Here is a 57671-nt window from a genome sequence, read left to right on the forward strand (position 1 = left end):
CAGACATAAAAAAACCCGCGCTGTTTGCACAGAGCGGGATTCTTTTGCAGAAAACAGGGGAAGCTTAACGCTTGCCGAGTTTTTCGCGGATCTGCTGGATAGTACGCAGCTGAGCCGCAGCTTCTGCCAACTGAGTCAGTGCACGTGAGTAATCAAAGTCTGCACCCTGATTCTCAATCGCCTGCTCAGCGTGTTTCTTAGCTTCCAGAGCAGCTGCTTCGTCGATGTCGCTTGCGCGCACCGCCGTATCAGCCAGTACGGTTACTGTATTGGGCTGAACTTCCAGATAACCGCCAGAGACGTAAACAATCTCTTCTTCGCCGTTTTGCTTAACAATACGGACCGGACCTGGTTTCAGTGGGGTCAGCAGCGCTGCGTGGCCGGGTTCAATACCCAGATCACCCAGTACACCGGACGCCACAACACGCTCTACCAGGCCAGAGAACAGATTCTCTTCGGCGCTGACGATATCGCAGTGGACGGTAATCGCCATAATCTTTCCCTCAGACTGAGGAGGCCGGGGAGCGGACTACACTACTCGCTCCCTGACCCGCCCAAGTTACATTTTCTTGGCTTTCTCGATAGCTTCGTCGATGGTACCAACCATGTAGAACGCTTGTTCTGGCAGGTCATCGAATTCACCATTGAGGATGCCCTGGAAACCACGGATGGTTTCTTTCAGAGACACGTACTTACCAGGCGCACCAGTAAAGATCTCGGCCACGTGGAATGGCTGAGACAGGAAACGCTCGATCTTACGTGCACGGGCTACCAGCTGCTTATCTTCGTCGGACAGTTCGTCCATACCCAGAATCGCGATGATGTCTTTCAGCTCTTTGTAGCGCTGCAGAACACCCTGAACGCCACGAGCTACGTCGTAGTGTTCGTTACCGATTACCAGTGGATCCAGCTGACGGGAGGTGGAATCCAGTGGGTCGATCGCAGGGTAGATACCTTTAGAAGCGATATCACGTGACAGTACTACGGTTGAGTCCAAGTGGGCGAAAGTGGTCGCCGGGCTTGGGTCAGTCAAGTCATCCGCAGGTACGTATACGGCCTGTACCGAAGTAATGGAACCAGTCTTGGTAGAAGTAATACGTTCCTGCAGAACGCCCATCTCTTCTGCCAGAGTTGGCTGGTAACCTACCGCTGAAGGCATACGACCCAGCAGTGCAGATACCTCGGTTCCCGCGAGGGTGTAACGGTAGATGTTGTCTACGAACAACAGTACGTCTTTACCTTCGTCACGGAATTTTTCGGCCATGGTCAGACCAGTCAGAGCTACACGCAGACGGTTACCCGGTGGCTCGTTCATCTGACCGTAAACCATTGCTACTTTGGATTTGACTTTGTCGTCCAGGTTTACAACACCGGATTCAGCCATTTCGTAGTAGAAGTCGTTACCTTCACGGGTACGCTCACCAACACCGGCGAATACAGACAGACCGGAGTGTGCCTTGGCGATGTTGTTGATCAGTTCCATCATGTTAACGGTCTTACCAACACCGGCACCACCGAACAGACCAACTTTACCACCCTTAGCGAATGGACAAACCAGGTCGATTACTTTGATACCAGTTTCCAGCAAGTCGGTGCTTGCTGCTTGTTCGTCGAAGCTTGGTGCTGCACGGTGAATAGAAGCAACTTCTTTCTCACCGATAGGACCACATTCGTCGATTGGACGGCCGAGCACGTCCATGATGCGACCCAGAGTCTCGATACCAACAGGTACAGAGATTGGAGCGCCAGAGTTTGTTACAGGAAGGCCACGTTTCAGACCTTCTGTCGAGCCCATCGCAATAGTACGAACTACGCCGTCGCCCAGCTGTTGCTGAACTTCGAGGGTTGTCTCAGTACCATCTACGGTCAGGGCGTCGTAGACCTTAGGCACCACGTCGCGTGGGAATTCCACGTCGATAACGGCGCCGATGATCTGTACGATACGTCCGCTCATATTCGGTTCCTCTTAACCTTAAAACCTGTGTTCCCGGGCCTTAAACGGCCGCGGCACCGCTAACGATTTCTGAAATTTCCTGGGTGATTGCTGCCTGACGAGCTTTGTTATACAGCAAGTTCAGCTCTTTGATCATGCCGCCAGCGTTATCGGTGGCGTTTTTCATCGCCAGCATACGCGCGGCCTGCTCACAGGCGTTGTTTTCAATCACACCCTGATACACCTGAGATTCTACGTAGCGTACCAGCAGACCTTCGAGGATCTCTTTGGCATCAGGCTCGTAGATGTAGTCCCAATGGTGTTTCAGTGAATCGTCTTGTTGTGCCTTCAGGGGCAATAACTGCACCGCTTCTGGCGATTGGGTCATGGTGTTCACAAAACGGTTATGCATGATGTACAGACGATCGATCTGACCATTGTCAAATGCGTCCAGCATCACTTTTACCGCTCCGATCAGGCTCGCCAACTCAGGAGCATCTCCCAGATGAGACTGGGAGGCTACTACGTTGCCGCCAAAGCTGTTGAAGAACAGACCGGCTTTGGAGCCGATAGCGCAGAAGTCAACTTCCACACTTTTGTTCTTCCACTCTTTGGACTGCTGTGCAACACGCTTGAACAGGTTGTTGTTCAAGCCGCCACACAAGCCACGGTCGGAAGACACCACGATATAACCAACACGCTTGATTTCGCGGTCTTGCAGATAACGGTGACGATATTCAGATGTCGCATTTGCCAGATGACCAATCACATCACGGATTTTATCCGCGTATGGACGGCTCTCCTGCATGCGCAGCTGAGCGCGACGCATCTTACTTACAGCAACTTTTTCCATTGCTGAAGTAATTTTCTGCGTGCTTTTTACACTCGTAATCTGCTCTTTAATCTCTTTTCCGACTGCCATTTAGCTGCCCTACGTTGAGTGAATCCAGCTGGCGGCTACCGTTGCCGGGCCGCCAGCACCGGACTTACCAGGTCTGAGTGCTCTTGAATTTCTCAATACACTCTTTCAGACCGGCGGCGATTTCATCGTTGTAGTCGCCCTTCACATTGATCTTCGCCATCAGTTCAGCGTAAACGCTGTTGGCGTAGCTCAGCAGAGCAGCTTCAAACGCTTGAATCTTGTTCACGTCAACGTCTTTCAGGAAGCCTTCAGTCGCAGCGTAGATCACCAGACCCATCTCAGCGGTGGACATTGGCGCGTACTGCTTCTGCTTCATCAGCTCGGTAACGGCACGGCCGTGTTCCAACTGTTCGCGAGTCGCTTCGTCCAGGTCCGATGCAAACTGAGCGAAAGCCGCCAGTTCACGGTACTGAGCCAGAGCCAGACGGATACCACCGCCCAGTTTCTTGATGATCTTGGTCTGTGCAGCACCACCTACACGGGATACAGAGATACCCGCGTTCATCGCCGGACGGATACCGGAGTTGAACAGGTTGGTTTCCAGGAAGATCTGACCGTCAGTAATAGAGATCACGTTGGTCGGTACGAACGCCGAAACGTCACCGCCCTGAGTCTCAATGATTGGCAGAGCGGTCAAAGAACCGGTTTTGCCTGTCACTTCACCGTTAGTCATGCGCTCAACGTAAGTTGGGTTAACGCGACATGCGCGCTCCAGCAGACGGGAGTGCAGGTAGAATACGTCACCTGGGTAAGCTTCACGGCCTGGTGGGCGCTTCAGCAGCAGGGAGATCTGACGATATGCCCATGCTTGCTTGGTCAGATCGTCATAAACGATCAGAGCGTCTTCACCACGATCCAGGAAGTATTCACCCATCGCACAACCGGCGTAAGGAGCCAGGAACAGCATTGCTGCCGGGTCTGACGCGCCTGCCGCGACGATGATGGTGTGTTCCATCGCGCCGTGTTCTTCCAGTTTGCGTACTACGTTAGCGATAGAAGATTGCTTCTGACCGATAGCAACGTAGATACACTTAATACCAGAGCCTTTCTGGTTGATGATGGCGTCGATAGCCATCGCAGTTTTACCAGTCTGACGGTCACCAATGATCAGCTCACGCTGGCCACGGCCTACCGGCACCATGGAGTCAACCGCTTTGTAACCAGTTTCAACTGGCTGATCAACGGATTGACGTGCAATTACGCCAGGCGCAACACGTTCAATCGGAGCAGTCAGGTTGGTTTCGATCGGACCTTTACCGTCGATCGGGTTACCCAGAGTGTCGACTACGCGACCCAGCAGGGCTTCACCAACTGGTACTTCCAGAATACGGCCAGTACATTTGGCAGTCTGACCTTCAGCCAGACCTTTGTATTCGCCCAGAACAACGGCACCAACGGAGTCACGCTCCAGGTTCATTGCCAGGCCGTATACGCCGCCTTCAAATTCAATCATTTCACCGTACATGGCGTCAGCCAGACCGTGAATACGAACGATACCGTCAGATACAGATACGACGGTGCCCTCGTTCTGGGCTTGTGAAGTCACATCGAGATTTTCGATGCGTTTTTTGATGACTTCACTGATCTCAGATGGATTCAGTTGCTGCATGCATCGTCCCTCAAACTAGGATTTCATCGCTTCGGCTAATTTTGACAGCTTACCGGTTACGGAGCCGTCGATTACCAAGTCCCCGGCACGAATGATGGCGCCACCGATGAGAGACTCATCGACTTCGCTGGTCAAACGTACATCACACTGCAGTTTGGCTTTAAGGGCCTGTGCCAGTTTATCGGCCTGCTCATTGCTCAGTTCGAACGCGGAGGTGACGACTACGTCAACCGTGTTCTGCAACTGGGCTTTCAGCTCTTCATACAGAGCTGCGATTTCAGGCACCAGCATCAGGCGCTTGTTTTCCGCCAGAACGGCTACCAGGTTTTTGGCTGCTTCATTCAGCTTGTCGCCACATACGTCGGTTAAAGCCTGTGCCTGCTGTTGCGCAGTCAGAGACGGATGCACCAGTACTTTTGCCATATCGGCATCGGCAACACAGGCTGCCAGTAATGCCAGGTCCGCAGACCAGGCGTCCAATGCACCTTTCTCACTTGCTTCAGCAAACACCGCTTTGGCGTATGGCCGAGCGAGAGTTGTTAATTCAGCCATGGAAACCTCGCTTACAGCTCGTCAGCTAATTGGTTCAGCAGCTCAGAGTGAGCGGCCGCATCAACTGACTTACCAAGAATTTTGGCTGCACCGGCCACGGCCAGCTCAGACACCTGCTTGCGCAGAACTTCTTTAGCGCGGTTCACCTCTTGCTCAACTTCAGCTTGAGCAGCAGCTACCAGACGCTCACCTTCGGCGCGAGCAGCTTCTTTAGCTTCGTCGACGATTTGGTTAGCGCGTTTGTTAGCCTGTTCGATGATTTCAGCAGCTTTTTCTTTACTTTCACGCAGCTGGGAAGCGGCTTTTTCTTGAGCCAGTTCCAGGTCACGTTCGGCACGGTTAGCTGCGTCCAGACCATCGGCAATTTTCTTTTCGCGTTCTTGCATAGCACCCAGCAGGTGAGGCCATACAAACTTCATGCAGAACCACACGAAGATAGCGAAAGTGATGATCTGGCCGATCAGAGTCGCGTTAATGTTCACGCCAGAGCCCTCATGTTCATTGATTAAGGAAGTTCGTTGTTACATGAACCCTTAGGCAGCGAACATCAGGTACAGACCCAGACCAACACCGATCATTGGCACGGCGTCCAACAGACCAGCGATCAGGAACATTTTACCTTGCAGCATTGGACCCAGTTCAGGCTGACGAGCAGTACCTTCCAGCAGACGACCACCCAGCAGACCAAAACCGATTGCTGTGCCCAGAGCACCCAGACCGATCATCAGAGCCGCAGCCAGGAATACCAGACCTTGTTCCATAGTTATCTCCAAATATAGAAGTTAAGTTAGTGAGTTAAGGGTTAAAAAAATTAATGATCTTCGTGCGCCATGCTCAGATACACGATGGTCAACATCATGAAAATGAACGCTTGCAGTGTGATCACCAAAATGTGGAAAACAGCCCAGGCCCACTGCAGGACACCGCCCAGCAGACCGAGGAAAGCACCAGCAGAGAACATCAGCGCGATCAAGATGAAGATCATCTCACCGGCATACATGTTACCGAACAAACGCAGTGCCAGAGAGATCGGCTTAGCGATCAGTGCGATCGATTCCAGGAAGAAGTTAACCGGAATGAACAGCGCCTGGACAACAGGGTTTTTCGCATTGAATGGGTGCAGCGTCAGCTCGCCCACAAAACCGCCGATACCTTTAACCTTGATGGAGTAGAAAATCATCATGGCAAAAACAGTCAGAGCCATACCCAGGGTGATGTTCACGTCAGTAGAAGGAACAACCTTCATGTAGTGAACGCCCAAAGCACCAAAAATGGTTGGCAGCACGTCAACCGGGATCAAATCCATGAAGTTCATCATGAAGACCCAGGTAAAAATAGTCAGGGAAAGAGGAGCAACCAGTGCATTTTTGCCATGGAATGCTTCTTTAACGGTGTTGTCGATAAACTCGACGATCATTTCCACGAAGTTCTGGAAGCCGGTAGGCACCGCAGTGGTGGCCTTTTTGGCAGCACGCCAGAACAAAAACATCAGCATAGCGCCGAGACCAAAAGACCAGCCAAGGGAATCCACGTGTACCGCAGAAAAGCCCATATCTGCTGCTTCCTGGCCGCTGTGAGCCATAGTCCAGGTCGCTTCAGTCAGTTCAGTTTCAGTACCATCCGCATTATGACGAACATAACCAGCAGGCAGTTTGCCGTAGGTCAGATTGGTTAAATGGTGCGAGATATACTCTTGGGAGTTACCAGCCATTGTTCACTCTCAATTCCAAAGGTTTATAAATTAGCTATCTTTGCTGCGGCCAGATGGCCCAGCTGCACTGTTATGAACGCAGCAAACAGTGCCAGAACATTCAGAGGCTCGACGCGCTGAAAAATCACAGCAAAACTCAGCGCCGTCAGCACAAATTTCCAGGATTCCCCCTGGTAAAACGACTGTACGATCTGTACAGAAGACCGGGCTCCGCTATAACGGAACGCACGCCAGACAAAGTACGCATTAGGCAGGGCGCAGGTTAAGCCCCCCAACAATGCCGACTTGGCGGCTACATCGCTATGCAACCAGGCAACCAATGCGGCCAGAACCGTCAGGATCAGTTGTAAAATCACGATCCGGTAGGCCGGAGGACGCGGTATGCCTGTCATCCTTAGCCCCACAATTGGTCAAAAATCTGCAACAGCCTATTTTAAGGCGCGGTGATTATATTGGCTCGACCCTTCAGCTTCAACCGAAACCGGGGGGCAAAACGAGAATAATTCGACCAATAGGTATGATGCAGGTCAGGCAAAGGCTGAATCCCGCACCAGTTTGAGCTGCGCGAGTCCCAACGTCAGGATTTGTCAGGCTTACGTAAGAAAGTGATGACTTACTTAATGCTGCCTGAGCGCCACTCTCAGACGCCCCGTGGCATCCTGACGTTTATGCCTCCGAAGGGTACACAGAGTTCTATCAATAGCCATTTGCATTCGCCCTTCACATGCATAGGCTGCCCCTTTTGCTTTTGTCCGGAACAACCAATGAAGAAGGGAATCCTCTTACTGCTGCTATCGCTGCTCAGTGCCTGCGGCGGCGACAATAACTCATCCCAGAACCCTACGCCACAGCCAGAAAACCCCGACACGCCTGTCGCCGGCCTGACCATCCCGGTGGTGGTTCATGTCATGGAACATCCCGCGTCTGATGACAGCCGTATCAGCGTCGCTAAAGTTCACTCGCAAATAGCCGCACTGAACCGTGCATTCAACCGCCAGAATGATGACCTGAGCCAGGTGCCGGCAGAGTTTCAGCCATTTATCGCCGATATGCAGATCCGCTTTGAACTGGCCACAACCGACCCGCAGGGGCAACCAACCACCGGCATTACCCGCACCACGCAGAATATTGAGCTGGCACCGGAGGAATACCGCTGGGGTTATCGCTATCTGCATTACAGCGCCTTAGGCGGCAAAGATCCCTGGCCACGGGAGCGCTATCTCAATATCTGGGTCAGTGATATGCGCAACCACCATGGCAGAGTTGGGCTGGCCGGACGCGCCAGCCTGCCCGGCGACCCGGCGGAAGAAGATGGTGTGCTTATCGCCACTTTGGCTTTTGGCACAGAACCGCCACTGGAGCAGGGGCTGCATCTGGGCAAAACCACCGCCCACGAAGTCGGCCACTGGCTGGGGCTGAAACACATCGCCGGTGAGCAGGAGAGCTGTAACGTTGATGACGGCATCAGTGATACACCACTGAGCAGCAGTAATTACGGCGGCCTGAACCCCTCCCACCCGAGTTCAACCTGCGACAGCGCCGATATGTTTATGAACTATATGTCTCTAGCCCGTGACGAAAGCCTGCTGATGTTCAGCCAGGGTCAGAAAGCCGCGGTCTGGTCGGTGTTAGAAGAAGGGGGAGTGAGGCATTCGCTGCTGCTGAACAGCCGCAATGCCTACGCTCAGTAACTTACTTGATATGCGCCAGAATGCCGTCCAGCTCATCCAGATTGGTGTAGTTAATCACCAGCTGGCCTTTGCCTTTGGCACTGTGCTTGATGGCGACTTTGGCGCCCAGACGATCGCCCAGTAAACGCTCCAGACGCTGAATATCCGGGTTGGGTTTGCTGGCGGTTTTATCTGCGCTTTTGCCTTCCTGCAGATGACGCACCAGCGCTTCGGTCTGGCGTACAGTCAGCGTACGGCTGACAACCTGCGCCGCGGCTTCGCTCTGTTGGCCACCACTTAAGCCGAGCAAGGCGCGGGCATGGCCCATTTCGATATCGCCGTGCTCGAGCAGGCGCTTTACGTCTTCGTTCAGATTCATCAGACGCAGCAGGTTGGCAACGGTGGCACGGTTTTTACCCACGGCTTCGGCGACTTCCATCTGCGTCAGTTCAAACTCGTGCTGCAGGCGGTGCAGAGCCGCCGCTTCTTCCATCGGATTCAGGTTTTCACGCTGAATATTCTCAATCAGCGCCATGGCAATGGCAGCATCGTCGGCCACGTCACGAATCAAAGCCGGAACGGTATCGAGCTGCGCCAGCTGGCAGGCGCGCCAGCGGCGCTCACCGGCAATGATTTCAAAACGATCGTCGGCACTAGCCAGTGGCCGCACCACAATCGGCTGCATCAGACCCTGCGCCTTAATAGAAGCGGCCAGTTCTTCCAGCGCTTCCGGCTGAATGTCTTTGCGCGGCTGATACTGGCCCGGCTGAATCCACTCGACCGGCAGGTGACGCAACTCACCGGCCTCAGCCGGCACACTGCTTTCAATGTTCTCTGCGTTGTCCGGCTGAGTGGCGACGGCGGCCGCCCGCGAGCTGGTCAGCAGGGCGTCGAGGCCACGGCCAAGGCCGCGTTTTTTCTTTGTCATGCGTTCAGATAACCTTATTCAGCTTTCAGGCCGTCGCGGCCTGACGGGTGCGGCGGTTCATTTCTCCGGCCAGGGCCAGATAAGCAACCGCACCACGCGAGGATTTGTCATAACTCAGCACCGGCACGCCGTGGCTTGGCGCTTCGGCCAGACGCACATTGCGCGGAATCACAGTGCCATACACCCGGTCGCCGAAATGGCTGATCAACTGGGTGGAAACATCAACGGTGAGGCTGTTACGCGGATCGTACATGGTGCGCAGCAGGCCTTCGATTTCCAGTTTCGGATTAGAAGTTGCCTTGATCGACTCAATGGTCTGCATCAGAGCACTCAGACCTTCCAGCGCGTAGTACTCGCACTGCATCGGGATAAGTACTCCCTGAGCCGCCACCAGCGCGTTGACCGTCAGCATATTCAATGACGGCGGGCAGTCGATCAGGATGTAGTCGTAATCCGGGCGTATTTCAGCCAGCGACTCACGCAGGCGGCTTTCGCGCCGTGGCAGATCCATCAGCTCCACTTCGGCAGCGGTTAAGTCGCCATTGGCCGGCAGCAGATCAAAGCCAGCCGTCGCTTCGGTTTTCTGAATCGCGGCGGCGGTGCGGCATTTGCCGGTCAGCACATCGTATAAAGAGACATCCAGATCGTGCTTGTCGATACCACTGCCCATGGTGGCGTTGCCCTGCGGATCGAGGTCCACCAGCAGCACGCGGCGCTTGGTCGCCACCAGCGAGGCGGCCAGATTCACCGCGGTCGTGGTTTTGCCGACACCACCTTTCTGATTCGCAATTGCCAGAACTTTGCTCACAACTCAGCTTCCTTCAGTGCCTGACGGCGATCCGCCTTCAATCGTTGGTATTAACCGGCAGCAGGCGCAGCAGATGCCGTTCGCCTTCCACACCGGGAACGCTGATGGCATCGGAAGCCACCACGCGGAATTTGTCGGCGATGGCGGCAATTTCATCCTGTGGATATTGCCCTTTCATCGCCAGAAAGCAGCCCTGCTCAGCGCGCAGATGCTGACACCAGTGGGTCATATCGGCGAGCGAGGCAAAAGCGCGGCTGACAATCATATCGAAAGGCCGGGGGGGATGATATGCCTCGACCCGATCGTTCACTATGGTCACGTTATCCAGCCCGAGTGCGGTGCGCGCCTGAAACAGAAAACGGGTTTTCTTGCCGTTACTGTCGAGCAGGGTGAAGGTTTTATGCGGGTTCATAATCGCCAGCACAATGCCCGGCAACCCCGGCCCGGTGCCGACGTCGGCAATATTGTCCGCTTCCTGCACAAAGGGATGCACCGCCAGACTGTCGAGCAGATGCAGTGCAACCATACGCTCCGGTTCGCGGATGGCGGTCAGGTTGTAGGCTTTGTTCCACTTCTGCAGCAGATCCAGATAGGCACGTAACGCACTCAGCTGCTCTGCCGTCAGGGCAATCTGCATCTGTTCGGCGCCGTACGCCAGCTGGCGGGTTAAGGAATCTGTTTCAGCGTTCATGGTGCATCAAACCGGCTAGATAGAAGGCCGCGGATATTAGCATATGCCCGCAACAGACGGGAAACACACGCCTTAAGCGCCCATTAAGAGCCCCATTCACCAGACTTGTTCCGGACATAACCTAAGTCGGATTGGGCTTATAAGCACTTAGTCCTATCATGCACATACTCATTAATGGAGCCAGCGTATGAATTCCACTGCCAGTCATCAGCCATCCTCCCACTGGTGGCCCATTATCGCTGCGGCGGTATCGCTGATTGTGGTGCATGGCTTCGGCCGCTTTGTGTACACGCCGCTGCTGCCACTACTGGTTGATGACGGCCTGATCACACTGTCTCAGGCGGCATCCCTCGCCACCTGGAACTACGTCGGCTATTTAAGCGGTGCCATGCTGGCGCTGTTTCTCTATCAGCGTGGACATGGCCGTATTACGCTGGCGCTGATGCTGACCGGCAATGCACTGATTACTTTGCTGCAGGTATTCGTCAGCCAGTACGAAATCCTCGCCACCCTGCGCCTGCTGAACGGCATAGGTAACGGTGTGGTCTTTGTGCTGGCACCAGCACTGGTGCTGGAGTGGCTGGTTACGCAACAGAAGGCGCAACTCAGTGGCCTGATGTATCTGGGTGTGGGCATTGGCCTGCTCAGCTCCAGCGCACTGGTTGAACTCAGTGCCACCTGGCTGGCCGGCCCGCAACGCTGGCTGCCAGCGGCCATCGCCGCCATTCCGCTGGCGTTGTGGAGCAGCTGGTATCTGCATCGTTTACCCGGCCATGCACCGGCCGGGCAGGGTGACGATCATTCCGCACTCTGGGATCGCGCCAGTACGCCGCTATTTCTGGCCTATGCCGGTGCCGGATTAGGCTACATTCTGCCGATGACCTTTTTGCCGGCGGTCGCCGCCGACTGGCAACTGACGCTGGTGCCCAGCGCCTGGCTGTTGGTTGCCATCACCTCGCTGCCATCGACCTGGCTGTGGAACCACCTGGGTGCCGCTATCGGTGATAAAACCGCACTGCTGTGGAACTACGCCATTCAGGCGGCAGGGGTCGGAGCGCTGTTGCTATTACCGCAGCAGTCGGCGGGATTGTGGCTCTGTGCCATTCTGGTCGGTGGTACGTTCTTAGGCGCGGTGCTGCTGACCCAGCGTCTGGCGCGCAGCCTGCACCCGCATCAGGGACCAAGGTTAAGCGCTGCGCTTATTGCACTTTATGGCTTCACCCAGCTGCTCGGCCCCTGGCTGGCAAAACTCGGCATTGAAGGCGGGGCCAGTTTGTCATCCACCTTTATCTGGGGATTTGCAGCATTGGTATGGGCGTTTGTATTAATGTTGTGGGTACCCGCACGCCGCGATCACTGAGGTCACCGATATGTCAGCCAACCAACGCCAGCCGAGTCTCTATATTCCCCACGGCGGCGGCCCGTGCTTTTTTATGGAATGGCCGGGCAACCCGCAGCTGTGGGATAACATGGCCGCCATGCTGCGTTCAATTCCTGCGCGTCTGCCGCAACCACCCAGCGCCATTCTGCTGATTTCGGCCCACTGGGAAGCGCCGGTATTTACCTTTTGCGGTGGCTCACACCCGAAACTGGAATACGACTATTACGGTTTCCCGCCGCATACCTATGAGATCCGCTATCAGGCTTCGGGCGCTCCGGCACTGGCAGAACGGGCAGCGCAATTACTGCAGGATGCCGGTATCGGAGCGGCGGTGGATAACAACGCGCCCTGGGATCACGGTGTGTTTATTCCGCTGAAGGTCGCCTATCCGCAGGAAGAGATTCCGGTATTGGCGATGTCGCTAAAAAAAGGGCTGAACCCGGCCGAGCATCAGGCTGCCGGAAACGTGCTGGCACAGCTGCGCGATGAAAACGTACTGATCATCGGCAGCGGCCTGAGCTACCACAACCTGCGCGCATTTTTTGCCGACTCAGCCGCCGATGCTGCCGCCGCCAAAGCCTTTGATGACTGGCTGATTGACGCCGCAGCGCAGGACGAAACCCAGCGCACCGCTGCGCTCAATCACTGGAGCGATGCCCCCGGCGCACGCCAGGTACATCCGCGCGAGGAGCACCTGCTGCCAATGATGATGGTGGCCGGAGCCGCGGGCGCGGATCAGGGCAGCACTTTTTATCGCGAAGAAATCATGGGCAAAGCCGTCTCGGCGATTGGTTTCGGGCTTTAACCAGAACTCAGAAATACCAGCGCCAGTTAACGCTGGCGGCATGCTCATATTTGCCATCAACAGCAAGGCGGGATACTTCAGCAATTAAGGCTGATTCCTCCAGTGCAATACTGTGCGTCAGTGTCAGCTGTTGCTGTACTTTGCGGTCCGGGGCAAATCTGGGCTGGTAGCGCAGCCAGCTTTTCATACCAAAGACTTCGTACAGATAAGCTCCCACTTCCGGTTCGGCGTACAGAAAATCGGCATCGTTATTCCGGTACCAGCCACCATTCAGCAGTGCGTACACACGCAGGTCAGCTGACGCAGCCAGGGTGATACCGGCACCGCCATGAATATTGAAGGCTGTTTGTCGCTGCAGATTGTCATCCGCCAACGAATAAAAACCGACGCGGAAATCCCCCGAAACGCCACCGGTGAAACGATCCCACGGTGTCAGGGAGCGGGCTGAATACAATTGCAGATGATTAAGACGTAATGCTTCATGCTGTGGTGATACGCGCAAAGAGAGATCAAACAGTTTTAATTCGTTCTCAGCAAAATACTGTCGGTTGTCATCTTCAATGCCATGACCTACCGCCAACCACTGAAGGCTTAACCAGTCGCTTTTTTCTGTACGCTGATAGCCGAATGAGTAATGTGCATCCTCCGGTGTTTTCAGTGGCGAACGATAATTATCGAGTGTCAGTTCATAGTCAGAAAATTCTGGCGAATAGGGAATGCTCTGACGCAGCACTGCTGTTTTTTCCCTGCTCTTTTCCGTATCGTCAGTGCCGGTCTGCTCTCTGTAATCCAGCACAGCATTTGCCATTTCCCGCAGCAGAAATCCGCCTTTGCCACTGACATGAGGCAGCTTATTAATTTCACCCTGTTGCCACTGATAAACCACATCCTGCAATTCCTGCGGCACGGTATCCTCAAGCATGCGTACACGCCATTTGGCTGCCGGCGTTATCTCTATGTTTTTAATTTTTCCGCTGCGGTTTACCGCTTTGACCAGATCAATAGGAGTGACCCAGTCACTGTTTTCCAGTTGCGGAATAACCAGACGGATCAGGTCAGCGGATACTGTGGCGCAGTTCTGTGTATGGAAAAAATAATCCATATTAACGGAACGTAATTCCCACAGATGGGCCTGCAACAAGGCACGCTGCCCCTCATCCAGATCAAGTTCATAGCGCCAGACATTGCGCTGCTCTGCCAGATTATAAAATTCGAAATGTGCGCGCAGGGGTTTAACCAGAAAGAAGCCTTCTTTGCCTGTGACCAGTGTTTCCCAAAGCAATTTTATGGGGTTAATGCTGTCGAGTACGGTAAAAAATGACACCGAATGACGGGCATAGAAGCCATCATCCCGCAGTCCTTCAACAGCCAGCATGGCATGGCCAAGCATACTGCTTGGGCTGGTCAGATTCTCAGATGCATAAATAACGCTGATCTGATCAACCGGAACACGCTGCAGAAAAACCCGGTACTCCGGACAATCAGGAAACTCAGGCAGGCTGGCACCGCTTTGCTGTAACAGACTATAGCGGGCAGGAAAGCGACAGATTGCCTGCGGCTGCTGCGCGAATAGCCTGAGCGTTGCCTGCCACTCCCTCTCAGGAGAATAATCGTCCTGCGTCAAAATAAACGCAGGGTCGGTAATCGTGGGAGTTCCGTCTTTTGTATGCAGTAACGAAAGCCAGCGATCATTCAGCCAGCCCGGTACAGCATCTCTGGCGAACGCGGAGTTGCATGCGAATAAAAACCATACAAACAAAAAAAAGGAAGCCCGCAGGCTCCCCTTTATCGGCTCAGTCAACATCGGTTTACTGACAATCAATTACCGCGTTGTCATAGGTCCACATCGAGCCGGTAGCGGCATCAGTGGTGAAACCGGTGGTAGAGAAAACGTTGATGAAGGTTACCACTTCCAGCTTTTTCCGTACGGCAGTCGACGATGCGCAGCTGCTGTCCTGGGTTGCGATAACTTTGGTTGAACCATCTTTTTCCAGCTTCACAGTCGTCGGAGCTGTGTAGTTCTGACCGTCAACGGTAATATCAACCTTTTTACCATTAGAGGTAGAAACATTAATGGTTGCATAGTCTTCGGAAAACAGCGTGGCACAGCCGGCCAGAGAGGCTGCAAACATCATTACCGCAATTTTAATGGCTTTCATTCGGCTAAATCCTTGTTTTATTTAAACGTAAATCCTGAGTGCGGGCTCATTATATGAAGATCACTCCCTGCCGCAATTGAAATCATCCTGACCGACTCAGGCAACGTCATTATTACAACTTAAACCCCGGTGCATGATGCAGCTGTCCCTGAATCTGCGCGGCATCATCCAGCGCCTGTTCTAAGGTCTGGCTGCGGGCGGCATTAAACAGGCGCTTGGTTTCCCGCAGGCAGCGGGCGTCGTTAGTGGCCATCTGCCGCGCCAGACCGAGCGCACTGCCCAGCAGCTGGGTATGGGGTACCACACGACTGACCAGCCCCATGCGCAGTGCTTCGTCGGCCGAAAATGTGCGTCCGGTGAGCGCCATTTCCAGCGCGTGCTGCATACCGATACGGCGCGGTAATAACCAGGCGCCGCCATCGCCGGGAATAATCCCCAGTTTGATAAAGCTTTCGGCAAAGGTCGCCTGCTCGCTGGCGATGGCAATGTCGCACATGCACACCATATCGTTGCCGGCACCCACCGCCGGGCCATTGACCGCGGCGATAATGGGAATTTCCAGTTGCGCAAACGCCAGCGGAATACGCTGAATAAAGGCTTTGTAATTGGCGCTCAGCTGTTGCGCATCGCCGGCAAACATACCGCTGCGCTGCTGCATCGCCTTGATATTACCGCCACCGCTGAATACTTTACCGGCACCGGTAAAGACGGCGACTTTAATATCCTGACGGTCATTAACCTGAGCCAGCGTCTGTTCGATGGCGTCGATCACTTCGCCATCGGAAATGGCGTTTTTAATATCCGGCCGGTTCAGCGTCAGCAGGGCGATGCTTTCGGCACCGCTGTCGTCTTTGCATAATTCCAGAGTCAGGTGTGCGCTGTGATCAGTCATGTTGCAGTTCCTCCAGATCGCGGAAGTGTTGCAGCGCTTCCGGGTTTTTCAGGGCGTCGGTATTTTTAACAGGCAAACCCTGCACCACATTGCGCACCGCCAGCTCCACCAGCTTACCGCTGATGGTACGCGGCAGTTCTGCCACCTGAATAATCTTCGCCGGCACATGGCGCGGCGTGCAGTGACTGCGGATCTGGCTGCGGATTTTATCGCGCAGCGCATCATCCAGTGCCAGGCCATTATTCAGCACCACAAACAGCACCACGCGCACATCACCGGCCCAGGGCTGACCAATGGCCAGACTTTCCAGCACCTCGTCCAGCTGCTCTACCTGACGGTAAATTTCGGCGGTGCCTATGCGCACACCACCGGGGTTGAGTACCGCGTCGGAGCGGCCGTGAATAACCAGCCCGGCGGTTTCACCGCTGTCTTTGCCATGATGCGCGACACGCTCGGCATAATCGCCATGAGCCCAGACGCCATCAGGCTTTTGTGCGCTATAGCGGCTGAAATAAGCATCGTGATATTTCTGCCCGTCCTGATCATTCCAGAAGCCAACCGGCATCGACGGAAAGGCTCTGGTACACACCAGTTCGCCTTTTTCGCCCGGTGCCAGCGCACGGCCTTCGTCATCCCAGATTTCCACCGCCATGCCCAGACCTGCGCACTGCAGCTCACCGCGATAGACCGGCAGCAAGGGGTTACCCAGCGCAAAACAGGAGATGATGTCGGTGCCGCCGGAGATGGAACACAGCGCGATATCGGCGCCGATATCGCGGTACACATAATCAAAGCTTTCGTGTGCCAGCGGCGAACCGGTGGAGAGCAGGGTGCGCACTTTATGCGGCTTTCCTTGCTGATGTTGTTGCAGATGTTGCTGCAGATGCAACTGCGCCGGTTTTATGCCGGCTTTCTCCAGCGCCGACAGGTATTTGGCGCTGGTGCCGAAAATGGTGATGCCTTCTTCGGCGGCCATCTTCCACAAGACATCGGGCGCCGGGTGAAAAGGCGAGCCGTCGAACAGCACCAGCGTAGCACCGGTGGCCAGACCGGAAACCAGCCAGTTCCACATCATCCAGCCGCAGGTCGTAAAGTAAAACAGCACGTCATCGGCTCGTACATCAGTATGCAGACGCAGCTCTTTCTGGTGCTGCAAAAGCGTACCGCCAGCACCATGGACGATGCACTTGGGTACGCCGGTGGTGCCGGAGCTGTAGAGGATATACAGCGGCTGATCGAACGGCAGCTGGGCGAATTCAATGCCATCCTCAGACCACTGCTGCTGCGACGAGGTTATAAAATCCTGCCAGCTCACCGAGCCCTGAGGTTTGCTCAGCGTCAGTCCCGGATAAGGCACCGAAATCAGCTGCTGCGGCGGTAATTGCAGCGCATCGCGGATCGCAGACACGCGCTCACCACAGTCGATGGTTTTACCGGCGTATAAATATCCCTGAGTCGCGATCAGCAGCTTGGGCTGAATCTGGCCAAAACGATCAAGCACACCCTGCAAACCAAAGTCCGGCGAACAGGAGGAGAACAGCGCGCCAATCGACGCTGCCGCCAGCATGGTAATCACAGTTTCCGGCACATTGGGCATAAAGGCCGCCACGCGGTCACCGGCTTCAACACCCGCTGCGCGCATGGCTTGTGCCAGCTGCGCCACCTGAGCATAAAGTTCGGCATAGGTAAGGCTGCGGCGCTGGGCCGGATCTTCGTTGCGGAATACCAGTGCGGCTTTATTGCGGAACGCGGGGTTCTGCGCCGGAGCCAGCAGGTTTTCAGCGAAGTTCAGCCGCGCGCCCTCAAACCAGCGCGCGCCGGGCATCTTATCGCCATCGCTCAGCACCGCCGTTGCCTCATGGCTGGCGATCACATCGCAGTAATCCCAGATGGCCTGCCAGAAATCTTCGCGTTCGTGGGTACTCCATAAATGCAGGTCATCGTAGTCGCTGAACCGGTGACCACTGGTGCGCTCCAGCCAGTTAATAAAGCCCTGCATCTGCGAGGCGGTACGGCGTCCGGCGCAGGGCGTCCAGAGGGGTTGTTGGCTATCAGTCACTGACTACTCCTTGTTGTTCTGACGGGCATCATTATTATTTTTCCCGGCTTTCGCCACCAGCGCCCGTCCGCTTTTACTGCCATTCGGACGCTGCAGCTGATCGCTGATCCACTGCCCGGTTTCTGCCAGCAACTGCGCGTCGATACCGGTGTGCAGACCGAGGCCTTCGACCAGACGCAGCACATCTTCGCTGGCAACATTGCCCGACGCCCCGGCGGCATAAGGGCAGCCTCCCAGTCCGGCAACCGAGCTGTCGACGGTGCGGATGCCCAGCTCCAGCGCGGCGTAAATATTGGCCAGCGCCTGACCATAGGTATCGTGAAAGTGCACCGCCAGCTGCGACACCGGCATGTGCAGTGCCAGCGCGCGGATCAGATTCTGCGTCTGCGGCACAGTTCCGGTGCCGATGGTATCGCCCAGCGATATTTCGTAGCAGCCCATTTCCAGCAGGGCCTGCGCCACATCCAGCACCGCCGACACCGGCACCTCGCCCTGATAAGGACAGCCCATCACGGTGGAGACATAACCGCGCACCGGCAAACCAACCGTGCGCGCATGCTCCAGCACCGGGCGGATACGTTCCAGACTCTGCGCCACGCTGCAGTTAATGTTCTTCTGGGTGAAGGCATCGGAGGCGGCGGTAAACACCGCAACCTCCGAGGCGTTGGCCGCCAACGCCGCTTCCAGCCCCTGCAGATTGGGGGTGAGGGCGGCATAGCGCACGCCGGGCTGACGCTTAAGCTGCAGCAGTACGCGGTCGCTGTGCTGCATCTGCGGCACCCATTTGGGTGAGACAAAACTGCCGGCCTCGATGTGGCGCAGGCCGGCGGCGGCCAGCCGCTCAATCAGCTCGCAGCGCAGCTCAACACTGAGCGCCTGCGCTTCATTCTGTAAGCCATCGCGCGCGCCGACTTCGACAATGCGCACGCTGTCCGGATGTGCCCGCTGCATCATGCGTCGGCCTCCGCTGCTGCCTCTTCAGTTATCTCCAGCTGCAACAGCTCAGTGCCTTCGGCTACCTGATCACCGGCCTGATACAGCACCGCCTGCACCAGCGCGGCCTGCGGCGCGCGGATGCTGTGCTCCATTTTCATTGCTTCCATAATCATCAGCACCTGACCGGCCTCAACCTGTTCGCCCGGCTGCACTTTAACCTCCAGCACCTGACCGGCCATGGGTGCGGTCAGACCGCCATGATCATCCTGCGCCTGCTCGCCCAGCCAGCGGTTACGCGCAAAACGCTGACTGCCCTGTGGCAGAAACAGCAGCAGCTCGTGTTCGCTCAGCGCCAGCGGCAGTGATTGCTGCTGACCGTTTACCCGCGCATCCAGCTGCAGCAGGCGGATATCACCTGCCTGACTGTTAAGTTCTAAACGCCCCTGAAGCTGCACACTGTGATCGGCCAGCTGCAGCTGCCAGCTCTGGTTTCTGTCCAGACCGTTCGCCTGATCATTTGCCCGCGCCCGTGCCCGCAGCACATCACCGACGGCACTTTCCAGCCGCAGCACGCGCAGTACAGGCAGTGCCGACTGAAAACCATCGGCGTGCCACGGGTCATTCAGTTGCTGCTGAGATTGAGAGGCAAGCGTCGGCAACAACAGCTCGGTTAACGCCGCCAGTTCCCAGTGGGTCGGTAAGGGCTGCGTCAGTTCGTGCTGGTTACGTTCAATAAAGTCGGTGCTCAGCTCGGCATTGGCAAAGGCCTCCAGACTGAGCAGGCGCAGCAGAAAATCGCGGTTGGTTTTTACCCCGTCGACCTGCAGTGCGGCCAGTGCGGTGCGCAGGTTATGCAGTGCTTCGGTACGATCACGACCGTGGGCAATCAGCTTGGCCAGCATCGGATCGTAGTAAGGGCTGACTTCATCACCCTGCTGCACACCGCTGTCGAGACGAACAGAAGCACTCAGCTCTGGCGCCTGCCACAGTTTCAGGCGGCCAATAGCCGGCAGGAAATGGTTATCCGGATCTTCGGCGTACAGCCGCACCTCGATGGCGTGGCCATTAATCGGCAGGTTCTGCTGGCTGACCTCCTGCGGCAGACCTTTACCCGCCGCCACGCGTAACTGCCAGTACACCAGATCGACGCCAGTAATCATCTCGGTGACCGGGTGCTCGACCTGCAGGCGGGTGTTCATCTCCATAAAGAAGAATTCATGGTTGGCATCCAGCAGAAACTCCACCGTACCTGCGCCGCGATACTGAATACGCTGCGCCACCGCCAGCGCGGCTTCGCCCATACGCTGGCGCAGCGCGGCTGTCATACCCGGCGCCGGCGCTTCCTCGATCACTTTCTGATGGCGGCGCTGCACCGAGCAATCACGCTCGAACAGGTAAACACCGTTGCCGAAGCTGTCCATGAACACCTGCACTTCCACATGGCGCGGGCGGATCAGGTATTTCTCAATCAGCAGGCGATCATCACCAAAAGCCGAGCGCGCTTCACGCCGGGCGGCGGCGATATCGTCATGCAGCGTGGCAGCGGAGAGCACGATACGCATGCCTTTACCGCCACCGCCGGCACTGGCTTTCAGCAACAGCGGATAACCGATGCGTTCGGCCTCGGCGCTCAGGCGTTCGTCGCTCTGCTCATCGCCGTGATAGCCGGGCACCAGCGGCACACCGCTGTCAGCCAGCAGGGCTTTGGCGCTGGCCTTATCGCCCATGGCTTCAATCGCTGCCGCCGACGGCCCGATAAAGGCGATGCCGGCCTCTTCGCAGGCGCGGGCAAAGGCGGCGTTTTCGCTTAAAAAGCCGTAGCCCGGATGAATGGCTTCGGCGCCGGTGGCGCGCGCGGCGTCCAGCACCTTGTGCATATCCAGATAGCTTTCGGCGGCAGTCACACCACCGAGAGCGATGGCTTCGTCGGCCTGCTGTACATGCAGCGCACTGGCGTCGGCATCGGAATAAATGGCAACGGTGCGGATGCCCAGCGCTTTTGCTGTACGCATCACGCGCACGGCAATTTCGCCACGGTTGGCGATCAGAATCTTGTTAAACAGGTGCTCAGTCATGGGCTGCTTCCTGTGCATAAGTGGGGGCGCGTTTCTGCAGAAACGCACTTAATCCTTCCTGGCCTTCGGCGCTGACGCGCAGGCGGGCAATCAGTGCCGATGTTTGTTCTTTCAGCTGATCATTGACCGGGCTGCTCTGGCCGGCGATCAGGGCTTTGGTCGCCGCCAGCGCCTGCGGGCCGTTGGCCAGCAACGCCTGACACCAGCGCTGCACCTGCTCATCCAGCTGTTCCGCCGGCACCACTTCATGTACCAGCTGCAGTGCCTGCGCCGTTGGCGCGTCGATCAGTTCTGCGCTTAAAAAGTAACGCCGCGCCTGACGTGCGCCCATCGCTGCCAGCACATAAGGGCTGATGGTGGCCGGGCTTAAACCGAGCTTCACTTCGCTCAGGCAGAAGCGCGCGTTGTCCGCCGCCACCGCCATATCGCAACAGCAGATCAGCCCCAGCGCGCCGCCAAAGGCTGCGCCCTGCACGCGGGCGATGGTCGGTTTGGGGAAGTCATTCAGATCCTGCAGCAGACCGGCCAACTGCAGGGCATCGGCGTGATTCTCAGCCTCGGAGGCGTCTTTCTGGGCTTTCATCCAGTTGAGGTCAGCGCCGGTGCAGAAGTGTTTGCCCTGACCGGCGAGCACCAGCACCCGCACCGCAGGTTCAGTGGCCAGTACCGACAACTGCGCCCGCAGCTCGGCAATCAGCTCCGCATTAAAGGCATTACCCAGTTCGGGACGGTCGAGGCTCAGCGTGGCTACGCCCTGATGAATTGCGAGTTCCAGCATAAAAATCTCCTACATGCGGAACACGCCAAAGCGTGTGTCTTCAATGGGTTTATTCAGGCAGGCCGACAGCGCCAGCCCCAGCACGCGCCGGCTGTCGGCCGGGTCGATAATGCCGTCGTCCCACAGCCGCGCCGAGCTGTAGTACGGATGACCCTGCTGCTCGTACAGCTCACGGATTGGTTGTTTGAAAGCGTTCTCGTCGGCGTCGCTCCAGGGCTCGCCTTTCTTCGCCAGCTGCTCGCGCTTCACCTGCGCCAGCACGCCGGCCGCCTGCTCGCCGCCCATCACCGAGATGCGCGCGTTGGGCCACATAAAGAGGAAGTTCGGATCGTAGGCGCGGCCACACATGCCGTAGTTACCGGCACCGAAACTGCCGCCGATCACCAGTGTCAGCTTCGGCACTTTGGCACAGGCCACCGCCATCACCATCTTGGCGCCGTGGCGGGCGATGCCTTCGGCTTCGTATTTGGGGCCGACCATAAAGCCGGTGATGTTCTGCAGAAACAGCAGCGGAATTTTGCGCTGCGCACAGAGCTCGATGAAATGCGTGCCTTTCTGTGCCGACTCGGAAAACAGGATGCCGTTATTGGCAACGATGCCCACCGGCATGCCATACAGCTTGGCAAAACCGCACACCAGCGTGGTGCCGAAGCGCGCTTTGAATTCATCAAACTCCGAGCCGTCCACCAGCCGCGCAATGACCTCGCGCACATCGTAGGGCTGGCGGGTATCAGTCGGGATCAGGCCGTACAGTTCGCTGACCGGATAGGCCGGTTCTTCTACCTCTGCCGCCGTGCTTTGCGGCTTGTGGCGGTTCAGATTGGCGACGGCGTTACGCGCCAGCTGCAGCGCGTGTTCGTCGTTCTCGGCCAGATGGTCGGCCACGCCGGACTGACCGGTATGCAGCTCGCCACCGCCCAGCTCTTCGGCACCGATTTCTTCGCCGGTGGCCATCTTCACCAGCGGCGGGCCGGCAAGAAAAATGGTGGCCTGATTACGCACGATAATGGATTCATCGGCCATCGCCGGCACATAGGCGCCGCCGGCGGTGCAGGACCCCATCACCACCGCAATCTGGGCGATACCGGCGGCCGACATATTGGCCTGGTTAAAGAAGATTCGGCCGAAATGTTCGCGGTCGGGGAATACCTCATCCTGGCGCGGCAGGTTAGCACCGCCGGAATCCACCAGATAAACGCAGGGCAGGTTGCATTGCTGGGCGATGGTCTGCGCGCGCAGGTGTTTTTTCACCGTCAGCGGGTAGTAGCTGCCGCCTTTCACCGTGGCATCGTTGCCCACCACCATGCATTCCTGACCGTTGATACGGCCGATACCGGCAACCACACCGGCGGCGGGTACGTCTTCGCCGTACACCTCATGGGCCGCCAGCTGGCCGATTTCCAGAAACGGGCTGCCGGCATCGAGCAGCAGCTGAATGCGCTCGCGCACCGGCAATTTACCGCGCGCGGTATGGCGCTGCATCGCCACCTCACCACCACCTTCGGCGATGCGTGCGACTTTGGCTTTCAGGTCGGCCACCAGCGCCTGCATCTGTGCGCGGTTGGCGGCAAACTGCGGACTGCGGCTGTCGAGCCGGGACTGGATAAGCGGCATCAGCTCAGCTCCTGAAACAGTTCGCGGCCAATCAGCATGCGGCGGATTTCCGAGGTGCCGGCGCCGATTTCGTACAGCTTGGCGTCGCGCAGCAGACGGCCGGTAGGGAAGTCGTTGATATAGCCATTGCCGCCCAGCAGCTGGATCGCATCCAGCGCCATCTGCGTGGCTTTTTCGGCACAGTAGAGAATCACACCAGCGGCGTCTTTACGTGTGGTTTCGCCACGGTCGCAGGCGGCCGCCACGGCGTACAGATAGGCGCGGCTGGCGTTCATGCTGGTGTACATATCGGCCAGCTTGCCCTGCACCAGCTGGAACTCACCGATGCTCTGGCCAAACTGTTTGCGGTCAACGATATAGGGCTGCACCACATCCATACAGGCCAGCATGATGCCGGTCGGGCCGCCGGACAACACCACGCGCTCGTAGTCGAGGCCGCTCATCAGCACTTTCACGCCCATGTTCTCGCCGCCGAGGATGTTTTCTGCCGGTACTTCGACGTTATCGAACACCAGCTCACAGGTGTTGGAGCCGCGCATGCCGAGCTTGTCGAGTTTCGGGCTGCGTGAGAAACCGGCCCAGTCGCGTTCAACGATAAAGGCGGTCATGCCGTGCGGGCCTTTGCTCAGATCGGTTTTGGCGTAGATCACATAAACGTTGGCATCCGGGCCGTTGGTGATCCACATCTTGGTGCCGTTGAGCACATAGTGATCGCCTTTTTTATCAGCGCGCAGCTTCATCGACACCACATCGGAACCAGCATTGGGTTCGCTCATCGCCAGCGCGCCGATATGCTCGCCGGAGATCAGCTTCGGCAGGTATTTCGCCTTCTGCTCCGCCGTGCCGTTGCGGTAAATCTGGTTTACACAGAGATTGGAGTGGGCGCCGTAAGACAGCCCGACCGAAGCCGAGGCGCGGCTGATTTCTTCCATGGCGATCACATGCGCCAGATAGCCCATATCGGCACCGCCGTATTCTTCGCTGACGGTAATGCCAAGCAATCCCTGCTCGCCGAACTTGCGCCACATGGGCATGGGGAACTGGTTGTCACGGTCAACGTCCGCGGCCAGTGGCGCCAGCTCACGCTGGGCAAAACCGCGCACCTGATCGCGCAGCATATCGAGCGTTTCGCCCAGGCCAAAATTGAATCCGGTCATCGTATGGCTCCTTCCTGTTGTATTTTTATTCTTGGTAGCAGGGCCGGAGGCTGACGGGCGGCGTTAAGCGCCGGTCAGTGCCGCCAGTGCCTCACTGGCTTTCAGCTCGGCGTCGTCCAGGTCCTGCATCATGCGTTCAATATCGTGCAGTTGCTGGCGCAGGTGACTGCGCCGCTGTTCTATCACCGCCAGCAGTTTTTCCAGCTGCGGGCGGTTGGCCTCCGGCTCCAGTCCGGGGCGGTACATATCAATCAGCTCGCGGCTTTCGGCCAGCGATAAGCCCAGGCGCTTACCGCGCAGAATCAGCTTCAGCGTGATCCGGTCCTGCGGCGTATAGATACGGGTCTGACCTTCGCGCTGCGGATTGAGCATGCCCTCCGCCTCATAAAAGCGGATGGTGCGGGTGGTGATATCAAACTCGTCGGCGAGGTCACGGATGCTGTAAGTACGGCTCATGCGGGTTGGGCTGTCGGGCTGTTGAGTTACCTTTACGTTAACGTAAACCAATATCGCAAAACAAAGGGCAATTCGGGCCAGAAGAAGATGGACAATAAAAAGCCCGCATCGAGCGGGCGGCGTGCATTTGAACAACCGGCGTGTCAGTGCAGGTACTTATCCACAATTGCCTGATATTCCCCACTGGCCTTCAGTTCAGCCAGCGCCTGATCAAAGGCGGCAACAAACTCCGGAGAGGTGGAGGCTTTGCTGATAAGGAAATAGATGTCGTCGGAATAGACGGTCATATGGCTGATAAAGCGGCCGCCGAGACCTTCCTTTTTAAGCCCTGCCGCGGCGGAGAACGGGTCGGCCAGAAAGCCATCCAGCCGTTTTGCCGCCAGTTTTTTGTAGTTGGTAGCGTCATCACCGGCATCGGCCAGGCGGGCTTTGAAACCCGCATCATTTTCCAGTGCCGCATAGTCTTCGCCGTAGTAATAACCGCGGGTAACGCCAAGCGTAAAGTTTTTACCGATCAGATCCTTCAGCGAACTGATGCCGCCATAGCCTGACGCATCTTCTTTGCGCACCATCATCACCGCCGATTCCGTACGGTATGGCGTGCTGAAATAGCCAAATTCTTCACGCTCAGCGGTACGTGAGGCACCGCCGGTAAGGTGCAGATTACCGGAAGAAATTTCCGTCAACAGGCGCTTCCAGGGCCGGTTTACAAAGGTAAAAGGGCAGCCCATGCGGGTCAGGATGGCGGTCGCCATATCCAGATCCAGGCCGGTAAATTTTCCCTGCTCTTCGTAGGCGTAGGGCAGCCAGGGCTCCCAGCCTACCTTTACACCACCAGCCGGACAGGCCGGTGCGGAATGGGCCGGAAACGTCAGCAAAACGCTGATCAGTGAGGCCAGTATCATCGGAAATTTCAGTGTCATGGTGCCGTCCCTCTGCCTGTGCGGATATTGACCAGTGTAGGTAGTTTTTAACGCAGAGCCGTGCCAATTCAGGCCGCAGGCAGGTATGTCAGCTTTGCCGCATTCCAGCCCGCCGCTGAATAACTTTAAGGTTGGTTTAAGCATGGCCGCTCTACGCTGGGTGCAAATCCTGAGGAGAGGTCGTTATGACACACACAATCAAAGTCTGGGACCCGCTGGTGCGTATCTTCCACTGGTCGCTGGTGCTGTTTTTCTTTATCGCTTATCTGAGTGAAGACGAGTTTGAAACCCTGCATGTCTGGGCTGGTTACAGCGTAGCTGCGCTGGTTTCCTTTCGCCTGCTGTGGGGGCTGATCGGCACACGCCATGCGCGCTTCAGCGACTTTGTGCAATCGCCACGGGGAGTCTGGAATTATCTGGTCGCCATTCCGGCCGGTAAGGCGCGCCGCTATATCGGCCACAATCCGGCCGGTGGTGCCATGGTTATCGCCCTGCTGCTGGCGCTGACCGGCACTGTGGTATTCGGTATGGCAACGCTGGGCGCGGATGAAAACGCCGGGCCATTAGCAGACACCTGGCTGGCCTCTTTTAACGAACACACGCTGAAAGAAATCCACGAATTTTTCGCCAACAGCACACTGGCGCTGGTCTTCCTGCACGTTGCCGGGGTGCTGCTCAGCAGCCTGCATCATCGCGAAAACCTGGTGCGCTCGATGATTCACGGTCGCAAAGAAGCACGTGCTGACGACACCGATGGCCGGGGGAGATCAGCATGAATAACCTGACCCACCGCGCCTTGAGTGCGGCTCTTTTTACCTTAAGCCTGCTCGCCACCAGCCTCAGCTATGCCGGTGCCAGCGCCCAGCTACAGGCCCTGCAGGCTGGCGGAGCCGGGCCATTCTCAGCCGCCGCCGGCGAGGCCCTGTGGTTGCAGGACAACAACGGGCGCAGTTGCGCCAGCTGCCATGGACGCGATCCGTCTCAGCCCGGCAAACATCAGAAAACCGGCAAGCCCATTGAGCCGATGACAGTGCACGCCAACCCGGAGCGCTTTACCGATGCCGCCAAAACAGAGAAGTGGTTCCTGCGCAACTGCCGCTGGACGCTGGGACGCGAATGCAGCGCTCAGGAAAAAGGCGATGTCATTACCTGGCTCAGCCAGCCATAAAGAAGGAGAAAGATGATGAGTAACCTGAACGCCCTGCGTTTTGCCACCGGCACACTGCTGCTGGGCAGCGCCCTGACCCTTGGTATTTATGGCCTGAGCACTCTGAATAATCAATCCCTCGCGGATGACGACGATGATGAGCACAGTGAATACCGGCCGCGCCCTGAACAACCCGGCACAGATACCGCCGCAACACAGCAATACAAACAAGAATGTGGCAGCTGCCATCTGCCTTATCCGGCCAAGCTGCTGCCGGCACGCAGCTGGCAGGCGATGATGGCCAGCCTTGATAATCACTTCGGTGACGATGCCTCGCTGAGTGCCGCCACTCAGGCAGAGATTCTGGCTTACCTGAGTGCTCACAGCGCCGGCAATCACACGCGCTACCTGAAAGGCATCAGCGACAGCGATACTCCTCAGCGCATCACCGAACTGCCATACTTCAGACGTAAGCACCGGGAAGTACCGGAACGCATGGTCAGCGGCAATCCGCAGGTCGGTTCATTCAGTCAATGCGACAGCTGCCATAAAGATGCCGCACAGGGGAAATTCAATGAACATACGGTGGTTATTCCTGGCTTTGGCCGTTGGGACGATTAATCCGGCCTTTGCCGGAAAACATCCCGACCAGACCCAGATCAGGGCCTGGGTGGAGCAGGGTGAGATACTCTCTCTGGAAGCCATTCTGCAACGGCATCCGCTGGGTGGTGAGCTGCTGGATGCCGAAGTGGAATGGGAAGACGGTGTGCTGGTGTACGAACTCAAATGGCTCGATAGCCACGGACAGCGACATGAAACCTATATCGACGCCCGCAGCGGTGCATGGCTGGAGGATGAACGCGATGACGACTGAGGCCTGGCCGCTGTGAAGCTGCTGCTGATCGAAGATGACCAGCAACTGACCGATGCCCTGCAGCCGCTGCTGCGCGAAGCCGGTTACGCGGTAGAGGTCAGCCACGATGGCATTGATGGTGAGTTTCTCGGCAACGAGTTGCAGCCGGATCTGATCGTGCTTGATCTGGGCCTGCCGGGTAAAAACGGTCTGGACGTGCTGCGCAGCTGGCGCGCCGCCGGTAACCGCACGCCGGTACTGGTGCTGACCGCGCGCGACGCCTGGCATGAACGGGTCGACGGCCTCAAAGCCGGTGCTGATGATTACCTCGGCAAACCTTTTCACAGCCAGGAGTTACTCGCCCGGCTGGAAGCCATCGGCCGCCGGCAGGGCGGCCAGGCCAGTAACGCCCTGAGCTGGCGCGGTGTGACACTGGATACCGAACGCCAGCAAGCCAACAGCGCCGATGGCCGCACCATCGAGCTGACCGCGATTGAATTCCGCCTGCTGCGCTACCTGATGCAGCACCCGCAGGATGTGCATTCCAAAACCCGCCTCAGCGAACACGTCTACGAAGAAGAGCAGCAGAAAGACAGCAACGTGATTGAGGTCTACATCAACCGCCTGCGTCAGTACTTCGGCAAAGACTTTATCGAAACCCGCCGTGGGCAGGGCTATCAGCTGGCGGCGGACACACAAACATGATTTCACTGCAGCAACAGCTGCGCCGGCAATGGTTGCTGACCTTACTGCTGCTGCTGTTACCGCTGCTGTGGCTGGCCGACTATGGCGTGCGCCAGCTCACCACCCACACCGTGCTCAGCCGTCTGCAACACGATGCCGACGGCCTGATTGCCGCCCTGACACAGGATGCTCAGGGCGACTGGCAGGTGGATGACAGCCGTCTGGGCGCACTCTATCAGCGTGTCTACTCCGGCCATTATTTTGCCATCCGCGACCAACAGGGCACCGACCTGCGCAGCCGCTCGCTGTGGGATAAAGAGCCGCCTGCCATTCAGCTGGCCAGCGGCATTGTCCGGCACTGGCAGCAACCCGGCATTCAGGGTGACAGGCTGGATGAGCAATGGCTCAGTCAGGCGCAGGGCATCCGCGTACAGAATCACGACTTTACCCTGTGGGTGGCGGAAGACATTGCGCCCTTACAGAGCGAACTGAACCGCTACCGTCTGGCGGCACTGGCCTTGCTGGTCTTCGCCCTGCTGGCCCTGATGCTGATCCAGCGCCGCCAGCTGAGCCGGGCCTTTGCCCGTCTTGAGCCATTACAGCAGCAGCTGCGCGAACTGCGTTTTGGTGAGCGCGATGGCCTGAATGCCGCCGCCGGTCATTATCCGCAGGAAGTGCAGCCGCTGGCTGAAGAAATCGACCGCCTGCTCAGTCTGCTGCAGCAGCGGGTCAGCCGTTCGCGCAATGCGCTGGGTAATCTTGCCCACGAAATGAAACGCCCGCTGCAACAGCTGCAGCTGCTGGCGGAACAGCTCGATCCACAGCATCAGCAACAACAGCGCGAAGCCCTGCAGCGCCTGCGGCAGCTGGTCGAGCGCGAACTGAAGCGCGCCAGAATCGTTGGCATGTCATCCCCCGGCCGGCAAACCCGGCTGAGCGAAGACCTGCCGCCACTGTTGCAGGTGCTGCAGCAGCTGTACCCGCAGGCCAGCATCCGCGCACAGTTCGACCACAGCGCGGTGTTGCCGCAGGATCGTGACGATATGCTGGAGCTGCTCGGCAATCTGCTCGATAACGCCTGCAAATACGCCGCCGGTGAGATTCTGCTGAGCGTCCGCCATGACGATAAAGAGTGGCTGATCAGCGTCTGTGACCAGGGGCCGGGCATTGCCGCAGAAGCGCGTCAGCAACTGCTGCTGCGCGGTACGCGGCTGGATGAAGCCGGGGCCGGAGGCAGCGGCCTCGGGCTGGCGATGGTCAGCGATATTGTCAGCAGCTATGGCGGCAGCCTGCAGCTGCAGGCCAATCAGCCACAGGGGCTGTGCGTTATTGTGACGCTGCCCGCGACAGCCGGTCGTTAACCGCCAGCCAGTCTTCTGTACCCGGCGGTTGCTCCAGCCAGAGCTGGCGATAACCCAGCTGGTCGGCTTCATGCAATATCTGATACAGCGTCTGCGCAAAGGCGGGCGCATTATCAGGCAGAATCAGTGCCCGCTCACGGCCACAGGCCAGGCCGATCAGGCGCGGTGACCACAGCAGCAGAGCGGTGTCGTCGCCAACTCCGTCTTTTATCCGCTCAGCCAGTTCATCACTGCTGTACAGCTTAAGCGGTGTGCGCGGCTGATAATGCGCCTGCACGTTACCCGGCACCGCTTCGTTGTGTTGCTGCGGTACCTCAACCGGCTGCCCCAGCACCTGTTCTATGGCAATGCGGCTGATCGGCCCGGCGCGCAGGATACGGATGCCCTGCTCTGGCTGAGTGAGATCGACAATGGTCGATTCCAGTCCGAATTCACAGGCACCACCATCCAATACCGCGGCAATACGGCCATCCAGTCCGGCCATCACCTGCGCCGCCGAGGTCGGGCTTAATGCCTTGTAGGGGTTCGCCGAAGGGGCAGCCACACCGCTGCCGAGCTGGCGCAATAAGGTCTGCAACAGCGGATGCGCCGGGACGCGCAGGCCAATGCTGGGCAGACCACCGGTTACCTCTTCAGGTACATCCGCCGCTTTGGGCAGCAGTAAGGTCAGCGGGCCGGGCCAGAATGCCTGCGCCAGCTGCCAGGCTTGCGGCGGCACACTGGCCGCCCACTGCGGCAGTTGTTCCGCACTGGCCAGATGGACAATCAGCGGATGATTGGCCGGGCGGCCCTTGGCGGCAAAAATAGCGCGCACCGCCGCCGCATTGCGGGCATCGGCGGCCAGGCCGTAAACGGTTTCGGTCGGTACGGCCACGCATTCGCCAGCCTGTAATAACTGCACGGCGCGTTGCAGGCCGCTGTCGCTGAGGCCATCAAGCAACTCTGTTTTCATAGTCGGTCATCGTTTTCATAGTCGGTCATCGTCTTCAGGGGTTACAGCACGGGCAATCGAACGGATCGGCCTGTGCGCTAACCGGATATGTCTGGGTAAAACCGCAGGCACAGTGTGCCGTGCGGCGCTGAATTTTATGGGTCGTGCGGCGCTGAATTTTATGAATCGATGCACCACTTCGCAGAGCCCGAGGGTATCAGCCACAGGCTGGCTCCTGCCATGCTCCCTGATACAGACGTGCGGCCACACCGTTATCGTCCAGGCGGAACAGGTACAGCCAGTCGTTATCCACCAGCTGGCGCACGCTTTCGTGGCGGGCAACGATGGCGGCAATAGCCTCGGCAGGCGCCTGAATGTACACGCTCAACCGCAGTGGCTCATGCATCCACTGCTGGCCATCGTGCACTGACTGCAGCGGCAGGCCGATGCGCAGATCACCGCCGTTGCCTTCAAATACGCCCAGATTACCCCCCACCACGTTGTGCAGCACTTTGTTGCCACTGCCGTACTTCAGCGGGTCGGTGACCGAGGCGTTGTACTGCATATTGATCCAGTGGGTTACCACCATCGGTGCGGTCATAATCAGTTCCAGCACGCTGAAGCCGCTGTCGTCCTGCCAGACATAATCGTGCAGGAAGGTGCGGCCACCGAAGTTCAGGCCACGGCAGCGGCTGCGCGGCGCCACAATAAAGGCGCTGTTGCCAGCCAGACCCCATTCGGGCCGTACTTCGGACCAATCGAGGGCGCGCTGACGCAGGGCCGCATCCAGCTGCTGCGGCTGGTTAAGCAGTGCGCTGTCGGCCAGACCCAACGCCACAGCACGCTCCCGCTGAGCCAGAATGCCGGCATCAGCGAGCCACTGCGCAGCCATATCCGTCACCTTGCCGAAGCAATGGATATGATCGGTGGTGGTGTTATGCAGCGCCGCCACAAAACGGGTGCAGTGCGGAATGATGCGGCCACGTTCAGCCAGCACCTTGCGCACCGCTTCGTCGTTCAGCAGTTGTGCCAGCACCTGCACGTTCACCGCACCGGTCTGACCGCCACAGGCACCGCAATCCAGCCCGGCGGCATGGGGGTTGTTGGTGGTATGACTGCCATGGCCGACCAGCAGCACTTCGCCCGCCAGCCGTTTAAGGCTCATGGCCTGCAGAATGTTGCCGGCCAGATCGGCTTTTTCGCTCAGGGTCAGCGGCCGCTCGCCGTTCCACAGGGTCCACTGGCCGCTGACAGCCAGATCGTTGACCGGGTGCTCCTCAGCCTGTAGGCCAAAGGTTTTACGCAACAGCTTGGCGGCGTAGCTCAGGCCCGCCGCTTCAACCATGCTGAACGCGGAGGCCGCACCACGGCTGAAGTCATGCCAGGCGGCAGCTTTCTGCTGCTGCGCCCTTCTGGCAAAACCCAGCGCCTGGGCTTCATGTCCGCCTTCGCTGACGCGCAGACCGGCGGCCAGTAATCCCGGCAACTGTGGCCGCTTAAGATCGGTGCCCACCGGGGTATAAGCCAGCGGCAGACCAAAGAAACCGGCAAATCCCAATGTCTGGATATCTGGGCTCTGGGCCTCCAGGGCGCGACGCATCACTTCAGAACGCACATCAATACAGAAGACGGCCTGCAGTTTTGGCTGCGGCGAGGTGGCCAGCGGCTTCTGCGCCAGTATCTGCATCTCCTGCTGCTGGCGGGCAATTTCGGCAGCGCGCTGCCATACCCACAGCGGTTTCTGGGCCAGCCGCTGCTGCTCAACCAGCATGCTCAGTTGCGGTAACTGGCTGTACCACTGCTGCTGCAGTTGCTGTGCAGCCTGCTTGTGGCGCAGTTGCCAGTGACGCCACAGCGCCAGCTCCCAGCCGAGACGAATGGCGATCAGTTGCGGCAGGGCATCGTCGCCGGCGCCCTCCAGCCGCGACTGCCAGCGCTCATAGGCAAACCGGGAAGCCCAGCCGTTAATATCGAGCAGCAGGGCATGGCAGTAGGCTTCAATCTGCGCGACATGAGTGAGCCCAAGCTCATCCAGCGCGATCAGGGTCAGCGCCTGCGGGTTATCCGGCAGCTCACGGAAGGCTCTGGTCAGCCCGGGTTCGCCCATCAGAATGGCAATACCACGGTCGGCGCGGATCTGCTTGACCCAGCTCAGGTACAGGTTGTGTGCCGACTGATGGTCCGGCTGCTGACAAAAAGCAGCGCAGAACTGGCTGATCTGATGGCTGATTTCATCGCGCCAGGCCATCTGGTGCTGACGGTCACGGGTGCTGTCGAGCAGGTCTGACACATTGTGCCAGTGTGCTTCTGCTCCCGGCTGTTTCAGCGCCTGCAGCAGGCTGGCGCTGTCTTGTTCCACACCGAATTCAGCAGCGGCCAGTTGCAAATGAGCATCGGTGATACGGCTGCGCTGCCACTGCCGGACGTAATACTCTGCCGGCATCAGACAGTGCATCCGGCCCAGCGCTTCCAGGCGGGCGGCGGCAGCGGTAAATGGCTGATCGCGCAGCTCCCACAAAGGGTTTACCGCGATTAACTGATCCAGCGGCCAGGTCGGCGCCACGCGGTTTCCGGCGGTCTCAACCGCTGCCAGACGTGCAGAACATTGTGCTGATACAGTCAGTGTGCTCATAACAGTTGCTCCTTCCGGCCGCTGGCCAGTACGTGTTTTGCCCCCTGATGTGGCGCTAACTGCTTGGGGTTGGCCCGTACCGGCAGGCGGGCAGGCCACAGACGCAGGGTGATACGGGTAAACCATTCATCCAGATACAGGCCGGCAAACAGGGCCAGCGATAAGCGCTGCACCAGCGGCCAGTGGGCGCGGTAACGCAGCAGCCACCAGACAGAGAACAGCAGCAGAAACAGGGCGCTTACCCACAGATCTGCGGCACTGAACAGTCCGGGACGCAGCGCCGCCGACAGCTCACCGCTCAGCGGCTGCAGCAGGATTTTCAGCAGGCTGTAAGCCAGCGCCAGACCAGCTGCCAGCAGCAATGTCCATGCGCCTGACGCGCGCTGTACCAGCAAGGTGGTCAGCGCCAATGCCAGCAGTAACCAGCCGCTGACGGGCTGAATGCCGGTATGCAACTGAGCACTCAACTGAACACTGAACCACCAGGCCGCTGCCACCAGACCAGCCGCTGCTATCAGCGCCGGCAACCAGCGGCGCGCCGCCGCTGGCGGAGCAATCAGCAGTGACTGCTGCACATGCTGCTGTACCGCCGAGCCGGAGCTTAAGAACGCCCAGGCTTTGTAAGCCGAGTGCGCCAGCAGATGCAGCAATGCCAGCTCCACCATGCCCAGAGCACACTCGATCAGCATCAGACCCATCTGCGCACTGGTGGACCAGGCCAGCCGAACCTTGATGCTGATGCGGGTGGTCATAATCAGTGCCGCCAGTACCGTCGTCAGACCGGCCACCACCAGTACCAGCCACTGCGCTGCGGCCACCTGTAAAAACAGCGGGGCAAAGAGAATCAGCAGAAAGCCGCCAAGGTTGATCACCCCGGCATGCAGCAGTGCGGATACCGGCGTCGGCGCTTCCACCACCTGAATCAGCCAGCCGTGCACCGGCAGCTGCGCACATTTGATCAGCGCGGTCAGGGCAATCAGCACGGCGGCAATCTGCTCATTCAGGCTGAGCGCTGCTGACGCCTGATAAGCGCTGATAATGGTGTCGATATTGGCCGTGCCGTGCTGTTGCCAGAGCAGGTAAAAGGCAACCAGCAGAGAGGTTTCCGCCAGCCGTGCCAGCAGGAATTTTTTATGCGCCGCCAGCGCCGCGCGCGGACGTTCAGGGTAGAACATCAGCAACTGATGCAGCGCCAGACTGATGGCAATCCAGCCCAGGGCAAACAGCAGCAAATGATTGCTGATAAACACCAGCGCCACCGCCGCCAGGGTCAGCAACAGCCAGCGCAGATAACGGCCAAAACCCGGATCGGCGGCCAGATAACGGCGTGAGAATTTCACCGCCACCAGTGCCATCACGCTGAGCAGCAGTAACAGCGTCAGGCGCAACGGCTGGTCACTCAGCCAGTGCAAACCGGCGTCCGGCAGCAGCAGTGCCAGTGCGATTGCACTCAGGGTTAACAGGCTGATGATTTGCGCCGCACGCCAGGCAAAACGCCAGCGCTGATCGTCACTGAAGGTAAAACGCCGGGTCTGCAGACCGGCAGGAACAGCGGCCAGAATCAGTGTCAGCGGGATCGCCGCCAGCACGATGGCCATCAGCAGAGAGGAAATACTCATGGTACGCAACCTCTGTTATGGGTTCAGGTGCGCGCAGTATCTGCGCACTGGTTGCTATAGGTAAAATAGATATAAACTCACATTTCATTCACTTTTAGAGAACAATCAGATGAGCCGGCTCAATTATCATCATCTGCATTATTTCTGGCGCGTCGCCATACTGGGCAACCTGACCGAAGCGGCGCGTCAGCTGCATGTGTCGCAATCGGCGCTGTCGGCGCAGATCCGTGCGCTGGAAGAAAGCATGGATACCCAGCTGTTTGAGCGCAGCGGCCGCCGCCTGCGGCTGACCGCCACCGGCCAGCGGGTACTGGGTTATGCCAATGATATTTTCAGTCGTGGTGAAGAGCTGGAGTCACTGTTGCGCCATGGGATTGAGCCGGAATATCAGCAGCTGCGGATCGGCGTGTTATCGACCATGTCGCGTAACTTTATCGAGGGCTTTATTGCGCCGCTGATCAGCCAGCCGAAAGTGCGTTTCAGCCTGCATGCGCGCGGTATGGACAACCTGCTGAACGGTCTCGCCACCCATCAGTTCGACCTGATTCTGACCAATAGCAACGTCGCCGCAGAGGGGCAGGAAACCCTGTGGCAAAGCCAGTTACTGGCGCGCCAGCCACTGGCTGTGGTCGGGCCGCCAGAGCAAAAACCAGCGGCTGAATTCCCGCAGGGGTATGAAGGCCGGCGCTGGGTGTTACCGGCCAGCGGTACCGAGCTGCGCAGCGCCTTCGATGGCTTCTGCAGCCGCTGGAATTACGAACCGGACGTCCAGGCCGAGGCCGACGATATGGCGATGCTGCGTCTGCTGGCACGTGACACCGGCGCGCTGACCGTACTGCCAACCGTGGTAGTAAAAGATGAGATTGCGCAGGGCACACTGCAGGAGTTTATGACTCTGCCCAATGTGTTTGAGAGCTTTTATGCGGTGACGGTGAAACGCCAGTTTGTCTCACCGGTGCTCACCGGGTTGCTGGGGCAGCAAAACCTGCGCAGCTGATCTGTCCAGTTTGATCTGCCCAGCTGATCTCTTCAGGTTGATCCGTGCAGGCTGGCGGCTGCAGAACATCAGCAGCCGCGGGTAACGACAAACTCATCCTTACTGAGATTGCGCTGCTCAAAATTCAGGTGGTACTGCACCTGATGCAGAATGTCTTTTTCGGTGCGCCGTGCCGCCAGGCGGGTCAGCAGCTGAGTGAACAGAATATCTTCCAGATACGGGCCATTGATTTCATGATTCTGTACCGCTGCGTCATCCAGCAACTGCAGTAAAAAATCGATCACCTGTTGTTCGCCACTCATAACACGACTCCATTTATGTGTTTTAAGAAACCTCGGAATGGCCCAGTGTGGCAGCAGAAACAAAAACGGGCTTGATTCGTATCAAGCCCGTGCGGGTTAAAAGTGACGTTATGGGTACAAACGCGCTAACCCCAGTCTTAAACCAAATAATTTCAGTACCTGATTTACAGTCTGCAGAGTTGGATTACCTTCATCGGATTCCAGCGCTGCCAGAGTGCGGCGGGAAACACCGCAAAGCTCGGCAAAATCTGCCTGATTCAGACCCGCTACATACTTGCGCAGTATTTTAAGGGCGGCCCCCAAAGAGAGTTCACCTGCAAAAACGCCGCGTTCAACAAACGAGAGCAGCTCTGTTCTGCTCATCGCTTTCAATTGCTGTGCCGTTGGTATCATCATGGCAGCAGCCCCCAGTATGTCAGGCGTTGTTCTACTCCTTTGAGATTCAGCTTACCTGTGCGTTGCTGCAGAACCTGCGATGGCACCCGGTACTCTTCAGCCAGACGAGGCAAAGCCACTAACTGTTTCGCTAAGGCTGTTAATGTGCGCCAGAGGTCGTCGGCCGTAACGCCATAACCAACCTGGGACGCCTCTTCACAGATACCACGCCAGTTAAATTCGCCCCCCAGTTCGTTGGCCTGCGACCAGCGGCTGGTACGGGTAATGCCAGACTCATCCAGTACCATAGGTGCAAGGTCATAGACCGGGGCAAGCTGAAGATGATTATTCAGCCGGAGCACAGAAGTGTTGCGGCCATGATTGTCGCTATTACCCAGAACCACGTTTAACAGATCACGGCGCACATATTCCTCCACCAGTTCAGGAACTTCAGCCTGCTGACCATGACCAGTCCAGGCTGATACCAGACAGCGCAGATACTCCGTATGCGCAATGCTGGCTCCCGGTTCAACCGAGCCGACCAACGAATACAATGACTCAACCCCGATGCGGTCAACCGCAGACGTTGTGATTCCCCGGTCAAAACGCGGCAGCCACAGGCTTGGGCGGGTTATGGAATGTTCGGTAGAGACAGGGAAAAAAATCTGCTCTCCTTTACCGCCTGTTAAAGACCAGGGTGAGCGGTAAATCGTGTCAAATCCCAGGCGGCTGGCAATCCGGTAATACGCGGCCTCGGTTTCCAGAATCAGTAAATCACTGTCCAGCGGACGATGATTGTGGGAGCTTTGCCGGGGAAACTTAACCAGAAAGAACTCATCGGCCAGATCATCCGGCAGCGTGGCATCCGGATAGTACAAACCGTCTTTGCCCCTCGTCAGCAGAAACTTAGGCGCTTCTCCGCCGGCACCACTGGCCCCCCCCACTGTCGCACCGCACTCCCGGGCGTAATCAAGAAACCCGGTATCACGGCTGAGCACGTCAGCGATGGGGAAACCACGCGCAGGAGGTATATCAACCGGGCAGGATTCTTTTATACGCATATTGCCGACCGGCGCTCTGGCACCCTGTTGCAGCAGCATAAAATCATGGCTGGGGTGTTCCGGATTGACCAGATTCAGCCGTTGCCCCCAATAACGGCGCGCGGCCCCCATGGGCAGAATATCCAGCAAGAATGCTGGCCAGTGTTCGCACTCATGGGGAAAGAAATCCAGCGGATAGCGCAGGCTGACCAGCGCAGCCGGATTATTCTGGTAGCGGGCGACATAGGCCGCGTCATACTCCAGAGTAACCGGCCCGGAGCGACCGGCGGCCGGTTCGTGGAACCGGAGCGAGCAGGCTTTCTGCCACTGACCGGCGATACAGGTTTCCAGCGTTAATGTGTCTGCCATAAGCAGCCGACCTGATATGTGCAATTTAGTGCACCATTTTTACGCCGAAAGGCAATAAAATGCAATATTCTGCACAAAAACTAAGGTTCGACTATTTTTTGTGCAATTTAGTGCACAAAAGTATCGCAAACAATCGATCAACTCCGGGTCAGGAGGGCTAAGCGCCCCTATGCGGGTAAGGATGGTTACTTATCCTGCGGCTGTGAATTATCAGTGTTCTTGGCATCCGGCAAGACCCGCAGCAGTTCCTGCCAGGCGTTTAGTTCGGTTCTGTCGAGAACCGTTACCTCTATACCCGTTTTAATGATTTCTTTAATCATATCCAGCTTTTCGGGGTACCTTTGAGCAAACTCCGCAAGAATGCCCTCATCCTTTGTGAGCTTGATACCCATTACGATTAAAAAGGAGTGACAAGCCTCGCGTAAACTTTCTTTACCGATGATTTGTTCAGCTTTCTCCAAAGCTGGCAGCAGCGAAATGTACTCATACTGCAATTCATGAGTTCCGGCTTCATTTTTTTCAAATGCATCTGCCATGCTGTTAGAAAAATCGCGGGTAAACACACTTTTTGCCACAGTATTGATAACACGCAAAGCGAGGTCACTTGCTCTGCTGGATGCTATGAATAAAAGAGAGCGCAATATATAACTGTACTGCTTATGCTCAGCCAGATTTTTTAATGCTGCGATTAATTTTTCTTCAAGTTTATCGGCATGACTTTCACCGCCACTAGCGTCAAAATTCATCACCCTAAAGCAAAGCCGGATCAGTGGATTAAGAACACGATTCATAGTATCGGCATAACGCTGATCGGCCAGAACGATGGCGCGATTGGAAAACCGATATAATTCAGTAACTGAAGAAAAATACTTCTCCGTCATCGATATCAGCAGATTTTCAAAGATCACCAGATGATGGGATGACGATAAGGCGAAGTTCAGACAAGCTGCCAGTGCTTGTGGATCACCACTCTTAGATGAGGCTTTTATATAATTTCCCAGGAACTCCTGATCGCTACTGGCGTAGCCTTTAACAACGCCTATATCCACTACCTTACGGTATTTTTCAAATACGTCTTCCGACACTCCTTCCTTGTCGATAACAGGCTGACAAATAGACGATCTGCATGGATGGCCTGGAGCTAAATCCCCATTAAGGAGATAAAACGCTATCAAATCCGAATCGCCGTAGGAGGCATCCGCAGTGGTTTCAGCGTCTGAATCCACAGGCGTTTTCGGTTTCTTGCTGGTTCCTGCCAGAAAAGGATTATCACCTGAACCGTTTAAGTCCTTCTCGGTGAATTTATCCATCCCATCTCTTATCGATCCCTCGTCATTCGCTGTACAGTACAACAACAGATCAAACAGATTGACTTCACCTTTCAGTTCATCCAGCCAGCGTTGATACATATCACGCAATACATGCTTAAGCCGGCGTGGATTGGAAAGAATGTTTGTGAGTGCCATCAGCACTTTATTTTCGTTAGATTCCTTACTAAAGATTGCCGACTTACCATTACCTGACTGTATTCCGAATGCACTTTTAACCGCTTCAATTTTTCCTTGCGCATCACCTGGCAATAAAAAATCTTTACTCAGATAGGGAATAATCAATGACTCACCATTCCTTCGTCCGCTTAACGCACTGTCCAGACACAGGGCCATAAACCGGATGAGAAGCTCGGGAGAAATAAAAGTCGCCACTCGTTCTCTGTAATCAGCAATTCGGTACAGCAATTCTTTATCCAGACGTGCTTCATCGGCGCTGAAGATAAAATCAATATGGTTAAGGTTTTTGCTTTGCTGAAGTTTGTCCAATATCGCTGCAATAATATTAATGAAATGTTCACGCTCTTCATTGCGGTCCACATTCTCTATCACCAACAACAGTCTGCGGTTATTCACCTTAAGCAGACTATCCAGCTTACCTATGACCTGTTCCGGCGTATCCGGGCGCAGCCAGATATCCAGCAATTGCCACCAGTGACTGCTGCCATACAAGGCACTGGCGAAAGACTCTGGCAGGCTCGCCAGACTGGTCACTTCAATCTGCTGACCAACATCATGAAGAATCTGCTCAATAAGTTGAGCGGCAAGTTCTTGCGGCTTGCCCGACCGTTGCCAGCAGTCAAAGCGCGATACAATCCACTCCGGGCCTAATTTCTTTTCCAGTAAATTAACAATGGTTGTTTTACCTGAACCAAACTCCCCCAGCAGAATCTGGCCTTTGCTCCGCTGTGACTTCTTGCCTGTGGTCTGTTCGGTGCGTACCAGCATACGTTCGACATAAGGTTCTCGGTCAAAGAAATCCAGCGTCTTTTCGCCCTCTTCCTTTCGTAGCCATTGCTCAAACTGGCTATCACTGCATGTCAGTAAATTGAGTGCTTCTGTTGATCTGGATTTTTCTGTTTCAGCAGCCAAAGTTCTGACGTGGTATGCCGTCCGCACAGCAAGGATAAAAGCGTAAATCAGGAAGAAAATGCTCAGCCCATCACCGCCCAAAACAGGCAAATGACGCGTCTCTTTTTCTTCGATCAATACCGGAAGTTGCAGTGCATCACTGGAAATAACCAGCAGACTGCTACCGCCTGGAGCGGATGTCCCATCAAAGGTCGACAGCAATAGCAGAATGCCTGTAACCACGCTGACATGCAGCGTTGGGTAGCGCACAAAGGTTTGGATATCGATGCAATAAACGGATTGGCGTTTGCGCGGAAAACGGATAAAAAATTTGTCCTGCAATGCCAGCACCAGCAACACCGCCACCAGGCTCCAGGTAACCTGCAACAGCACATAGAGGGTTGGCTTATCAGTCAGTGAAAATAAACGCTCCGGGCGCAGGTACGACAGCCACGGCCACAGCAGATACACCACCACAGCGCCCAGCCAGCCGTAGAAAACGAGCGTTGTCCAACGCAGTACGCTGATATGCCATTCAGGCTCACTATTAAACGTAAATACCCGGGATTCTGTAAGGCGTGATACAGCGCGCTGCAGGCAGCTGAGGAGATGGCGTAGCATCGGCTATTCCTTTAGTCACGATATTGGCCAAGGCACTGATACTTAGCCGGATAAAATTGAGTCTTTGCACAATATACAGCAGCGACAGCCTGAGCAATGGCATCAGGTGCGGCATTGGGCGGATGAAGCCCTTAACAGGGCAAACCATATGCGGTCCGTATTTTCCTGTTCGGGCAGCATATGGTTCAGGGGTCAGCAGTAACTAAGCATCACGCACTCAGCTTATTTACCGCGTTTTTCTTTTTCAGGTGAATCAGAATCTGGCTGATAGCCGCCGGGGTAATACCGGAAATACGTGAAGCCACGCCAAGGGTTTCCGGGCGCAGGGTATTCAGCTTCTGCTTCACTTCGTTCGACAGGCCGCCCATGGCGTCGTAGTCGAGGTCGGCCGGCAGTTTGGTGTTTTCATAGCGGCGCAGCTGTTCGATTTCATCAAGCTGACGGGCGATGTAGCCGTCGTACTTGGCCTGAATCTCAACCTGTTCGGCGACCTGCGGATCAGCCACCGGCTCACCTTTCAGACCAGCAACATCGTTGTATTCCAGACCCGGACGTTTGAGCAGATCGTGCAGGCTGTATTCGCGCACAAACTTGCTTTCGCCTTTGGCTTCCAGCGCAGCGGCTTCGGCGCTGCCCGGCTGCACCCAGGTGGTTTTCAGGCGCTGCGCTTCCTGCTCGATGCTTTCGCGCTTGGTGCTGAACGCGGCCCAGCGCTCGTCATCGACCAGACCCAGCTCACGGCCGACTTCGGTCAGACGCAGATCGGCGTTGTCTTCACGCAGCACCAGGCGATATTCCGCGCGGCTGGTGAACATACGGTACGGCTCTTTGGTACCCATGGTGATCAGGTCGTCGACCAGCACGCCTATATACGACTGATCGCGGCGCGGTACCCAGGCGTCTTTTTCCAGCGCGCGCAGGGCGGCGTTGGTACCGGCCAGCAGGCCCTGGGCACCGGCTTCTTCGTAACCTGTGGTGCCGTTGATCTGACCAGCAAAGAACAGGTTGTTAACGAATTTGGTTTCGAGGCTGTGCTTCAGATCCTGTGGATTGAAGTAGTCGTACTCGATGGCGTAACCCGGGCGGGTGACGTGGGCATTTTCAAAACCACGGATGCTGTGGATAAGATCCAGCTGTACGTCGAACGGCAGACTGGTGGAGATACCGTTCGGGTAGAGTTCGTTGCTGTTCAGACCTTCCGGCTCAACAAACACCTGATGGCTGGTTTTATCAGCGAAGCGGGTGATCTTGTCTTCGATCGACGGGCAGTAACGTGGGCCGATCCCTTCGATCACACCGGCATACATCGGCGAGCGGTCAAGGTTATTACGGATAATCTCGTGGGTGCGCTCATTGGTGTGGGTGATGTAGCAGTTTACCTGCTCCGGGTGTTCGTCCACCGAACCCATAAAGGACATCACCGGCAGCGGCGCATCGCCCGGCTGCACCTGCATCACGGAGAAGTCGACACTGCGCGCATCGATACGCGCCGGCGTACCGGTTTTCAGGCGGCCAACGTTAAACGGCATTTCGCGCAGACGCTTGGACAGCGCAATCGACGGCGGGTCACCGGCACGGCCACCGCTGTGGTTTTCCATACCGATGTGGATAAGTCCGCCAAGGAAAGTACCGGCGGTGAGCACCACACTGGTGGCGTGAATGCGCATATTGGTGTTGGTGACTACGCCACAGACGGTGGAGCCAACGCCGTCGCCCTGTACGATCAGGTCGTCACAGGCGGCCTGGAAGATATCCAGATTTGGCTGGTTTTCCACAATATGACGAATCGCCGAGCGGTACAGCGCGCGGTCGGCCTGAGCGCGGGTAGCACGCACCGCCGGGCCTTTACGGCTGTTAAGAATGCGGAACTGGATACCGGCTTTGTCGGTGGCGCGCGCCATGGCGCCGCCCAGTGCGTCGATTTCTTTAACCAGATGGCTTTTGCCAATCCCGCCGATGGCCGGGTTGCATGACATCACACCGACAGTATCGGTGTTGTGGGTCAGCAGCAGGGTTTTGCAGCCGGTACGCGCCGCGGCCAGCGCCGCCTCGGTACCGGCATGGCCACCGCCAACCACAATGACGTCATAACGCACGGGATAATCCACAAGCCACCTCAGAATTGTTCGTTTAACAGGAATCGGGAAAAAAGGGCGCGCAGTATACCAGCCTTGTGCGGCCAGCGGCAGTAGGCTGAGTAAAATTTAACCAATGGTTTTATACACTTTATCCACATCGGTAAAAAGACTGTTAGCCATTTTTAGTCACTGCTGTGATTTTTTAATTTAATTCCTTAAAAAACAAAGTATTAGTAAGTGTATAAAGCTGTTGATAATTGTGGGTAACTTTATCCTCAGAATAAATAAGGAAAACTGTTCATGCTGAGATCCCAGCTTATGCGGATCTTTATTACGCGTTATCCAGAAGGTTATGCACAGGAAGGGGGAAAGAATAACGGCCACTGCAGGCAGCAGCAGCAGCCGTTAACCGCTCAGAGCGTGGTTGTATCCGTCGTTGTGTCTGTTGTATCGGTAGGGGTTTCCACAGGTGTGCTGCTGACCGGCGCGGTAAAGGTCATAAACAACAGGTCGGTATCTTTGCGCAGGTACAACTCCAGCGAGCCATCGCTGTTGATCACGGCATAGCCACTGGCGTTGGTTTCGTTAAATGCCGGGCAGTTTTTGCGCTCGCGCAGGGTAACGGCGTAGAGGGCATCGTTTTTATCCAACAGGGTGATGTCACCTTCGAAGGTGCAGCCACTGCTATCAGTGCTGATGCCTTTAAACGAAGCCTTGCTGCTTAATGGCTCTACATAGAATTCATAACCGGTGGCCGTCCACTTGCCCGCCAGCAGACTCAGGGCAGAGTTATTCGGCCAGGTGCCATCATCGGTCAGCACAAAACTGCCGGTGCCGGTGGCGTTTTCAAAGTCACCAACCAGCTGTGGTGAAGCTTCCACGGTGTACAGCAGGCCATTGAGGCTGTAATCCTGATTCAGACCGTCGGCCACATATTGTTTGGCGGCGGTATCATTCTGCGACAGGGTATAACCCGTCAGCGCCAGTGTGGCGGTGCGGTTATCGTTATTCAGCAATGCTGTGCCGTAGTAACCACGGCTTTCATCCAGACCGTAAACGTTGCCGTTATAAATAAGCACCCGCAGGCTGCCTGCCTGATCAAACTGGCCGTCCCATAAACCATTCAGGGCCAGAGTCGGATCACTGACGGTCACTCCCTGTTCGTTGGTGATCTTGTCTTTGTCTTCTTCTGCAATACATCCCACCAGTAAGGTGGCGGCTATCGCCAGAGTTGCTGCGCGCACGGAGTTCTCCCGCTTGAAAGTAATACCTGTAAAGATAGCAATCGGCGGCAAATCCGCTCTCTTTAACCCACGATCCGATAAAAATACGCATTGTCTGCCGCTTTACCGGATAGTCAGCCGGATTTGCTGCTTGGGCCGCCACGGCGGAGAGGAATACAATCGTCGGCTATCAGCCTGCAGCCCTGCTTTTTCATCAACGAAATACTGTCCGGAGATCCCATGAGCGCCCAGCCAACTTTTGAGCCCATCAATATGGATCGCAGCAAAGTGGTGGTTATCCGTCAGGGCGATCAGCCCTGGCTCAGCGCACCGCAGGCGCCGATAGAACGTTTCCCGCTGGAACGTGAAGCTCCGGAGCATGGTCAGGTAACCAGTCTGGTGCGCTACCTGCCCGGCGCACGTTTTCCGCAGCATACTCACCCGCTGGGCGAAGAAATTTATGTGCTCGAAGGCGTGTTCAGCGATGAATCCGGCGATTACCCGGCCGGCAGTTATCTGCGCAATCCACCGGGTTCTGCCCATGCACCGTTTTCCGAGCAGGGTTGTCTGATCTTTGTAAAACTTAATCAGTTTGCTGAAACCGACACTGAAACCGTGCGCATCCGCCCCGAAGATCAGCAATGGCGGCCGGGTATTGGCGGTCTGACCGTGTGCCCCCTGCATGAACATCTGGGAGCCAGTACGGCGTTGGTGCGCTGGCCTGCTGGAGAGGTATTCCAACCGCACCGCCACTGGGGTGGGGAGGAAATTCTGATAATTTCCGGCTGCTTTAAAGACGAGCACGGTGAATATCCGCAGCATACCTGGCTGCGCAGTCCGCACTTAAGCCAGCACCATCCTTTTGTTGATGAAGAGACGCTGATACTGGTGAAAGTCGGTCATCTCTGAGCAATTGCAACAATCCGCCTGCCCTGCCTGCAGGCGGTGATCGAAAGCCACCTGCAGTCACCACCGCACCCGATAATTGTCGTCCGATCACCTGTCAGCGCTGGCCTGATGCGCCTATCCTGTTACGCATAATGAGAATAACGTACCGGTTAATAGTTTGCGGTCTGCTACCGCACTTAACATTGGGCTAGGGCCTGTTAACACTAATTGAATCAGGCCTGCTGAGAGCCAGTTTTTCTCAGAACAAGGAGAGAGGAGTGATATTAGCGGGCTAAATGAATGACGAACGACGACGTTAATGGGGAAAACTGGCCTCAGCCCGAAGGGTTATGGCTAAAAATTCCTCATCCAGCGTTGCTGTTCGTTCGCTTAACCCGTTAGGCCACACTCTCAGCGCCTTGTCTGAGAAATTTTTAGCCGATAACAGGCTCGTTTAATTAGTGTTAACAGGCCCTAGGTACATCATCTGCGAGGCGTTTATGAACAGCAAACTGCAAAAAGCTCAGGCCATCAGTTCTTCTATGGAAATTCCCGGCCGTAAAATGGAATTTGAATTCGACCTCGATGACATTCCCAAATACTGGTACGGCGACGATGTTTTTAAATCGACGTTCATGAACGCGCTTTCCTGTCTGTTCCCTGAAGGTGAGCGCATGTTTATGGATGCCGTGCGTGATAATCAGCACAAAATCAGCGACCCGCAATTACTGCAGCAGATTAAAGGCTTTATTAAACAGGAAGCCATTCACGGCCATGAACATGCGCAGTACAACGACTATCTGAAAAAATGGAATTACCCGATCGACAAAATCATGGCCTTTGAAAAGAAAGAAAAGGTCTGGATGAAAAAATGGCTGCCGCGTAAACACCGCCTGGCAGTTACCTGTGCGCTGGAACATTTTACCGCCATCATGGCGCACCAGGTTCTGACCAACCCGGAATCAACCGAAGGCATGCACCCGCAATTTAAAGAAATGTGGCGCTGGCACGCGATTGAGGAAACCGAACATAAAGCCGTGGCTTACGATGTGTACCAACAGGCAGTTGGCAGTTACTGGCTGCGGGTTCTGACCATGATTAATGTCACCATTCTTTTCTGTCTGCGCACGTCCATTATTCAGGCGATTTTCCTGTGGAAAGACGGCCAGTTATTCAACCCGAAAGTCTGGTGGAAAGGGTTCCGGTTCTACTTCCTGAAGCCAGGATTGGTGCCAACCATCTGGCGTGATTATCTGGATTATTTCCGCCGCGATTTTCACCCATGGATGCACGATAACCGTGAGCTGCTGGGCGAATGGGAAGCGGAACAGCAGAAATATAAAACCGTTTAATCCGCTCATTTCAGGCTGTTTAACGGGCATAAAAAAACCGCGAATATCGCGGTTTTTTTATGCCTGAAAACGATTACCGGAGTGCTCAGAAACCTTGCTCACCCGGCTTGTCACCCATGGCTGATTATTTACCAATACAGAAGCTGCCAAAAATCTCGCCCAGCAGATCATCGGCGGTGAAAGCACCGGTAATTTCGTTCAGTGCATGCTGCGCCATACGCAGATCTTCGGCCAGCAGCTCACCGGCGGCCATGCCTTCCAGTTGCTGGCGGCCAAAATCGAGAGCCTGCTGCGCGCGGTTAAGAGCATCGATATGACGGCGGCGGGCAAGGAAACCACCTTCGGCTGCGGCATCAAACCCCATAATCTGTTTCAGGTGTTCGCGCAGCACATCAACACCCGCATTCTGTTTCGCTGATAAGGTAATTACCGGGAAACGGCCGTCGTTATTCAGACCAATGGTCTCTGTGGATAAATCTGCTTTGTTGCGGATAACGGTTAAGCGGCCGTTATTCAACAGATCGGTCGCGGCGTCCTGCAGACCACGCTCGTCGTACAGCGCGTGCAGTAATTTCTCTGCATCGGTTTCGTTGGTGGTGCTGTCGACCATCAATAATACGCGGTCGGCTTTGCTGATTTCGTCCCAGGCGCGCTGAATACCAATACGCTCCACTTCGTCCGGCGCATCACGCAGACCGGCGGTGTCGATTATGTGCAGCGGCATACCGTCGATGTGGATATGTTCTTTTAATACGTCACGCGTGGTGCCGGCAATATCGGTAACGATGGCACGCTCCTGACCGGCCAGTGCATTCAGCAGCGACGATTTACCGGCGTTCGGCCGGCCGGCAATCACCACGTTCATACCTTCACGCAGCAGCGCGCCTTGTCCGGCTTCACGCAGAACCGCTTTCAGCTCCGCATCCACGGCGTCGAGCATGGCAGCCACTTTACCGTCGGAGAGAAAATCGATTTCTTCTTCGGGAAAATCGATGGCGGCTTCGACATAAATGCGCAGCTGAATTAACTGGTCGAGCAGGCTGTGTACTTTGTTGGAGAACTCCCCCTGCAATGAACGCAGCGCACAGCGTGCGGCCTGCTCAGAGGCGGAGTCGATTAAATCGGCAATGGCTTCGGCCTGGGCCAGATCCATTTTGTCGTTTAAGAAAGCGCGCTCGGAAAATTCACCGGGGCGCGCCAGACGACAACCCAGCGCCACCACTTCTTTCAGCAACAAATCGAGCACCACCGGACCGCCGTGGCCCTGCAGTTCGAGGACATCTTCGCCGGTAAAAGAATTCGGGTTGGGGAAGAACAGGGCGATGCCTTCATCCAGCACAGTACCGTCTGCCGCTTTAAACGGCCCGTAGTGGGCATAACGGGGTTTGGGCTCTATGCCGAGTACGGCCTGAGCCACGGTTAACGCCAGCGCGCCAGATACGCGGATAATGCCAACCCCGCCACGCCCCGGTGCAGTGGCTACAGCAGCAATGGTGTCGTTGTGGATAAGGTTGCTCATCGCGGATTCCTGAAATCTGGGCGCCGTTTTAAATACAGCGGTTTGGCTTGCGCGAATTGTACCTGAGTTAACCCGGAGGATGCAGACAATCAAAAGCCGCCGCAGCTGTTTTGAATTTTGTACATTTGGATGGCAGGCAATAAAAAAGGCGCCGAAGCGCCTTTTTAAGATTCCTGCAGATCAGCTGTTTTCGATCTGTTTGGTAATCACATACTGCTGACTGATCGACAGGATGTTGTTCACTACCCAGTACAGTACCAGACCGGCCGGGAACCACAGGAAGAACACGGTAAAGATCACCGGCATAAACTGCATAACACGCGCCTGCATCGGGTCCGGCGGTGTTGGGTTCAGCTTCATCTGAATAAACATAGAAGCACCCATGATTAATGGCAGAATGAAGTAAGGGTCCATCACCGACATATCTTTAATCCACAGGAAGAACGGTGCCTGACGCAATTCCACAGATTCCATCAGTACCCAGTACAGCGCGATAAATACCGGCATCTGCACCAGAATCGGCAGACAGCCACCCAGCGGATTGATCTTCTCTTCTTTGTAGAGCTTCATCATTTCCTGGCCGAGCTTTTCACGGTTATCACCGTATTTTTCTTTAATTTCCTGCATCTTCGGCGCTACTTTGCGCATGTTCGCCATCGAGCGGTAAGAAGTGGCAGACAGCTTAAAGAATGCGGCTTTAATCAGTACAGTCAGCAGAATAATGGCCACACCCCAGTTGCCCACCAGACCGTGGAAGAAACTCAGCAACCAGAACAGCGGCTGGGCAATCCACCATAACCAGCCGTAATCGACAGTCAGATCCAGATGGTCTGCAATTTCGGCCAGACGATCCTGCACTTTAGGACCGACATACAGGCTGGCACCCACTTCAGCGGTTTCACCGGCGGCAACAACCGTAGGCGCATCGTAGAAACCAAAAATGTAGTTTCCTTTAACCGCACGGCCGTTGTAGGTGTGCTGCACATCTTTTGCAGGCACCCAGGCAGCGAGGAAGTAGTGCTGCAGGATTGCGGCCCAGCCACCTTGCTCGACTTTTTTGTACTGGCCATCTTCCAGATCGGAGAAAGTTACTTTTTCGTAGCGGTTTTCTTTAGTGGTCAGAGCTGCGCCTAAGTAAGCCGCCATGCCCATCTGTGAACCTTTTGACGGGTCAACCGAGTTATCACGCTTCAGCTGCGCGTAGAAAACACCCTGCCAGGCTTCCGCTGAGGTATTTTTGATGCGGAAATTAACATCCATCAGGTAATCACCACGACGGAAGGTGAATACTTTTTCTACCGTTGCTTTCTCAGTCTGAGTGGTCAGCACAACGCTCAGCTCATCCTGGCCATCCGCCAGCTTATACTGAGTGGCATCCGCGCTGTACAGCGCAGGACCCTGAGCATCCACACCGTCTTTACCCAGCAGACCACTCTGGGCCACATAGGTACGGCGCTGGTTGCGCTCCATTAATACAAAAGGAACGTCTTTCTGATCAACCGCTGCCGGATATTCAGGCAACAGTACTTCAACGATTTCACCACCACGTGGGTCAATCACCAGACGCAGTACGTCGGTATCTACGCGAATCAGCTCCGCCGATGGCTGCGCCTTGGCTTCTGTGCTGACAACCGGAGCATCAACCGCTGGTTGCTCAGCCAGCTCGTCGGCACTGGCGGTGGTTACCGGAGCGTCCTGGTTTTCAGCAACCGCGGTTGCTTCAATCGGCGCTGTTACCTGATTTTTCTGACCGTAGTCATCATTCCAGGCGAGGATAAGGAAGTAGCTACTGACAATCAGGCCAAGAAATATGACCGTACGGCGGATATCCATGATTAGGGTTTCCGTTGACAACAATTGGAGGAATGGTTGGGTAAATCGGGTACCGGATCCACACCGTGGGAACCCCAGGGGTGACACCGGAGCAACCGTTTGAGCGCAAGATAACCGCCGCGCACAGCACCATATCGACGAACAGCTTCATCGGCATAGGCAGAGCAGGTGGGGTAATAGCGACAACGACTGGGAATAAGGGGACTGAGAGCGTAACGATAGAAAGCAATCAGGGACAGCAACACCTTAGCGCCGGGATGCGCGGCGGTTTTTTCGGCTGCCGTTTGCTTGTCTGTCATTGGAAGGACGCTTTAATCTGAACCAAAGGCCGTCAATCATCTCACGAATTTGCTGGTTGTCCAGTTCGGCAAGACCAGAGCGGGCAAGTAAAACAAAATCCAGCGACGCCATCTCATGCTGATGATGCCGGAACGATTCGCGAACCAGACGTTTAATCCGGTTGCGGTCTACAGCCCGTTTGATCTGCTTTTTGGCCAGAACGAATCCGATCCTGGCCTGGTCCTGCTCATTCGGAGTTGCCAGCACCAACAGGTGAGGCGAACTACCGCGTAATTCTGTCTTGTCGAAAACCCGTTTGAACTCCACCGGCTTGAGTAAGCGGGCACGGCGGGGAAATCCGAATTCCGGCATCGACGGCAAACTACGCAGCGTCAGACGGTCGATTAAGCAGTCAGTACGTGACGGCCTTTAGCACGACGACGAGCCAGAACAGCACGGCCGTTTTTAGTAGCCATACGGGCACGGAAACCGTGAGTACGCTTACGTTTCAATACGCTTGGTTGGAAAGTACGTTTCATAACACTGTCACCCAGTTAAGTGAAAAGGGTCTAATTTTTAAGGGCGGCAATTGTATGAGAAAGAATCAGCAATAGCAATGGTGATTTTATGTGCAGTTTCAGAACTTACTCAAACCGGTTTTTCCTGTTCACACGAAAAGATTTTTATACCTGTTATGTTATGTGAAAGAAGAGAAGGAGTAGTTCGTTATTTTTATTCTTAGTCACGCCAATATCTGTGGGTAACCATAAAAAGTCCTTTAAAAACAAACACTTATGGCAAGCATAAGTGGTGTGTTTAACTGCGCTTAAGTTATGCACTAGCTGCCGGTAAGTGAGGTATGGAATGTGTGTGGAATCGACAGAAAAATTCCGGACAAGGTTATCCAGAAAACTATCCGCATGCTTTCGTCCTGTTTATCCACAGGGTTTAAGGAAGCGTGGAAAATTATCATAACTTCTGTGGATAACCATCGTCCCCTCAGTTAGAATGTGCGGCTCGCTAGAATTCAGATAACGGATATAAAGAAGTGGCACTGACAGCTCTGTGGCAAGATTGCCTGGGACACTTGCAGCACGAACTCCCCGCGCAGCAATACAACACATGGATCCGGCCTTTGGTGGCAAACGCCGACAGTGGACAGCTGGTTCTGAGTGCGCCTAACCGTTTTGTAAAAGACTGGGTGAAGGATAAGTACCTGCAACGCATTCAGGAAATCCTCTCCGATCTGAATGGCGGTCTGATAACCCGTGTGGAACTGGCCGTGGGTGAAGCCCAGCCGATGTTCCGGCCGCTGGCTGTCAGTCGTCCTGAGCCTGCTCCGGCTCCTGCCCAGAATGAAAACTTTGGTTTTGCCGCCCCCCGGGCGCAGGCCGAGTTTGATTACGGCAGCCAGCAGGAAGTCCCTTCTTTTAATAACACGCCGTCTTATGGCGAAGCTCCGGTTGCTGCACCGGCACCTGTTGTCAGCCGTCCTAAGCGTGAAGTTCAGGTTGAAGGGGGCATCCAGCACCAGAGTTTCCTTAACCCGACCTTTACCTTTAAAACCTTTGTTGAAGGTAAATCGAACCAGCTGGCCCATGCCGCAGCCCGCCAGGTTGCCGAAAATGCCGGCGGTTCCTACAACCCCCTCTTTATATATGGTGGCGTTGGTCTGGGTAAAACTCACCTGATGCATGCTGTGGGTAACTATCTGCAGAGCAAAAATCCGAATGCCAAAGTGTTGTATGTGCATTCTGAGCGTTTTGTGCAGGATATGGTGAAAGCGTTGCAGCTGAATGCCATTAACGAATTCAAACGCTTTTACCGCGGTCTGGATGCGTTGCTGATTGACGATATTCAGTTCTTTGCCGGTAAAGAGCGCTCACAGGAAGAGTTTTTCCACACCTTTAACGCCCTGCTTGAGGGCGGCCAGCAGATGATTCTGACCTGTGACCGTTATCCGAAAGAGATCAATGGTCTGGAAGAGCGCCTGAAAAGCCGCTTTGGCTGGGGCTTAACTGTAGCGGTTGAGCCGCCGGAGCTTGAGACCCGTGTGGCTATCTTAATGAAGAAGGCCGAGCAGACCGGTGTACACCTGCCCGATGATGCCGCTTTCTTTATTGCCCAGAAGATCCGCTCCAACGTGCGCGAGCTTGAAGGTGCACTGAAACGCGTGGTGGCCAACGCCCATTTTACCGGCAGTGAAATCACCCTGCCGTTTATCAAAGAATCCCTGAAAGACCTGCTTGCGCTGCAGGATAAACAGGTCAGTGTCGATAATATTCAGCGAATCGTGTCTGAGTATTACAAAATCAAGATGTCTGATTTATTATCTAAGCGCCGCACCCGCTCCATCGCCCGCCCGCGCCAGGTGGCCATGGCGCTGAGCAAAGAACTGACCAACCACAGCCTGCCGGAAATCGGCGATGCCTTTGGTGGCCGTGATCACACAACAGTTCTGCATGCGTGCCGCAAAATTAAAGAATTACAGGAAACCAGCGCAGATATTCGCGAAGACTATAAGAATCTGCTGCGCTCGCTGACAACGTAAATCAGCCGTCATTATGTGCTGATTTACTGTAAGACAGACTGTTTTCAAGCAATCACAGGCGCTGTTCAATCCGATGAACATGCCCAGGACCTGAGTGGAGAACCATGAAATTCGTTATCTCTAGGGAAGCCTTGCTTCGTCCTCTGCAATTGGTGGCCGGCGTAGTAGAAAAACGCCAGACTCTGCCAGTACTGTCAAACGTACTGCTGGAGGTTCAGGGTCAGCAGTTGTCACTGACAGGCACCGATCTGGAAGTCGAACTGGTTGGCCGCGTCACCCTTGATGAGGTTGGTCAGGAAGGTGAGATCACGGTTCCGGCTAAAAAGCTGATGGATATCTGCCGTTCGTTACCGGACGGTGCACAGATTGAAATCGAACAGGACGAGCAGCGCGTTAATGTCCGCTCCGGCCGTTCCCGCTTTACTCTGTCGACGCTGCCTGCCACCGAATTCCCCAATGTGGATAACATTGCCGGCGAAAAGACGTTCACCCTGGAGCAGGGCAGCCTGCGCCGTGTGATCGACCGTACCAGCTTCGCCATGGCCCAGCAGGACGTCCGCTACTACCTCAACGGTATGCTGTTTGAAGTGAGCGCCACTGGTCTGCGTACCGTTTCTACCGATGGTCACCGCCTGGCGACCTGCCACGTGGCGATGAACGGCCCGGATACTGCCCAGCAGATCATTCTGCCGCGCAAAGGTGTGCTGGAGATGGCCAAGCTGCTGACCGACCCTGAGTCGTCCGTTACGCTGTCGCTGAGCACCAACCACCTGCGTGCACGCACCGAAAACTTCACCTTCACCTCCAAACTGGTGGACGGTAAATTCCCGGATTACAGCCGTGTAATCCCGAAAAATGGCAGCAATGTAATGCTGGCCGACCGTACTGAACTGCGTCAGGTATTTAACCGTACCGCGATTCTGTCCAACGAGAAGTACCGTGGTGTACGTCTGGTGCTGGACACTGATCTGCTCAAAGTGTTTGCCAATAACCCTGAGCAGGAAGAAGCAGAAGAATCCGTGGCCGTGGAATACAAAGGTGATGCTCTGGAAATGGGCTTCAACGTTTCTTATCTGCAGGATGTTATGAGCGTGCTCGACACCCAGCAGGTAAAAATGACCCTGTCTGATGCCAACAGCAGTGCCTTGCTGGAAGAACCGGAAGGCGGCGACGCGATGTATGTTGTTATGCCGATGCGCCTCTAGTCGCCGGCCATATAGCGAACCTTCTTATGCCAATCCGGCAGCTTAAAATCAGCGGCGTGCGAAATCTGCAGCCGCTGGATCTTACACTCCAGTCCGGAGTGAATTTCATCTACGGCGATAACGGCTCGGGCAAAACGAGCATTCTCGAGGCCATCGTGCTGATGGCTGCGGGCAAGTCTTTCCGTACTTCACAGCTCAAACACGTACTGGCACACAATGCGGATCGTATTGAAATCCAGATGGATATCGACGACGAGAGCCTTGGCCAGTGTCAGCTCGACAGCCTGCGTCTGAAAGGCGGTGATCATCTGCTGAAACTGAATGGCTCGGTGTTGACGTCTCAGGCAGAAGCAGCCCATTGGCTGCCGGTTCAGGTGATTGATCCAACCACATTCAAACTGCTGTCTGGTTCGCCGGAAGAACGACGCCAGTTTATCGACTGGGGTGTGTTCCACGTGGAACACAGTTTTATGGAACAGTGGAAAACCTTCCGCAAGCAACTTAAGCAACGTAACTCGGTGCTTAAGCAAAAAGAAGCGGAATGGCTGCCTGTGTGGAATAAAGGCTTTGTCGAAAGTGCGCTGGTGATTGATCAGCACCGTCGCGCCTATCTGAAGCGCTTTAAACCCGAGTTTATGCGCATCCTCAAAGCGCTGGATGACAGCGTGGATGTCAGCCTGGCCTACTATCCGGGCTGGGATAAAGATTCCGAGCTGCAGGACGTGCTGGATAAGCAGCAGGAGCGTGATATGGTGCTGGGCTATACCCAGTCAGGCCCTCACCGTGCAGAGCTGCGTATAAAGGTCGACAAGCAGCCTGCCGCCGAAATATTAAGCCGCGGCCAGCAGAAAACCGTGGTCGCCGCACTGAAAATTGCCCAGGGCGCACTGTTCCAGCAAGAGAGTGGAAGACGCACCATTTATCTGGTCGATGATCTCGCATCAGAGCTGGATGAAAAGCACCGTTTCGCTTTATGTAAGCTGCTGGAAGACTTAAAATGTCAGGTCTTTATTACCAGTATCGATAAGGACAAGCTGACCGATATCTGGCAGCCCGTAGCCAGCAAGTTGTTCCACGTGGAACAGGGTGCTGTTCAGGATGTTGCAGCAGAAGTTGAAAATGCAGCATCACAGTAAGACAGACCTGCGGACTGATACAAAACAGCTTATTTCGCATTGCCCGACAACGCATAACAGCGGCAGTGCACCGAATTCATCAAGAGGAACCACCGAATGAGTGAGCAGACTTACGACTCGTCGAGTATTAAAGTCCTGAAAGGGCTGGATGCCGTGCGCAAACGGCCGGGCATGTACATTGGCGATACCGATGACGGTACCGGTTTGCATCACATGGTGTTCGAGGTGGTGGATAACTCCATTGACGAAGCCCTGGCCGGCCATTGCGACCAGGTCGATGTGATTATCCATACCGATAACTCCGTATCCGTATCGGATAACGGCCGTGGTATTCCAACCGAACTGCACCCTGAAGAAGGCGTATCAGCGGCTGAGGTTATCCTCACCGTACTGCACGCTGGCGGTAAGTTCGATGACAACTCCTATAAGGTTTCCGGTGGTCTGCACGGCGTGGGTGTTTCCGTTGTAAACGCGCTGTCAGAAAAACTGAAGCTGATCATCCGTCGTGGCGGCAAAGTCTACGAACAGGAATACAGCCACGGTGTACCGGACTACCCGCTGAAAGAAGTCGGCACCACCGAAGGCAAGGGCACCACCGTACGCTTCCTGCCATCGCTGCAGACCTTTACCAACAAGACTGAATTCAGCTACGACTACCTGGCCAAACGCCTGCGTGAACTGTCATTCCTGAACTCCGGTGTGCGTATTCACCTGAAAGACGAGCGCAGCGACCGTGAAGACATCTTCGCGTTTGAAGGCGGTCTGGGCTCATTCGTAACCTTCCTGAATGAAGGCAAAACTGCCCTGAACGACGTATTCCACTTCAATATCCAGCGCGATGACGGCATTGCCGTTGAAGTGGCGATGCAGTGGAATGACAGCTTCCAGGAAAACATCTACTGCTACACCAACAATATTCCACAGCGCGATGGTGGTACTCACCTCGCTGGTTTCCGTGCTGCGCTGACCCGTACCCTGAACAACTACATCGAAAAAGAAGGTCTGGCGAAAAAAGCCAAGGTGTCCACCACCGGTGATGACGCCCGTGAAGGCTTAACCGCCATTATTTCGGTTAAAGTGCCGGACCCTAAGTTCAGCTCCCAGACCAAAGACAAGCTGGTATCGAGCGAAGTGAAGCCTGCGGTAGAACAGGAAATGGGCCGTCTGTTTGCCGATTACCTGCTTGAATACCCACAGCAGGCCAAAGATCTGGTTGGCAAGATGATCGACGCAGCCCGTGCCCGTGAAGCGGCACGTAAAGCGCGTGAAATGACCCGCCGCAAAGGCGCTCTGGATATCGCCGGTTTGCCCGGCAAACTGGCCGACTGCCAGGAAAAAGACCCGGCACTGTCCGAAGTGTACCTGGTGGAAGGGGACTCGGCGGGTGGTTCTGCGAAGCAGGGCCGTGACCGCCGCACCCAGGCTATTCTGCCGCTGAAAGGTAAGATTCTGAACGTCGAGAAAGCCCGCTTTGACAAGATGCTGTCTTCTGCTGAAGTCGGCACCCTGATCACTGCACTGGGCTGTGGTATCGGCCGCGAAGAGTTCAACCCGGACAAACTGCGTTACCACAGCATCATCATCATGACCGATGCCGACGTCGACGGTGCGCACATCCGTACGCTGCTGTTGACCTTCTTCTTCCGTCAGATGCCGGAAATCATCGAGCGCGGCCACGTCTTTATTGCCCAGCCACCACTGTACAAAATCAAGCGTGGTAAGCAGGAGCAGTACATCAAAGACGAAGAAGCGATGGAAAGCTACCTGACCCATATCGCACTGGAAAAAGCCGCTCTGCACCCGTCTGCTGAGGCTCCGGCCATCTCCGATGAAGCCTTTGCACAGCTGGTTGCCGACTACCGTGCAGCGCAGGAAACCATCACCCGTATGTCCAACCTGGTACCGCACGAAGTGCTGCACCAGATGGTAACCCTGCCGCGTATGAACAGCGCCGATCTGGCCGATAAAGCCAGCGCCGAAGCCTGGGCTCAGCAGCTCAGCGACCGTCTGCCGGACGCCGGCCGCAGTGGCAGCCACTTTATTGTTGAAGTAGCCGCCGACAGCGAGCGCAACAGCCATAAGATCGTGATCAAAGTAATCACCCACGGTATTCCGAAAGAATTCCGTCTCGACCACGACTTCTTCGCCGGTTCCGGTTACAACAAACTGGCCACCATGAGCCAGAAGCTGAGCGACACCCTGGAAGAAGGCGCTTACA

53 protein-coding genes (1 of these 53 running past the window's edge) are annotated in these 57671 nt (G+C 55.9%); 16 read left to right on the forward strand and 37 right to left on the reverse strand.

The window, feature by feature from the left end; translation table 11 throughout:
• Positions 1-64: 64 nt before the first annotated feature.
• The 9 genes from LGT44_RS00005 to LGT44_RS00045 all read right to left on the reverse strand — a co-directional run bounded on the left by LGT44_RS00005 (position 65) and on the right by LGT44_RS00045 (position 7119).
• Positions 65-493 carry a F0F1 ATP synthase subunit epsilon gene (locus LGT44_RS00005; protein WP_145467419.1) on the reverse strand — a complete coding sequence of 143 codons (429 nt, stop codon included), beginning with the start codon at positions 491-493 and terminating at the stop codon, positions 65-67.
• A 66-nt stretch (positions 494-559) separates the two neighbouring features.
• Positions 560-1954: a F0F1 ATP synthase subunit beta gene (atpD, locus tag LGT44_RS00010; protein WP_145467417.1), complete on the reverse strand. Its 1395-nt coding sequence runs from the start codon at positions 1952-1954 to the stop codon at positions 560-562.
• Positions 1955-1994: 40 nt separating this feature from the next.
• A complete protein-coding gene (gene atpG / locus LGT44_RS00015; RefSeq protein ID WP_145467415.1) occupies positions 1995-2855 on the reverse strand; it encodes a F0F1 ATP synthase subunit gamma in 861 nt (286 codons plus the stop codon).
• Positions 2856-2919: 64 nt separating this feature from the next.
• Positions 2920-4464 carry a F0F1 ATP synthase subunit alpha gene (atpA, locus tag LGT44_RS00020; RefSeq protein ID WP_145467413.1) on the reverse strand — a complete coding sequence of 515 codons (1545 nt, stop codon included), beginning with the start codon at positions 4462-4464 and terminating at the stop codon, positions 2920-2922.
• A 15-nt stretch (positions 4465-4479) separates the two neighbouring features.
• Positions 4480-5016: a F0F1 ATP synthase subunit delta gene (locus LGT44_RS00025; RefSeq protein ID WP_145467411.1), complete on the reverse strand. Its 537-nt coding sequence runs from the start codon at positions 5014-5016 to the stop codon at positions 4480-4482.
• An 11-nt stretch (positions 5017-5027) separates the two neighbouring features.
• Complete coding sequence (locus LGT44_RS00030) at positions 5028-5498, reverse strand: F0F1 ATP synthase subunit B (protein ID WP_145467409.1); 471 nt, start codon at positions 5496-5498, stop codon at positions 5028-5030.
• A 51-nt stretch (positions 5499-5549) separates the two neighbouring features.
• Positions 5550-5777, reverse strand: a complete 228-nt coding sequence (gene atpE, locus LGT44_RS00035; protein ID WP_015488783.1) for a F0F1 ATP synthase subunit C — start codon at positions 5775-5777, stop codon at positions 5550-5552.
• A 50-nt stretch (positions 5778-5827) separates the two neighbouring features.
• A complete protein-coding gene (gene atpB / locus LGT44_RS00040; RefSeq protein WP_145467407.1) occupies positions 5828-6727 on the reverse strand; it encodes a F0F1 ATP synthase subunit A in 900 nt (299 codons plus the stop codon).
• A gap of 23 nt (positions 6728-6750) precedes the next feature.
• On the reverse strand, positions 6751-7119 hold the full coding sequence (locus LGT44_RS00045; RefSeq protein WP_145467405.1) for a F0F1 ATP synthase subunit I: 369 nt from the start codon (positions 7117-7119) through the stop codon (positions 6751-6753).
• Between the two features lie 372 nt (positions 7120-7491).
• On the opposite strand from LGT44_RS00045, the gene LGT44_RS00050 reads away from it, so the two are divergent.
• A complete protein-coding gene (locus LGT44_RS00050) occupies positions 7492-8418 on the forward strand; it encodes a M43 family zinc metalloprotease (RefSeq protein ID WP_230331769.1) in 927 nt (308 codons plus the stop codon).
• A gap of 1 nt (position 8419) precedes the next feature.
• On the opposite strand, the gene LGT44_RS00055 is transcribed toward LGT44_RS00050, so the two are convergent.
• The 3 genes from LGT44_RS00055 to rsmG are packed head-to-tail and all read right to left on the reverse strand — an operon-like array spanning position 8420 to position 10824.
• On the reverse strand, positions 8420-9325 hold the full coding sequence (locus LGT44_RS00055; protein WP_230331768.1) for a ParB/RepB/Spo0J family partition protein: 906 nt from the start codon (positions 9323-9325) through the stop codon (positions 8420-8422).
• 25 nt (positions 9326-9350) lie between these two features.
• Entirely contained in the window at positions 9351-10133 is a 783-nt protein-coding gene (locus LGT44_RS00060; protein ID WP_145467395.1) for a ParA family protein, read from the reverse strand.
• 37 nt (positions 10134-10170) lie between these two features.
• The gene (rsmG, locus tag LGT44_RS00065) at positions 10171-10824 is read right to left on the reverse strand and encodes a 16S rRNA (guanine(527)-N(7))-methyltransferase RsmG (protein WP_145467393.1); all 654 of its coding nucleotides are present in this window, start codon (positions 10822-10824) and stop codon (positions 10171-10173) included.
• Between the two features lie 187 nt (positions 10825-11011).
• Here rsmG and LGT44_RS00070 point away from each other — a divergent pair, with 187 nt between their 5' ends.
• On the forward strand, positions 11012-12184 hold the full coding sequence (locus LGT44_RS00070) for a YbfB/YjiJ family MFS transporter (protein ID WP_230331767.1): 1173 nt from the start codon (positions 11012-11014) through the stop codon (positions 12182-12184).
• 10 nt (positions 12185-12194) lie between these two features.
• On the forward strand, positions 12195-13010 hold the full coding sequence (locus tag LGT44_RS00075; protein ID WP_230331766.1) for a DODA-type extradiol aromatic ring-opening family dioxygenase: 816 nt from the start codon (positions 12195-12197) through the stop codon (positions 13008-13010).
• Positions 13011-13017: 7 nt separating this feature from the next.
• On the opposite strand, the gene LGT44_RS00080 is transcribed toward LGT44_RS00075, so the two are convergent.
• The 11 genes from LGT44_RS00080 to LGT44_RS00130 form a co-directional block, all read right to left on the reverse strand.
• Positions 13018-14814: a lipoprotein N-acyltransferase Lnb domain-containing protein gene (locus tag LGT44_RS00080; RefSeq protein WP_456243401.1), complete on the reverse strand. Its 1797-nt coding sequence runs from the start codon at positions 14812-14814 to the stop codon at positions 13018-13020.
• A gap of 4 nt (positions 14815-14818) precedes the next feature.
• Complete coding sequence (locus LGT44_RS00085) at positions 14819-15169, reverse strand: hypothetical protein (RefSeq protein ID WP_230331764.1); 351 nt, start codon at positions 15167-15169, stop codon at positions 14819-14821.
• A 112-nt stretch (positions 15170-15281) separates the two neighbouring features.
• A complete protein-coding gene (locus tag LGT44_RS00090) occupies positions 15282-16061 on the reverse strand; it encodes an enoyl-CoA hydratase-related protein (protein WP_230331763.1) in 780 nt (259 codons plus the stop codon).
• Complete coding sequence (locus LGT44_RS00095) at positions 16054-18120, reverse strand: acetoacetate--CoA ligase (protein WP_328296323.1); 2067 nt, start codon at positions 18118-18120, stop codon at positions 16054-16056. Before LGT44_RS00095 ends, LGT44_RS00090 begins: the two co-directional genes overlap by 8 nt.
• A 3-nt stretch (positions 18121-18123) precedes the next feature.
• Entirely contained in the window at positions 18124-19074 is a 951-nt protein-coding gene (locus LGT44_RS00100; RefSeq protein ID WP_328296324.1) for a hydroxymethylglutaryl-CoA lyase, read from the reverse strand.
• Positions 19071-21131, reverse strand: coding sequence for an acetyl-CoA carboxylase biotin carboxylase subunit (locus tag LGT44_RS00105; protein ID WP_230331762.1), 2061 nt, complete (start codon positions 21129-21131; stop codon positions 19071-19073). The genes LGT44_RS00100 and LGT44_RS00105 overlap by 4 nt, the downstream gene beginning before the upstream one ends.
• A complete protein-coding gene (locus LGT44_RS00110; protein ID WP_230331761.1) occupies positions 21124-21909 on the reverse strand; it encodes an enoyl-CoA hydratase-related protein in 786 nt (261 codons plus the stop codon). Before LGT44_RS00110 ends, LGT44_RS00105 begins: the two co-directional genes overlap by 8 nt.
• Before the next feature lie 9 nt (positions 21910-21918).
• Entirely contained in the window at positions 21919-23523 is a 1605-nt protein-coding gene (locus LGT44_RS00115; protein WP_230333496.1) for a carboxyl transferase domain-containing protein, read from the reverse strand.
• Positions 23523-24680 (reverse strand): isovaleryl-CoA dehydrogenase, encoded by a 1158-nt coding sequence (locus LGT44_RS00120; protein WP_145467373.1) that lies wholly within the window; start codon positions 24678-24680, stop codon positions 23523-23525. Before LGT44_RS00120 ends, LGT44_RS00115 begins: the two co-directional genes overlap by 1 nt.
• Positions 24681-24743: 63 nt before the next feature.
• Positions 24744-25136, reverse strand: a complete 393-nt coding sequence (locus LGT44_RS00125; RefSeq protein ID WP_230331760.1) for a MerR family transcriptional regulator — start codon at positions 25134-25136, stop codon at positions 24744-24746.
• Positions 25137-25279: 143 nt separating this feature from the next.
• Entirely contained in the window at positions 25280-26059 is a 780-nt protein-coding gene (locus tag LGT44_RS00130) for a substrate-binding periplasmic protein (protein WP_230331759.1), read from the reverse strand.
• A 185-nt stretch (positions 26060-26244) separates the two neighbouring features.
• Here LGT44_RS00130 and LGT44_RS00135 point away from each other — a divergent pair, with 185 nt between their 5' ends.
• The 6 genes from LGT44_RS00135 to LGT44_RS00160 are packed head-to-tail and all read left to right on the forward strand — an operon-like array spanning position 26245 to position 30104.
• Entirely contained in the window at positions 26245-26835 is a 591-nt protein-coding gene (locus LGT44_RS00135) for a cytochrome b/b6 domain-containing protein (RefSeq protein ID WP_230331758.1), read from the forward strand.
• Complete coding sequence (locus tag LGT44_RS00140; protein WP_230331757.1) at positions 26832-27227, forward strand: DUF1924 domain-containing protein; 396 nt, start codon at positions 26832-26834, stop codon at positions 27225-27227. Before LGT44_RS00135 ends, LGT44_RS00140 begins: the two co-directional genes overlap by 4 nt.
• 15 nt (positions 27228-27242) lie before the next feature.
• A complete protein-coding gene (locus tag LGT44_RS00145; RefSeq protein WP_230331756.1) occupies positions 27243-27827 on the forward strand; it encodes a diheme cytochrome c in 585 nt (194 codons plus the stop codon).
• Positions 27781-28080 carry a PepSY domain-containing protein gene (locus tag LGT44_RS00150; RefSeq protein ID WP_230331755.1) on the forward strand — a complete coding sequence of 100 codons (300 nt, stop codon included), beginning with the start codon at positions 27781-27783 and terminating at the stop codon, positions 28078-28080. Before LGT44_RS00145 ends, LGT44_RS00150 begins: the two co-directional genes overlap by 47 nt.
• A 12-nt stretch (positions 28081-28092) precedes the next feature.
• Positions 28093-28764: a response regulator transcription factor gene (locus LGT44_RS00155; protein ID WP_230331754.1), complete on the forward strand. Its 672-nt coding sequence runs from the start codon at positions 28093-28095 to the stop codon at positions 28762-28764.
• On the forward strand, positions 28761-30104 hold the full coding sequence (locus LGT44_RS00160; protein WP_230331753.1) for a sensor histidine kinase: 1344 nt from the start codon (positions 28761-28763) through the stop codon (positions 30102-30104). Before LGT44_RS00155 ends, LGT44_RS00160 begins: the two co-directional genes overlap by 4 nt.
• Here LGT44_RS00160 and LGT44_RS00165 read toward each other — a convergent pair.
• From LGT44_RS00165 to LGT44_RS00175, 3 genes are all read right to left on the reverse strand, one after another.
• Positions 30070-31056: an L-threonylcarbamoyladenylate synthase gene (locus LGT44_RS00165; RefSeq protein WP_230331752.1), complete on the reverse strand. Its 987-nt coding sequence runs from the start codon at positions 31054-31056 to the stop codon at positions 30070-30072. The genes LGT44_RS00160 and LGT44_RS00165 overlap by 35 nt on opposite strands.
• Before the next feature lie 196 nt (positions 31057-31252).
• Positions 31253-33667, reverse strand: a complete 2415-nt coding sequence (locus tag LGT44_RS00170; protein ID WP_230331751.1) for a YbcC family protein — start codon at positions 33665-33667, stop codon at positions 31253-31255.
• Positions 33664-35286, reverse strand: coding sequence for an NADH-quinone oxidoreductase subunit L (locus tag LGT44_RS00175; protein WP_230331750.1), 1623 nt, complete (start codon positions 35284-35286; stop codon positions 33664-33666). The genes LGT44_RS00170 and LGT44_RS00175 overlap by 4 nt, the downstream gene beginning before the upstream one ends.
• 109 nt (positions 35287-35395) lie before the next feature.
• On the opposite strand from LGT44_RS00175, the gene LGT44_RS00180 reads away from it, so the two are divergent.
• Positions 35396-36283 (forward strand): LysR family transcriptional regulator, encoded by an 888-nt coding sequence (locus LGT44_RS00180; RefSeq protein ID WP_230331749.1) that lies wholly within the window; start codon positions 35396-35398, stop codon positions 36281-36283.
• Positions 36284-36351: 68 nt separating this feature from the next.
• Here LGT44_RS00180 and LGT44_RS00185 read toward each other — a convergent pair whose 3' ends face one another.
• The 6 genes from LGT44_RS00185 to LGT44_RS00210 form a co-directional block, all read right to left on the reverse strand.
• Positions 36352-36585 carry a hypothetical protein gene (locus LGT44_RS00185; protein WP_145467350.1) on the reverse strand — a complete coding sequence of 78 codons (234 nt, stop codon included), beginning with the start codon at positions 36583-36585 and terminating at the stop codon, positions 36352-36354.
• Positions 36586-36693: 108 nt separating this feature from the next.
• On the reverse strand, positions 36694-36981 hold the full coding sequence (locus LGT44_RS00190) for a helix-turn-helix domain-containing protein (protein WP_230331748.1): 288 nt from the start codon (positions 36979-36981) through the stop codon (positions 36694-36696).
• On the reverse strand, positions 36978-38369 hold the full coding sequence (locus LGT44_RS00195) for a type II toxin-antitoxin system HipA family toxin (RefSeq protein ID WP_230331747.1): 1392 nt from the start codon (positions 38367-38369) through the stop codon (positions 36978-36980). Before LGT44_RS00195 ends, LGT44_RS00190 begins: the two co-directional genes overlap by 4 nt.
• A 185-nt stretch (positions 38370-38554) precedes the next feature.
• Positions 38555-41389 (reverse strand): P-loop NTPase fold protein, encoded by a 2835-nt coding sequence (locus LGT44_RS00200; RefSeq protein ID WP_230331746.1) that lies wholly within the window; start codon positions 41387-41389, stop codon positions 38555-38557.
• Positions 41390-41598: 209 nt separating this feature from the next.
• Entirely contained in the window at positions 41599-43497 is a 1899-nt protein-coding gene (gene mnmG, locus LGT44_RS00205; RefSeq protein WP_145467348.1) for a tRNA uridine-5-carboxymethylaminomethyl(34) synthesis enzyme MnmG, read from the reverse strand.
• Positions 43498-43880: 383 nt separating this feature from the next.
• The gene (locus tag LGT44_RS00210; protein ID WP_145467346.1) at positions 43881-44711 is read right to left on the reverse strand and encodes a hypothetical protein; all 831 of its coding nucleotides are present in this window, start codon (positions 44709-44711) and stop codon (positions 43881-43883) included.
• Between the two features lie 219 nt (positions 44712-44930).
• On the opposite strand from LGT44_RS00210, the gene LGT44_RS00215 reads away from it, so the two are divergent.
• On the forward strand, positions 44931-45599 hold the full coding sequence (locus LGT44_RS00215; protein ID WP_230331745.1) for a cupin domain-containing protein: 669 nt from the start codon (positions 44931-44933) through the stop codon (positions 45597-45599).
• 479 nt (positions 45600-46078) lie between these two features.
• Positions 46079-46930, forward strand: a complete 852-nt coding sequence (locus LGT44_RS00220) for a metal-dependent hydrolase (RefSeq protein WP_145467342.1) — start codon at positions 46079-46081, stop codon at positions 46928-46930.
• A 124-nt stretch (positions 46931-47054) separates the two neighbouring features.
• On the opposite strand, the gene mnmE is transcribed toward LGT44_RS00220, so the two are convergent.
• The 5 genes from mnmE to rpmH form a co-directional block, all read right to left on the reverse strand.
• A complete protein-coding gene (gene mnmE, locus LGT44_RS00225) occupies positions 47055-48449 on the reverse strand; it encodes a tRNA uridine-5-carboxymethylaminomethyl(34) synthesis GTPase MnmE (RefSeq protein ID WP_230331744.1) in 1395 nt (464 codons plus the stop codon).
• Positions 48450-48629: 180 nt separating this feature from the next.
• Entirely contained in the window at positions 48630-50282 is a 1653-nt protein-coding gene (gene yidC, locus LGT44_RS00230) for a membrane protein insertase YidC (RefSeq protein WP_230331743.1), read from the reverse strand.
• Positions 50283-50284: 2 nt separating this feature from the next.
• Positions 50285-50581, reverse strand: a complete 297-nt coding sequence (yidD, locus tag LGT44_RS00235; RefSeq protein WP_145467335.1) for a membrane protein insertion efficiency factor YidD — start codon at positions 50579-50581, stop codon at positions 50285-50287.
• Entirely contained in the window at positions 50529-50933 is a 405-nt protein-coding gene (rnpA, locus tag LGT44_RS00240) for a ribonuclease P protein component (protein WP_145468098.1), read from the reverse strand. The genes yidD and rnpA overlap by 53 nt, the downstream gene beginning before the upstream one ends.
• Positions 50934-50965: 32 nt before the next feature.
• Positions 50966-51100, reverse strand: coding sequence for a 50S ribosomal protein L34 (rpmH, locus tag LGT44_RS00245; protein ID WP_145467333.1), 135 nt, complete (start codon positions 51098-51100; stop codon positions 50966-50968).
• A gap of 509 nt (positions 51101-51609) precedes the next feature.
• Here rpmH and dnaA point away from each other — a divergent pair.
• From dnaA to gyrB, 4 genes are all read left to right on the forward strand, one after another.
• The gene (gene dnaA, locus LGT44_RS00250) at positions 51610-53112 is read left to right on the forward strand and encodes a chromosomal replication initiator protein DnaA (RefSeq protein WP_230331742.1); all 1503 of its coding nucleotides are present in this window, start codon (positions 51610-51612) and stop codon (positions 53110-53112) included.
• A gap of 104 nt (positions 53113-53216) precedes the next feature.
• The gene (gene dnaN, locus LGT44_RS00255) at positions 53217-54317 is read left to right on the forward strand and encodes a DNA polymerase III subunit beta (protein ID WP_145467331.1); all 1101 of its coding nucleotides are present in this window, start codon (positions 53217-53219) and stop codon (positions 54315-54317) included.
• Between the two features lie 26 nt (positions 54318-54343).
• A complete protein-coding gene (recF, locus tag LGT44_RS00260) occupies positions 54344-55453 on the forward strand; it encodes a DNA replication/repair protein RecF (protein ID WP_230331741.1) in 1110 nt (369 codons plus the stop codon).
• A gap of 96 nt (positions 55454-55549) precedes the next feature.
• Positions 55550-57671 carry the 5' portion of a DNA topoisomerase (ATP-hydrolyzing) subunit B gene (gene gyrB, locus LGT44_RS00265; RefSeq protein WP_230331740.1) on the forward strand. 296 nt of this gene lie beyond the right edge of the window, so only the first 2122 of its 2418 coding nucleotides appear in the window; it begins with the start codon at positions 55550-55552; its stop codon lies beyond the right edge, outside the window.

It is taken from the genome of Thalassolituus alkanivorans (genome assembly GCF_020447205.1).
Taxonomy (GTDB): domain Bacteria; phylum Pseudomonadota; class Gammaproteobacteria; order Pseudomonadales; family Oceanobacteraceae; genus Venatoribacter; species Venatoribacter alkanivorans.

Coding starts and splice junctions, on each gene's coding strand:
- LGT44_RS00180 (WP_230331749.1), top strand. CDS start 35,396: ATGAGCCGGCTCAATTATCATCATCTGCATTATTTCTGGCGCGTCGCC.
- atpB (WP_145467407.1), bottom strand. CDS start 6,727: ATGGCTGGTAACTCCCAAGAGTATATCTCGCACCATTTAACCAATCTG.
- LGT44_RS00090 (WP_230331763.1), bottom strand. CDS start 16,061: ATGACTGATCACAGCGCACACCTGACTCTGGAATTATGCAAAGACGAC.
- recF (WP_230331741.1), top strand. CDS start 54,344: ATGCCAATCCGGCAGCTTAAAATCAGCGGCGTGCGAAATCTGCAGCCG.
- LGT44_RS00080 (WP_456243401.1), bottom strand. CDS start 14,814: ATGTTGACTGAGCCGATAAAGGGGAGCCTGCGGGCTTCCTTTTTTTTG.
- rsmG (WP_145467393.1), bottom strand. CDS start 10,824: ATGAACGCTGAAACAGATTCCTTAACCCGCCAGCTGGCGTACGGCGCC.
- LGT44_RS00075 (WP_230331766.1), top strand. CDS start 12,195: ATGTCAGCCAACCAACGCCAGCCGAGTCTCTATATTCCCCACGGCGGC.
- atpD (WP_145467417.1), bottom strand. CDS start 1,954: ATGAGCGGACGTATCGTACAGATCATCGGCGCCGTTATCGACGTGGAA.
- LGT44_RS00005 (WP_145467419.1), bottom strand. CDS start 493: ATGGCGATTACCGTCCACTGCGATATCGTCAGCGCCGAAGAGAATCTG.
- LGT44_RS00050 (WP_230331769.1), top strand. CDS start 7,492: ATGAAGAAGGGAATCCTCTTACTGCTGCTATCGCTGCTCAGTGCCTGC.
- LGT44_RS00140 (WP_230331757.1), top strand. CDS start 26,832: ATGAATAACCTGACCCACCGCGCCTTGAGTGCGGCTCTTTTTACCTTA.
- atpE (WP_015488783.1), bottom strand. CDS start 5,777: ATGGAACAAGGTCTGGTATTCCTGGCTGCGGCTCTGATGATCGGTCTG.
- LGT44_RS00135 (WP_230331758.1), top strand. CDS start 26,245: ATGACACACACAATCAAAGTCTGGGACCCGCTGGTGCGTATCTTCCAC.
- LGT44_RS00085 (WP_230331764.1), bottom strand. CDS start 15,169: ATGAAAGCCATTAAAATTGCGGTAATGATGTTTGCAGCCTCTCTGGCC.
- LGT44_RS00195 (WP_230331747.1), bottom strand. CDS start 38,369: ATGGCAGACACATTAACGCTGGAAACCTGTATCGCCGGTCAGTGGCAG.
- LGT44_RS00170 (WP_230331751.1), bottom strand. CDS start 33,667: ATGAGCACACTGACTGTATCAGCACAATGTTCTGCACGTCTGGCAGCG.
- atpA (WP_145467413.1), bottom strand. CDS start 4,464: ATGCAGCAACTGAATCCATCTGAGATCAGTGAAGTCATCAAAAAACGC.
- LGT44_RS00150 (WP_230331755.1), top strand. CDS start 27,781: ATGAACATACGGTGGTTATTCCTGGCTTTGGCCGTTGGGACGATTAAT.
- dnaN (WP_145467331.1), top strand. CDS start 53,217: ATGAAATTCGTTATCTCTAGGGAAGCCTTGCTTCGTCCTCTGCAATTG.
- LGT44_RS00120 (WP_145467373.1), bottom strand. CDS start 24,680: ATGACCGGATTCAATTTTGGCCTGGGCGAAACGCTCGATATGCTGCGC.
- LGT44_RS00175 (WP_230331750.1), bottom strand. CDS start 35,286: ATGAGTATTTCCTCTCTGCTGATGGCCATCGTGCTGGCGGCGATCCCG.
- rnpA (WP_145468098.1), bottom strand. CDS start 50,933: ATGCCGGAATTCGGATTTCCCCGCCGTGCCCGCTTACTCAAGCCGGTG.
- LGT44_RS00070 (WP_230331767.1), top strand. CDS start 11,012: ATGAATTCCACTGCCAGTCATCAGCCATCCTCCCACTGGTGGCCCATT.
- LGT44_RS00110 (WP_230331761.1), bottom strand. CDS start 21,909: ATGCTGGAACTCGCAATTCATCAGGGCGTAGCCACGCTGAGCCTCGAC.
- yidD (WP_145467335.1), bottom strand. CDS start 50,581: ATGACAGACAAGCAAACGGCAGCCGAAAAAACCGCCGCGCATCCCGGC.
- atpG (WP_145467415.1), bottom strand. CDS start 2,855: ATGGCAGTCGGAAAAGAGATTAAAGAGCAGATTACGAGTGTAAAAAGC.
- LGT44_RS00200 (WP_230331746.1), bottom strand. CDS start 41,389: ATGCTACGCCATCTCCTCAGCTGCCTGCAGCGCGCTGTATCACGCCTT.
- rpmH (WP_145467333.1), bottom strand. CDS start 51,100: ATGAAACGTACTTTCCAACCAAGCGTATTGAAACGTAAGCGTACTCAC.
- LGT44_RS00220 (WP_145467342.1), top strand. CDS start 46,079: ATGAACAGCAAACTGCAAAAAGCTCAGGCCATCAGTTCTTCTATGGAA.
- LGT44_RS00105 (WP_230331762.1), bottom strand. CDS start 21,131: ATGACTGAGCACCTGTTTAACAAGATTCTGATCGCCAACCGTGGCGAA.
- LGT44_RS00115 (WP_230333496.1), bottom strand. CDS start 23,523: ATGCCGCTTATCCAGTCCCGGCTCGACAGCCGCAGTCCGCAGTTTGCC.
- LGT44_RS00145 (WP_230331756.1), top strand. CDS start 27,243: ATGAGTAACCTGAACGCCCTGCGTTTTGCCACCGGCACACTGCTGCTG.
- LGT44_RS00190 (WP_230331748.1), bottom strand. CDS start 36,981: ATGATGATACCAACGGCACAGCAATTGAAAGCGATGAGCAGAACAGAG.
- LGT44_RS00125 (WP_230331760.1), bottom strand. CDS start 25,136: ATGAGCCGTACTTACAGCATCCGTGACCTCGCCGACGAGTTTGATATC.
- LGT44_RS00045 (WP_145467405.1), bottom strand. CDS start 7,119: ATGACAGGCATACCGCGTCCTCCGGCCTACCGGATCGTGATTTTACAA.
- LGT44_RS00100 (WP_328296324.1), bottom strand. CDS start 19,074: ATGATGCAGCGGGCACATCCGGACAGCGTGCGCATTGTCGAAGTCGGC.
- LGT44_RS00165 (WP_230331752.1), bottom strand. CDS start 31,056: ATGAAAACAGAGTTGCTTGATGGCCTCAGCGACAGCGGCCTGCAACGC.
- LGT44_RS00055 (WP_230331768.1), bottom strand. CDS start 9,325: ATGACAAAGAAAAAACGCGGCCTTGGCCGTGGCCTCGACGCCCTGCTG.
- LGT44_RS00130 (WP_230331759.1), bottom strand. CDS start 26,059: ATGACACTGAAATTTCCGATGATACTGGCCTCACTGATCAGCGTTTTG.
- LGT44_RS00160 (WP_230331753.1), top strand. CDS start 28,761: ATGATTTCACTGCAGCAACAGCTGCGCCGGCAATGGTTGCTGACCTTA.
- LGT44_RS00025 (WP_145467411.1), bottom strand. CDS start 5,016: ATGGCTGAATTAACAACTCTCGCTCGGCCATACGCCAAAGCGGTGTTT.
- LGT44_RS00215 (WP_230331745.1), top strand. CDS start 44,931: ATGAGCGCCCAGCCAACTTTTGAGCCCATCAATATGGATCGCAGCAAA.
- mnmE (WP_230331744.1), bottom strand. CDS start 48,449: ATGAGCAACCTTATCCACAACGACACCATTGCTGCTGTAGCCACTGCA.
- yidC (WP_230331743.1), bottom strand. CDS start 50,282: ATGGATATCCGCCGTACGGTCATATTTCTTGGCCTGATTGTCAGTAGC.
- LGT44_RS00185 (WP_145467350.1), bottom strand. CDS start 36,585: ATGAGTGGCGAACAACAGGTGATCGATTTTTTACTGCAGTTGCTGGAT.